We start from the raw sequence: 47,577 nt of genomic DNA, 5'->3' as shown, positions 1-47,577 counted from the left end.
TAGAGACGGTTTCAAAAAGGCCCCATGGGGCTGTTAACTTTCGCGGCGAGCTGTTAACCTCAGGCATCGGAACAACCGAGACTGAGGAGATGACCAAGCCGATCATCGACGATGAATTGTGGACACTGATCGAGCCGTTACTGCCGCCACCCAAGCCGCGGCGCGAGAAGAACCCGGGCCGCCTGCCTGTTTCGAATCGCGCCGCGCTGACCGGCATCCTGTTCGTTCTCAAGACCGGACTACGCTGGCGCGACCTGCCGGCCGAGATGGGATGCGGCTCGGGCGTGACATGTTGGCGCCGGCTGCGCGATTGGCAAGCAGCCGGTGTCTGGGATCGCTTGCACGAGCTACTGCTCGCAAAGCTGCGCGCAGCGGACCAGATCGACTTCTCACGAGCCGCCGTCGATTCATCATCGATTCGCGCAGTTGGGGCAGGCCAAAAACTGGGCCAAGCCCTACCGATCGCGCGCGACCCGGTTCCAAGCACCACATCGTCACCGACGCCAACGGTACGCCGCTCGCCGCGATCCTGACCGGCGCGAACGTCAACGACGTCACGCAATTGCTGCCGCGGATCGACGCGATTCCGCCGATCCGCGGATTGCGTGGCCACCCATTGCAGCGGCCGCGTGTGGTCTACGCGGATCGCGGTTACGACTCCGAGCGACATCGACGCGCGTTGCGCGATCGCATCGAGCCGGTGATCGCCAAGCGCCGTACCGAACACGGCAGTGGCCTTGGCAAATATCGCTGGGTCGTCGAACGCACGCATGCCTGGCTGCATCACTTCCGTCGTCTCCGTATTCGTTTCGAGCGCCGTGCAGACATTCACGGCGCGTTCCTCAAACTCGGTTGCTGCCTGATCTGCTGGAATACCCTTCGGCGGGCCGATCAGTCTTTATGAAACCGTCTCTTAGCGCTCGCTTCAAACGGCAACCTCCCAGAACAGCTTGTCCCGGGACATGCTGCGCGAATAGGATCCATCATGCCTGAAACGAAGAGGATCAACACCCATGCGCAGGGCTGCAAAGGATCTTGACTCAACCACTTTTCGAAGAGGAATCCAACGGAACTTCGAGGAAACCCGTCGTACCGATGGACGTGCCGTCGACTAGCATCTTGTTCTTTTGCGTGCATTTGCCGTGCGTGAAATTAACCACTAAATTGGGATGAGCGTAGGCAATCGTAAGCATGTAGAGTTTTCCGAGCTCCATCGATTCTCCATTTCTTCATGTTGAAATCGCCTCCGCGCAGACCAGGAATCCATGGCGATAGACACAAGGTGAAGCCACAATGAAGATATGTTTCTCTCTGAAGGAAGTTGCAGAGGCACTTTCACTATCACCGGCGACGGTACAGAAGCTCGTACGCGAGAAGTCCTTCCCGGAACCGCGACTGCTATCGAGCCGAAGGGTAGGATGGCTCGTACATGAGGTTCAGAGCTGGGCTGAAGCTTGCCCAGTTTCCGATCTGCCGCCGCCAGAGGATACGGGGGTCAGGAAGCGGTAAATTCCGCGAGTCGATCGGACAACGCGCGCGTGCCGCGTTCCGCCGTTAGCTGGTGGAATGGTGCACGACGACGGTGCCCATTCGATCGCGTTCATCGTTGCCGCAGGGTTCGCATCGTGTGACGCGACGGATGTGTTGATGAGGACTGCGAGCGACTGATGCCAAGAGATCGACCGATGCTCGGTGAAGCATCTTGCTCGACTGCGACGGGGGGCTGTGCCGTCGAGCTCGTGCATTGTCCTGCAGTGCGCGAGCAGTTCTGCATCGCTGATTTCGAGGCGGAATCCGGGCACATGATCAACTTCAAGACCGTCGGTACGGCTCCGTTCGCTGATCGGCGCGGTATGGGGGTGGACTATGGAGCCAGTATGTTTGTGCGCCACCAATTCTGGAAGGCGTTCGCATGTGCTGGATGGTTAGCCATTGTCCGGACACCGCCATCTCGCAGTATGTCTTGCGGTGACGTCTGGTCGGCTTGACCCAACTGCACTCGAGGCTGGGATTGCCTGGCCGAAACAACATGACAGCTATCGCGCGACCAATTTCACGCGACGCGGCTGACCAGGTTCAACCGCCTTCGATTGCATGCGCGCGAATCTATGTTTGCGACGCAAAGTCCTGATCGTCGGGAACGCCTTCGCTTTGTCCTTTGCGAGGATAGTCTGTTGCATTCATTAAACGTGCGTTGTGTCGCCATTGTTGTGGGAAAAATGGAATGGTACGTGGAACCTGATTGCCGAAGGTTTGATGTGCAATTGGAATGTTAATTTGTGGTTTCAAAAAAGTGGAATGAATTGATCGAAATAGATCAAAAATATGTGAAATGTTGTGAATGGAATTGTGAGGGTGTGGGTAATTTATTGAAATAATGATAAACATTGAATTGATTTGATGATCGATGGGCGGGTATTTGGATGGAGGTTTTATTTTTTATTTTTTGCGTATATGGTTCGATTCGATGAATGTCGTTTGTCGCGAAAGGTAACGTGCATGCCTCCGTCATTCGATACAGCACTCGCTTTTGCCTTTCCGGGTGTGACGACGCGTCGGCACGAATTGCGGCCCAGCCGACTGCGACGAGCACGATGCGCGCGCCTCCATTCCGAAGTTAACGCCGTGAGGGCTCATGAATCAATTTATTCGTAGATATGTTGCTTCCCCGATGCTGCACGCACTGGTTGGTGTGGCACTGCAAATTCCGACAATCGATGTTCACGCACACGGCCGGCTTACCGAGCCGCCATCGCGTGTCGTGCTATGCACGCTTGGCCAGAACCCGAACTGCCATGTCGACGCATGGCACGCGAATGCAATGGAGAACGGGAAGTTCTTCCCCGCGGCACAAGGCGGTCTGTCGGATGCATTCGCGCCGGACGATGCCAGGAATGCCAAACCACCGATGGATGGCGAAATTGCCGGCGCCAGCACGAACGGTGCGCTGCCAATGCTGAACGAGCAGTCGCCCGGTCGCTGGCAGAAGATCCCGCTTCGCTCGGGAGCATTGCAAAATTTCAAATGGGAGTTCAGCGCGGTGCACAAGACGCGTCGCTGGAACTACTTCGTCACGCGCGCCGATTGGAACCCGTCGGAAAAGCTGACTCGTGCGCAGTTCGAATCCACGCCGTTCTGCTCGATCCAGAATCCGGGTCAGCCGTACTGGGACCCGAACGCGAACCTGGTACCACAGCAGCCTACTATTCACCAATGCCGGCTGCCGGTGCGTAGCGGTTATCACGTGATTCTCGCGGTCTGGGAAGTCGCGGATACGGCGATGGGTTTCTATCAAGTCGTCGACGTGATGTTCACCAACGGTGACACGATACGCAGCCCGTTCTGACGCCGCTCCAACATGGCACGCCCGGTCGATGTCCGGAGCACCCTGGGCACAAATCGCCTCCAGCGAGATCGAGTCTGACCAAATACTAAAGCTGTCAAATTAACATCCATTTGCCATTTTTTGGATGTCGACAATATGTCTGGATGCATTAATTTGGATGGCTTATCGGTAGAATGAATGTATCGAAGGATATCGAATCATCATTCGCGAAGCGAGCGTCGCTTCGTCAGCATAAATTTCATCTGGATTTAGATGGATATTGATGGAAGTGTTCAAATCCGAAATTGCAACCGCATGTGCGATGGATCGGAGATGGCAATCATCAGCATCGCGGTTCTCATGCTCGAGCGAGAGTGTGGCATCAAGCAACAAACGCGAGCATTTTGATGGAGTGATGGTGCTATAGTCGGCTGCACATGTTGCCGGCAGAAAACATTTTTCAACAATGTGAGTGCCGTCCATGCATATTGTGTGCGGATTTATAGCACTCTAAACCCTATTGCACAGGAAACTTCCGTTATGGGCATGCGCCCGGATCCCACATTTCATGCGTCTCCGAAACTCGCGATGGCAGCCCCGAGAGAAGACTTCGCCTATACGTTGCTGCTCAGCTCCGATTTCTCACAGCCTGACGCGCTCGCGGTCATTGACGTAAGACCTGATTCGCCGACCTATAGCCAGGTGGTCCATACGGTACCCATGCCCAACAAAGGGGACGAACTTCACCACTTCGGCTGGAATGCCTGTTCATCGTCGTTGTCGCCGATGGTTGGCCATGCGTTTCTCGAACGGCGCTATCTAATCATTCCAGGGTTGCGTTCGTCGCGTATCTACATCGTCGACACCAAGCCCCATCCGACGCAAGCGCGCATCCACAAGATAATCGAGCCAGAGGAGGTCTTCCAAAAAACCGGCTACTCGCGTCCTCATACCATTCATTGCGGGCCTGAAGGAATCTATGTCAGCACGCTCGGCGGTGCAGGGAAGGACGGCATGGACGGCCCGCCTGGCATCTTCATCCTGGACTGCGAGACTTTCGATGTCCTCGGCCGATGGGAGGTCGATCGAGGATCGCAGGACAAGCATTACGATTTCTGGTGGAACCTTCCACGCAACTACATGGTGTCGAGCGAGTGGGCGTTGCCGCCACAATTCGAGAACGGCATCGTCCCGGAGGAATTGCTGGCGAACCGTTACGGGCATCGCATCCACTTTTGGGATCTGCGGGGCAAGCGCAACTTTCAAACCATTGACCTCGGGGCCCACCATCAAATGGCACTTGAAGTCCGGCCCGCACACGATCCCGGCAAGGAGTACGGGTTTCTCGGCGTCGTGGTCGACACGACGAGCCTTGAGGGATCGATCTGGACCTGGTGGCGAGAAGATGGGACGTTCCACATCCAAAAGACCGCGACCATCCCACCGGAGCCCGCACCAGCGGAACGCCTGCCTCCAGTGCTTCGAGGATTCGGTGCCGTTCCGCCGCTGGTCACGGACATTGACCTCTCTCTGGATGACAAATTCCTGTACGTCTCATGTTGGGGAACGGGCGAAATGCGTCAGTACGATGTAACTGAGCCTCGCAAGCCGAAGCTGGCGGGATCCGTTCACATCGGGGGAATCGCGCGGCAGACGCCGCACCCGAACGGAAATATATTCGCAGGCGGGCCGCAAATGGTCGAGATCAGCCGTGACGGAAAGCGCGTCTTCTGGACCAACTCGCTTTATTCGAAGTGGGACGACCAGTTCTATCCGAATGGCATACCGGGCGCACAGGTCATGGCTCGGGCCGAGCCCGATGGCGGCTTGGTGTTGGCCGATGATTACTGGGTGAATTTTCCTGACGGCTATCGCGCCCATCAAATCCGGCTTGAGGGCGGCGACTGTTCGACTGACTCGTTCTGCTTTTCGTCGGGGCGAGAGTGAACGCGGGCGGTTGGCCACAAACCAGCCTTTGGCTGGCCGTCGCGGCGAGTGGTTTCTATCATGGGATCAACCCGGCAATGGGGTGGCCGCTCGCGGTTTCAAGCGGGCTGATGGACCAGCGTGCAGTGAGCCTGTTCTACGCGCTCTGGTATCTTGCGGCCGGGCATGTGCTGGCGATATTTTTGGTCACAATTCCGTTCGCAATTCTGTCGCTCCTGCTCGCTTGGCAACACGAGATCCAGATTGCTGCGAGTGTGCTCATCATCAGCTTCGGTGCGTTCCTTCTGATTCAGAGGCGGCATCCGCGTGTGCTGGCACGGATCCCGCCAATGCGGCTTGCCCTTTGGTCCTTTGCCGTGTCCACCGCGCACGGAGCGGGATTGATGCTGGTGCCAATCTATCTCGGGCTCTGCAGCTCGTTCGGCCTGGACCGAGGACATCAGGCCGCACGGGTATTGATCGGCACCAATTTCGGCTTGGCGCTGCTTGTTTCCAGCGTCCATGCGTTTGCCATGCTCGTCGTTGGTGGTGTTCTGGCCTGGCTCGTCTACCGATACCTGGGACTGAAGTTCGTGTCACGGAGTTGGTTCAATCTGGACAAGATATGGGCCTTGAGTCTGATGCTCGTCGGCACGCTCTCGTTCTTTCTCAACTTTTTCATGCCAGGCAGCGACGGTCGGTGGCCGTTATGATCCGATCGGGCCTTGGGGACCTGAATCGGAACGAGATTTGCCTGCAGGCCCGCGTGTTCCGGGCGATCGCGATCATCTCGATGTAGGCAATACATGGAGGCGCGCAGCCGGCAGCGATTGCGCGCTGACGCGGGGGTGGGCCAATTCGTGTGTGCCAACTCGCTGCGGATGGTCAGGGGGGGCATTCTCGACGGAACACCACGATTCAGAAGTCATTGGACGGGAAATGGCGCGCGAGCGGCTTGCCGAGGTCGACGGCGGTCCGGAGCGCCGCCGCATTGTGCTGCACGCATCGAACGATGCAGTGCGACCCACCCGTTGGCTCGGGCCGACCAAATGGAAAGCCTCGGCCCGTTTCGCGGAAATCCTCATAAGGTAGGTGACGCGCTCGTCTTGGCGCAGTGATTTAGCGAGCGAGGCGTGGATCAGCGTTTTCATCTGCACGTACGGCGAAAAGTGGGTGAGGACTCGCGGTGTCTGGTGGCGAGCGGTGTCGCGGGATCGCTCGGAAGGTGATCAATCTTGCTGACCAGCATGTGCACGAACGGATCTGGACTGCGGCTTGGCGCGAACTTGGCCTGACCTCGGTTAGCCCACGCTCACGAAGTTGCTCGTGTTGCGCGGGAATCGATCTGTCCCCTAAATGTCGGCCAGTATGTGGTGTTCCGAACATATGCGACGGTCGAATCGAGTCAGGATCCCTCGTGCGATCAGTCCTCGGAAAGCTCAATACCCCGTTGAGCTTTCGGCCTTTGCCCCTCCCCGAAGAATCGGCGAGGGGCTTTCTTTTGGTTCGTCACGAATTTTCGTCAAAATGGTGCTCGAAGTCCGCATGACCTGTCGACCCCATCATGTGCGCCGCGCAGGCGCTCGAGGGGCCTGCCGATCGGCCGGTGCTCGACGCTACGCGCCATACCGCGGCCGCGTTTTGTGTGCGGGCGGCCGCCGTCAAGCAGACCGGCCGCTCGCCACGCCCGCGCCACAAGGATCGGTGGGGTGCGGTTCAGGCAATCGAGCATGACTACGTGCTGATGATGCTCGATGTCGCAGATTTTGCGGACCTGGCGGCACTGAACGGGGAGGTTTAGAAGTCGGCAGATGGACCGACTTCGCTTCCCCGGAGCCCTGGGGGCGGCTGGGATCGGTACGCGGAGCAAGTGGGCCAGCGTGCCGTGCGACGGCACATGTGTCGGTGCGCTCGGTGCGCACTGACTCAACAGCGTGTTGGATGTCGGTGTGCTTGACGGCTAGAGCATTGAAAACGTCGCGGCGTACATTGCGACGTTGTTCTCCATCGTCTCGCATCGGTATTGGGTGGGTTTGCAAACGCGGGATCATTCTTCGGCGCTTGCGTTGCTCACGTCGCTCGAATACGGCCTGCAGGAACTGATCCCCGATCTTGTGTCAGCCGGACGAAAGTTCATGATCCGTTCTAGGATTGCGGACTTTCCGTTGGCTGAACCACCGATCGAAGCGCCGCGTGTAGTTCAGGTCGACACCCTGGAACGTGCCGCCGTACGCGGACACCGACCAGAAGCGCGTCAGGTTGATCGTCGCCTTGAACGCGTTGCTCGCCGACTGCAGGCCCTGCTCGAAGCCGAGCACGAAACGCTCGTTGATCGCCTTCGACACCTGCACGACCTGCGGATCGGTCAGGCCGACATCGCTGCGGCCGATCGAGAACTCGTCGAGGCCGAAGGTCTGCGCGACCCGCTTGCCGGTCACGCTGCCGAGCAGCCCGAGCGCCGCTGTCATCGTCCCCTGCTGGCCGACGTTGTTGCCCTGGTCGGTGCCGTGCCCGAACAGCAGCCACGACAGCTTTTCGTTGTCGGTGACGTTCGGCTCCGACACGAGCTTGACCGTCAGCGACTGGATCGTGCCCGTCACCTGCACGCCGGCCTCGACCTCCTGGTTGCGCCGCATCGCGAGGATGTTGACGCCCGGATTCGACACGGGCCCGTTGAACGTGAAGAAGCCGTTCTCGATCGCGAGCTTGCGGCCGAACGACGTGTACGTCGATCCTTCGGTCACGCGCACGTTGCCGACCGCGCGCAGCGGCACGCCCGGCGCGCTCATCACGGTGATCGTGCCGCGCAGCCCGAGATCCGCGCCGTGGCCCTTGAAGCGGAAGTTGTTGCCGAGGCCGATGTCGATGTTCGCGCGCGGCGCGAGCGACGGCGCCGGCTTGTCCGTGGCCGGCTGCGGCTTCGCCACCGCGGTGCCCGTCGGCGTCTCGCCGCGCACCGTGCCGTCCGGCTGCATGATCACGACATCGTCGGACAGGTGCGGCGCCGATTCCTCGGGCAGGTCGAACAGCGCATGGTCGACGACGAACTTGCCGTCGATCGACAGCGCGCCGCGCGGCCCGTCGTTCGCGACCGTCGCCTTGCCCGACAGCGACAGCTTGCGATCCGGCGCCGCGAACAGTTCGAGCTTGTCCGCGACGATGCTCGCGGTCAGGTCGGGCGCCTCGCCGTCGAGGCGCACGCGGCCGAGCGCGCGCAGCGTGCCGTCGCCGCCGTGGAACTCGACCTGCTGGAATTCGACGAGGTTTTCCGTGAGCTTCACGCGCACGATGCCGTCCTTCAGTTGCACGCCCTGGTCGACGAGCGTCGCGGACAGGTCATCGCCCGTCAGCATCCCCGACAGGTTCGGCTTCAACGGCGTGCCGGCGACCGTCAGCTTCAGCGCCGCGCGCCCGCCGAGCAGGTAGCTCGGCCCGAACAGGTTGCCGGTCGCTTTCAGCGACGGGATGTCGGCGTCGATGCGACCCGACAGCGGGCCGTCGTCGGCGACCCCGAACATGCCGTCGCGCAGCGCGAACGGCACCGTGACGTTCGCGTCGAGCGTGCCGATCCGGTTCGCGTTCGCGAGCGCCGTCACGTTGAGCCGGTTGCCGGGCGCGAAGCTCGCGCGCGCGGACAGGTCGGTCAGCCCCAGCGACGCGATGCCGCGCCCGCTCTCGATCGTCACGTCGCCGCCGCGGCGCTTCACCTGCACGTAGCCCGTCGCGTTCGCGCCGAGCGAGAAATCCCAGTCGGCATCGAGCACGACGTCGGTGCGCACCGGCGGCCGCTGGCCCGTCAGCTCCTGGCGGATCTCGAGGAAACGCGCAACCGATACGCCGCTCACCGAGCCTGCCGAGCGCATCTGGCCGTGATCGAACACGAACGACTTCAGGTCGATCGCCGCGCCTTCGAGCGTGAGCCGTGTCGCGCCGAGCGTCACGCGTCCGGCGCCGGCCGACACGGTGAGCGGCGCCTGCAGCGCGACGGCCGGCGTGCCGCGGTTCGCGAGGCGCGTGACGGTGCCGTCCCAGCGCATCCCGTCGCGGCTCTCGACCACACCGCCGTTCGCCGCGAGCGTCGCGTCGATCACGCGGCCGCCGGCCGTCCCGAGCGCCGATGCGTCGAGCGTGTGCTTCGCGCGCGTGCCGTTCAGATTCGCGCGCAGCGATTTCAGCTTCAGCGAGCCGAGCGCGATGTCGGTCGCGTCGGCCGTGAACACGAGTGCGCCGTGCGCGCCGTCGCGGATGTCCGCGCGGCCCTGCGCGGCGCCGATCCGGTTCGATCCGACGACGACGCGCTCGGCCTTGTAGGTGGCCGTCACGTTCGGATGCGCGAAGCTGCCCGTCAGGTCGCCCTGCGCCTGCACGAGCCCTTCCACGCCGAAGCCGAGCCGGTCGAGCTGCGGCGCGTCGACGACGAAGCGCAGCCGGTCGCCGGGCGCGCCGAAGCTGCCGCGCAAATCGACGTGGTTGCCCGCGATCGACAGGTTCGCGTTGCTCGGCAGGATCCGCGAGCCGACGAGCTGCACGACGCCGGCACCGGTCAGCGGCACGCCGTCGTAGAGGCTGTCGCCGAGCTTGAAGGTCGCCTTCGTCGACACCTGCGGCGCGAACGCGCCGGAGGCCGTCAGCGTGCCCGATACGCGCGTCTCGCCGCGCCTGGCCGGCGCCTTCGCGGTTGCCTTCGCCGCTTTGGCGGCCGGTTTGCCGCCGCCCGCGCCCGGCGCGCGCATCGCGGCGAGCAGCAGCGGATCGAACGCGGTCAGCGTCGCCTTCGCGTCGTAGCTCGAATGCGCGTCGTGACGGAACACGCCGGTCAGGTCGATACGTCCCTTGCCCGCCGTCACGCGCGCATCGGTCAGCACCGTCTGCTGCTGCGTCAGCGCGACCTTCGCGCGCGCGCCGAGCGCGAGCTTCGGATCGTTCAGGTTGAAGTCGACGGTCGTCACGTCGCCTGCGAGCGTCACGCCGAGCGGGCCGCCGAGGCGCATTGGCCGCAACTCGGCGACGAATGCATTGAGGTCGAGGTTCGCGACCTTCAGGTCGAAGCGGCCCTTGCCGCCGGTCAGCGCGCCGTTTCCGGTCACGCTGCCGTCGCGGATCAGTTTCAGCGCGAGGCCGTCGATCCGCTGCGCGTGTGCGTCGAGATTGACGGTCGCATGTGCGTCGACGACGGGCAGCAGATGCTCGCCGAGCGTGCCGGGCTTCGCGTTCACGATCGACACCGGGCCGGTCACCGCGAAACCCTTCGCCGCTGCGGCGCCGGCCGGCGCGGTCACGGGTGCCAGCTCCGCGCGCACCGCGAGATCGGCGGCCGGCGCGCCCGGCGCGAGCGCCTGCGGGTTCACGTGATCGAACGCGAGCGACGCGCGCGTGAGCGGCACCGCGCCGAACGGCGCGGCCTCGACGTGCGCGCGCCCGTTCAGCTTCATCCCGCTCGCGGCGACGTCGGCGACGAGCGCTTCGAGCGAACCCGATACGTTCGCGCTCGCGTTGACCGGTTCGTTCGCGAGCTTGCCCACGTAAGTCGCGTTGCCCGTCAGCGCGAACGGCTTCACGCCGTCGAGCTTCGCGCGTGCGGTCAGCGCGCCGTACGGCGTGTCGACGCCGTCGAGCGCAAGTTCATGGTGGCGGCCGTCGCTGCGGCCGTTCAGCGCGAGATGGTCGAGCTGCGTCGTCGACCCGCCTTCGTGAATCGCCAGGTGATCGACGCGCAGATCGTCGATCCGCAACTGCAGCGGCAGGCTCAGGTCCTGCGGCGTCGTGCTCGGCGTCGACGGCCCAGGCGCGATCCGCACGTCGATCGTGCCCGCGCGCAGGTAGTCGACGGACAGCCGCCACGGCGCGCGGGTCAATTCCCAGCGGCCGTCGAGCCGGTCGATGCGGACCTCGGTGCCGGTGCCGTCGGGGCTGGTCCACGCGAAGCCTCGCAACCGCACGCCGGTCGCAAGCGAGCCGCCTTCCAGCGTGCCCGCGAGCCGTGCGCCGAGCACGCGCCCGGCCACCTGCCACGCGAGCCGCGTGCCGCGCTCGGTCGTCGCCGCGGCCAGCACGAGCCCGGCCGCCAGCACGGTGAGCAGCACGACCGTCACGAGCGTCCACGCGACGATCCGGCCCGCACGCACGCGGCGCGGCGCGCGCGGCGGCGCGTCGGGCGCGCGCTCGGGCGAGTCCGGATCGTGAGGCGGCGGCGTGTCGTTCGGATCCTTCGTCATGCGGTTCGTCGTGGCTCGTGCAACAAGGTCAGAAAGCGATGCCGAGCGTCAGGTACGGGCGCACGCTGTGGTTGCGCAGTCCGTACGCGACGTCGACGTTGATCGGGCCGACGGGGCTGCGCCAGCGCGCGCCGATGCCGACGCCTGGGTAGAATACCTTCTCGCCCCACGCATCGGTCGCGGTGCCGATGTCGAAGAAGGTCGCGGCGCCCCAGTCGCGGTTGAACCAGTGCTGGTATTCGGCGGTGCCCGTCATCAGGTACTTGGTCGGCAACACGGAGCCGGCGACGCTGTTGCCGATGCTCTGGTAACCGTAACCGCGCACCGAGTTCGAGCCGCCCGCGCGAAACAGCAGCGACGCCGGCACACCGGCCGAGCTGCCGCTCGTGAACACGCCGCCGAGCTCCGCGCGGAACACGAACAGGTCGCGCTTGCCGATCGGCACGTACTGCTGGCCGCGCGCGTAACCGCGGATGAAGGTCTGGTCGGTCGCCACGCCCTTGATCGCGAAACCGGCCTCCGCGTGGATCAGGTTGCCCGAGCGCGGGAACAACGGATCGTCGACGTTGCGGCGCGTCCATGCCCACTGCGGCACCAGCGCCCGGCTGGTGGTCGGGCCGGCGCCGTTCTGGTCGAGCCGGTCCTGGTAGAACATCAGCGAATACGCGTAGTCGATGAACTGACCGGTGCGGGTGCGCTGCGCGCCGATCCGCGTGCTGTAGATCCGCGTGTCGGACACGTTGGTGTTCGTGTACGACGCGAGCACGCTGTTGGTCCAGCCTTTCTCGCCAGGCGGCATCGACAGCTGGACCTGACCATACTGCTGGATCTGGTCGAGCCGGCCCGATACGGTGAGCGGCCACGCGGCGCCGAACGTGTCGAGATACGTGTAGGAGCCCTGCACATGCGGGCCCGTATCGGTCGCGTAGCCGACGCCGCCGCGAATGTTGTTGTACGGAAACTCGCTGACCTTCACGTGCACGGGCGTGCGCTCGGGCTTCGCCGTATCGTCGCCGACGTCGATCGCGACGCTCGCGTAGTACGGCGTGTTCTGCAGCTGCCGCTGCAGCTCGGTGATCCGCTGCACGTCGTAGATCTCGCCTTCCGACAACGGATTGACGTTCGTGACGATTTTTTCCGGATAGCGGCGCACGCCGTCGACGTCGACCTTGCCGATCGTAAAAGTCGGGCCGCTGTCGAACGTGACGGCCAGCGTCGCGCGCTGCGTGCGCGGATCGACGCGCGCTTCCGACGACGCGATCTTCGCGCCCAGGTAGCGGCGCGACTGCAGTTGCTTGAGCGCCGCGCCCTTCGCGCCGTCCCAGTCGGACTGCGTGAACGGGTCGCCCGGCTTCAGCGAGAACGCGAAGCGGGTCGCGGCCTCCTGCTTCGGATCCTCGGTGTCGACGGGGCCCTTGAACGTCAGGTCGACCGTCGACACGACGGTCTGCGGCCCCGGATCGACCGCGATGCGCACGTCGCGCTTGCCGTCGCGCATACGCACGTCGGTGCGCACGACCGGCGAGAAATAACCGGCTGTCGCGGTCAGGTCGCGCACCTGCTGCGGCGTGGCGGTCACGAGGAAGTCGAACTGGTCGTCGCTGATGTCGTCGCGCTTGGCGAAGCGCGCGATGTCGAGATGCGACTTGAGCAGCTTGCGGACCGAGCGCGGCGCGTCGATCTCGACATCGTACTTCGCGTGGGCCGGTAACGCGAAGAATGCGGCGAGGCAGCCCACGAGGACGCGCGCAGCCCAGGCTGCGCCGTGTTTCGTTGTAAGTTCGCCGGCCACGCCGAATTTGACCTCGTAATCACCCACTGATGGAAATGAAACGCAATGCGGACTTGCTACACACGCGCTGCGTGAAAAGTTGCTTGCGACCACGCGATCCAGAACGAAACGGCCAATCCTACAAAATTGACCCGGACATCCTCACGATGAGCCTGCTTCGTTTTCACCACAGCGATTGATGCGGTAACCAGCCTGTCCTCGTAGTCGACGGGGGAGGTAGTTGCTCGAAGCATGCAGGCGTTGCCGAATAGGCGGATGCCTACGCTCTTCGATCAGAGCGTCGTTGGGCCGATGCCGATACCGGAGCGTTTGCGATTGAATTAGGGGCCGCTTTCGCCAGCGACTCGGCAAGTTACGGGTTCGTGCGTCTGCCCAAACTTGAGGTCGGTTTATGAACTTCCGATGGGCTTTACTTTAAGGAATTACAGCCGCTAGCGCTTTAGGGCGAATTTGAAATTGAGTAGGACCGGTCCCAAAAAACGTTCCGACCGCCGCCTGCCGACCGGCGTGTTGATCCTCCTGCTCATGAAAGTCGGCGTTGCAGGGCTCGGCACGCGCCATCGATCGGTATGAATTGGATCCGGATCGGACTGCAAAGCATCGCGATCAGAGCCGCGTGATTAATACTGACAGCATTCGCACGTCAAACAGGGACGCCAAACGAGCAGAAGCCCGGGGGGCATGCTCGCATCGACGATGATCGATCGGTGGGCCACCGCGCGGCGATTGCAGAACTGCGTGCATGTTGGTGTGAATGGACGGATGGCTGACGCCGCCCCTGCCTTTTGGCAAGGCGGGGCGGCGCCGTGGCGAATGTGCGCTGATCTATTTGAAAACAGGACCAGCATTTTCCCCCTGTCGCGAACAACCTCGAACAAGCTCTTGTACTGCAAAATCGTCCCGGACTCCTCCCAAGCTATTCAATATGCACATATGGAAGGCCTTGTCACGAGGTAGCATCATTTGCCAGTTTCGATGGAGCTGGTCACACGAGTTGCGCATGATACTAGCAGTAGACGAATTTTGACTTCCTCGCAAGGCTGTAAGGACGCATTGGTTGTAATTCGCATCCTCGTTGAAGGCTGACGCCGGAAAATTGGTGAATAATAATATGGCCGGCAGTGTTCTTGAAAGAATCGATGTCTTATTCATTAAGGTCGTGTTTTTGATTTGACGGCAGAGGCCGATTCTGCAGTCGACAATTGCCAAAAAATATTGTCGATGCTGTTTTTGCCTGAAGCAGGATCATGGTACGCACGAAGCGCCTCATTTCCGAAGCGTCGACTCCCGATTCGTGCGGAATTTGAGATGCTGCTCCACGGATGGATGCGTCGTGGTCAAGCATGACGCATTCAAGAAACTGGTGTTCACGCCATTGACCGGCGATTGATTTAAGGTGCATCGTCCGTGCTGTCGACAACGAGCGTGCTTCCGTATCGATCCGTCAATTTAAATGGGGTGCATTGGAGGTAGTTGTACTGCCTCACGCAGACTCGAGCTACGCGGGAATTTTTCGGACTGGTCAAATTTATTTTCTCTGCGTGATTGTGTACTATCGGTGATATTGGTGACATTTGTTTAAATATGGTGGATCACTGCGGTGATTGTTGAAATTTGATAATTAATTGATTTAAATACTGCGTGTAATGTAAGTCTTCCTCCGGGTGGCGGTGTCTTTGGGGTTTTCCGAGCGGCCATCTTCGAATCTCATCTCAATAATCACGTCGTCCTGGGAATTCTTTGATGGTTTGGGGGCGTGCGTCGTCTGTAGCGGGTGCTATCGAATTGCCGCTCGCTGGGACTGCGATCGAGTAGTCGTGTGCGTAGATGTTGCGTGCGTCATTCGATGCGGAGCAGTAATGGGTCACTGAATTGCATATAGAGGTCGCTCCATGCGCGTCGAACGAGTTGAATACAGCTTGACTACAATCGCGACGACTTTCGCTTGCCGGGCCGCGTGCTGGAAAAATGCAACGGCGCTGCAGCTGCACATGTCGAAAATTGGCGTCACTTCGTTCCAGCCGCAAACCGTAATGGTGTGCACCGCACTGCCTGGCGCCACCGGTGAGATCTCCGCTGCGCAGTCGCTTGCCTCATCAGACGCTGCTGCCGACTCCGTGCCTGTACTGTCCGTGGCGTTGGCGGCGCTCGAAGCGCTTCGGGCGCGATAGCGGGGGGCGGGCAACATGGCAAGGTTCTTTATCGATCGCCCCGTGTTCGCGTGGGTGCTCGCGATTGTCGTGATGCTGGCCGGCGTGGCGTCAATCTTCACGCTGCCGGTCGCGCAGTATCCGACCATTGCGCCGCCGGCGATCCAGATCACCGCGAATTACCCGGGCGCCTCTGCGAAGACGCTGGAAGACACCGTGACACAGGTGATCGAGCAGCAGATGAGTGGCCTCGACAACTTCCTGTACATGGCGTCGACGAGTGACGATTCAGGCACGGCGACGATCACGCTGACGTTCGCGCCAGGCACCAGCGCCGATGTCGCACAGGTACAGGTTCAGAACAAGCTGTCGCTCGCAACCCCCAATCTGCCGCAGATCGTTCAGCAGCTCGGGATACGTGTCACGAAATCCAGCGGCAGTTACCTGTTGTGGATCGCCTTCACGTCCCAGGACGGCAGCCTGTCGAAGGACGATCTGACGAACTATGTCGCATCGCATGTGCTCGATCCGGTCACCCGCGTCGATGGCGTGGGCCAGACGCTGTTGCTGGGCTCGCAGTATGCAATGCGCGTTTGGCTCGATCCGGCGCGGCTGACGAGCCTTGGCCTCACGCCGATCGATGTCACGGCGGCAATCCGCTCGCAAAACGTGCAGGTTGCGGGCGGCCAGCTGGGCGGGGCGCCGGCCGTACCCGGTACCGCCTTGCAGGCGACAGTCACTGCGGCCGCGCTGCTGCGCACGCCGGAGCAGTTCGGCAACATCCTCCTGAAGGTGAACCAGGACGGTTCCCGGGTACGACTGAAGGATGTCGCCAGGGTATCGCTGGGCGCGGAAAACTATCTTTTCGACACGAAGTACATGGGCAAGCCCAGTGCAACGCTGGGCATTCAGTTGGCATCGGGTGCCAATGCGCTCGCGACGGTGGATGCCATTCAGGCAAAATTGAACGAGTTGTCGCAGTTCTTTCCACCCGGCCTGGTCGTAAATTACCAGTACGACACGTCACCATTCGTGCGCACGTCGATCGAAGGTGTCGTCAAGACGCTGCTCGAAGGAATCGTGCTCGTTTTCCTCGTGATGTACCTGTTCCTGCAGAACCTGCGGGCGACGATCGTCCCGACGATCGCGGTACCGGTCGTGCTGCTCGGCACGATCGCGATCATGTCGCTGATGGGATTCTCGATCAACACGCTGTCGATGTTCGGCCTCGTGCTCGCGATCGGCCTGCTGGTTGACGACGCGATTCTGGTTGTCGAGAACGTCGAGCGCGTGATGGCGGAAGAAGGCCTGTCGGCTAGGGAGGCGACCAGAAAGGCGATGAGCCAGCTCACCGGCGCGCTGATCGGCACCTCGCTGGTGCTGTCGGCGGTGTTCGTGCCGGTGGCATTTTTGGGTGGCTCCGTCGGGGTGATTTACCGCCAGTTCGCGCTGACGATCGTGTCGGCGATGGTGCTGTCGGTGCTCGTCGCGCTGATCCTGACGCCGGCATTGTGCGCGACGATCCTAAAGCCGAGCCCACCGGGGCAGCGTAATGGTTTCTTCGGCTGGTTCAACCGCACCTTCGATCAGGGCCGCGATAAGTACGAGGGCGGCGTGCGCCATGTGATCAGGCGCTCGGGCCGCTGGCTCGTTATCTATCTCGCCGTGATCGTCGCGGTCGGCCTACTGTTCGCGCGCTTGCCGAAATCGTTCCTGCCCGACGAAGATCAGGGCTACATGATCGCGATCGTGCAAACGCCATCCGGTTCGACGCAGGAAACCACGGCACGGACACTCGCGCATGTGAGCGACTATCTGCTGAACAATGAGCAGGACATCGTCGAGTCGACGTTGACCATCAACGGCTTTAGTGCCGCCGGCCGAGGCCAGAATGCAGGCACCGTATTCGTCAGGCTGAAGCCGTTCGCGCAGCGGCAGCGCCCGGATCAGACGGTCCAGGCACTCCAGCGGCGTACAGCGGCGCATTACGCGTCGTACAAGGACGCGACGGTGATCCCGGTCAACCCGCCTGCAATCCGTGAACTGGGGAATGCATCCGGTTTCGCGTTCGAGCTGATGGACAACGCGGGGCTTGGGCGCGATGCGTTGATCACGGCACGCGACCGGCTGCTTGACATGGCATCAAAGGATCCGTCGCTTGAGCGGGTTCGTCCGAATGGACTGAACGATACCGTGCGCTACCAGATCGACGTCGATCGTGAGAAAGCCGAAGCGATGGGAGTCAGTACCTCGTCAATCGACCAGACCTTCTCGATCGCATGGGCCTCGCAGTATGTCAACATCTTCCTCGATGCAGACGGCCGGATCAAGAAGGTGTACGTGCAAGCTGACGCGCCGTTCCGGATGAGGCCGGAAGACCTCGGCCACTGGTACGTGCGTAACGAATCGGGCGGGATGGTGCCGTTCAGTTCGTTCGCGACCGGGCACTGGACGTACGGCGCCTCGAAGCTCGAGCGCTATAACGGAGTGTCGTCGGTCGAGATTCTCGGTCAGGCGTCGGCGGGAATGAGCTCCGGCCAGGCGATGGCGGCGATGGAAGAGCTCGCGAAGCACTTGCCGCAGGGCATCGGCCATGCGTGGACAGGCCTGTCGTTCCAGGAAAGCCAGTCGGGCTCGCTGGCGCCGATCCTGTACGCGATCTCGATCCTCGTCGTGTTCCTGTGTCTTGCGGCGCTGTACGAAAGCTGGTCGATCCCGTTCTCGGTGCTCATGGTCGTGCCGCTCGGCGTCGTCGGCGCGCTGCTCGCGGTGACGCTGCGCGGTCTCGACAACGACGTGTACTTCCAGGTCGGCTTGCTGACCACCGTGGGTTTGTCGGCGAAGAACGCGATCCTGATCGTTGAGTTCGCGCGCGAACTGCAGTTGACGCAGAAGATGCGGCCGATCGACGCTGCGCTGGAGGCCGCACGCCAGCGGTTACGTCCGATCCTGATGACGTCGCTCACGTTCATCCTCGGTGTGCTGCCGCTCGCGCTCGGCGATGGCGCGGGTTCGGCTAGCCAACGTGCGATCGGCACCGGCGTGATCGGCGGGATGATCACGGCGACATTCCTTGCCATTTTCATGATCCCGATGTTCTACGTGAAAGTCCGCGGGATATTTGCTGGCGAGCGGCACAGTGCCGACGACGTGTTGAGTTGTACCCCGGTTCTTTCGCGAGGGGATGGTGGATCCGGAGACGACAGAGAGAACGAAGCGAGGCAGAGCAGATGAAAAACCGCTATATCGAACGTGATTGAGGCCCGGGACGGCGTTCGCCGAATCGGATGAAGGAAGGCGAGGCGTAACGGACGGACGCATATCGGGTTCGTACTCTTCTCATAGCTTGCGTCGGTCTGTCCCATTGCCCGCGTATATCGATGGCCTTAGTCTCGGTGTGCAGGCCCCTATGTTCGCTGTTGGGCATTTTGTATCGGGGTGTCGATCCATGTCGCTTGTGATTCTATCATCATGAATATTGCCGTAGTGACAAGCAGTACGCATCTGTTCGACACGATTCGCGAGAGCTTCGTGGGTGACGCAGTCTCCTGCATGAAATTCGACGATCAGTTAGGGTTGGCACGGGCCGTGGGGCGTGTCGATTTTTCCGTCGTTTTTGTCGATGCACGAGGCGGTACCGATTCATGCACGTTATTGCTTCCCTACTTGATGTCTCGATTGGGGGCCAAAGTGCCGGTGATCGTATTGAATGTGCAACGCGATCAGGCGAGCATTGTCGATGCTTTCGAGGCCGGTGCCGACGATGTCGTGCTGGCGCCAGCCTCCGCAGGCGAACTCCATGCGAGAGCAGTGAAGGCATTGCGCGGCGCGTGTGCCGCATCCGAGTGGCCGGGAAAAAACGATTCGATCGAGTTGGGACATTACCGGGTCGACAGGAAATCGAGATCGGTCGTGGTGGCAAACCGGTGTGTCGGTTTGACCGAAAAGGAACTGGAAATCGTCTGGTTCCTGTTCCTGCATAAGAATGAGGAGGTCACTCGGAAGCAGATCGCCATGATGGTATGGGGAACATCGGAAGACATCGCGGGGCGCTCGCTCGAGCAATATATTTACCGGCTGCGCGGCAAGCTCGAATTGAACGGTGCCTTCGGTGTCCGATTGCAGACGTTGTATGGGCGCGGATACCGGATTTTTGAGGTCGACGGCGATGCGCGATACGGCGACAACGGTCGTGCGCTATCGAGCAGGGCGGCGTGAACGACACGTCGGCCTGTCCCGGTTCCGCATCGCCGCACGCTACTGGCCACGGCGATGCGGGGTGACGCAATCCACGTCTCTACGCCGGAATTGTGTATGCCGTTGCTAGCTCGACCGTGGCTGAAGTCGATGGTGTTGATCGCAGGCTCAGGCGTGCCTTGTAGTTCCGGGCGAGCGTTTCCAGCGCGGCGTTATATTCGTCACGCGTCGTGGCGGAAGTTAGCCGGTCTTCGACCAGATTCAGGAGCGCATGATTGCCGGCGGATTGCCCCAACTTGAAGCGCGCTGGGTAAACGATGTCGCGAATCGCGTTATGGGCGGCGTTGACTACGTCCTGCTGCTCGCTCAGGACATTCAGCGCCTGGAGCACCGGGGAATCCGTACGGGCATGGCGCATTACGTCGACGCAGCGGGCCAGCGCTTTCGGTTGACGTGGATCGAGAATCTGGCGCGCGACATGGTCCAGCTTGACCGAGTCACGGTGGCATAGCCGATCGAGCGGACAGACCAACTGCGCGAGACTGTCGGGGGTGACATTGTCCTGCGCACGAAGAACTGTCGACAGCCTGTCGATCGCGTTCCGGGCTTCGGTTCGAAATGCGTACGAGGTGGCCGTCAAATCGGGATGAGCGGCCCGCAATGCGTCGAACTGCGCGTCGTCCAGTGCAAGCAGAGCGGACTCCGTCGACGGGAGTTCGATCGAAATTTGCTTCTCGCGGCGCACAGCAAGATGATTTTCGACTACCTGCTTCAGGTCGCGCTGCAATGCAAGCTTGTCGTCGAGCGACATGCCGAAGTTTAGTGTACCGCTCAGGAGTCCGGAGAAATCACCTCGTTCGTTCTTCAAAGGCACCTGAACAACGTCTTCTTTCATCTTCCAGAGCGCCTGCGTTTGCAGTGCATGTCGGGCGCCTACCGGTGCGCCTACAAACGAGTCCTTGAGCGCGCCCAATACGCCTTGGCCGGGCGACGAATTTTTTTTCAAGACATTCGTGAACGTCAGGACGAGGCTGTTCGGATTGGGCAACATCTGGCTAACCGATTTCGGTTCGAATATTTCGGGAGCGGGAACGTTGAGCATGACGCCGCCGTCCTGAAAGCGTGCAGTCCCAAACGGCGTGGTCTCCTCAGGCTGTGCAAAGACGAACGGGAAAGCCCCGGAGATGCAGGCGGCGCGAGCAATGCTCAGGTCCGGCGTCGTCTCGGCACTGAATACCATCAGCTGCGGACACTGAGATTCCATCAGGGTTCCCGTACACTGCAAGTTCTTGATTGCCGGAATACATTGGCTTAAACGACGAAGATCGCCGAAGGTCACGTCGCCGCCGGCTTCTAGCTTGTGTCGTATCTCGTCGATCACGGGGCGATGATCTGTGATCGCCGGATGAGTGGCAATGTGCTTCAGAACGCTCGCACGAGTCTCGTCTTTCAGGAGCTTCTCGAGCGCAGGCGCCTCGGTTCGCATATTGGAAAGAAGGGCTAGGCTGGAGCCGATGTTCCTGGCGAAAGGCACATGCCGGCCGATCTTGGCGAAAGCCTCTTTCAGCGTGTCTTCGTAGAAATGACGAATGACCTGAAGCTGAGGTGACCCGACGCGGTCACGGACCAGGTCGAGGAAATCCATCCGGTTGGACAGATCCTTGAACTCGCTGCCCGAGACGCCGGATGCGATCAGCGCGGCCGTGATTGCACCGGCGGAAGAACCTGCTATGCCCTTGATGGCGGGCATGACGCCCCCTTCTTCCAGCGCGAGTACCGCGCCTGGATACGCGGCGCCTTTTGCTCCACCGCCGCTCAGGACCAGTTGCTCGATCGGAGGATATTTCATCGTGATCCGCGTTTTGCCGTCGGGGTGTTGCTCGAGCGTGAGTTCCCGCGGGCCGACCGCGCGTGCCAGCACATGAGGCGTAGCACTCGGCGTTAGGACCGGCGTGCGACCGCTTTCGACCAGCGCTCGGGAAATCGTGCGCACGGACTTCAGTCCGTCCAGCAACGCATGAGCGCTCGGTTTGACAGATGGGTGTTTGTTTACATTGCCCGCTGGATTATCCGCGGATTGCCGGTGAACTTCCGGTCCGGCGACGTTCGGATGCGACAATGTACTGATCGTGTGCATGTACAACCTCGCGTAGTGTTAGCTCGATTCGTGTATCCGCGCTGGCGACAGCGTGAGCGACGGATCACGCTCTCAACCAAAGATGATCGCCTGTCAGGATGCCTTTGAACATTTCATCACTGGATTCGATCACGTTTTGTCGCCAATACCGCCCGTGTTCGGCATAGTGGGACAGTAGGTCCGCCAGAACCGCACCATCGAGATCGGGCGTCATCGGTACGCGCACGATCAGGACAATGCCGCCGGTGTCAGTATCGATACCAAGCTGGGCCTGATCCTGTGCGTAGATGATCAGGTTGGCTTCGAGCATGAGGCGGAAGATGGTCAAAGTGCGGCCGGCGGTGACGGTTCCGAAGTGGAAACTCAAATAGATTGAATGGGAATCCGTCTCCAACCGATCGAAAAGAATCTCGAATCCCTCGACCTCGATTGCCCTCGTTTGCAGAACGTGGTCCGGGTCGCCTAGCCCTACGGTCGAACACAGGTCATAAATGAGGGAGTTGAAGGCGTCGTGGCTCAATTTTTTACTGGCTAAGGCCGCGGAAATGCTGGCCACCAACGCTTGCGCGTGGTGGCCATCAGCTATGAATGGAATGACGTCGTCAGACGGATCCCTTCAATGAAATGGAGAGTTGCGGACCGAACTTCTGAAACGAGTCGTTATAGGATTGACTGACTGCGTTTCCTGCCGTCTTGACTGGTTCGGAGTTCGTGTTCTTGTCCAGAATATTCCCGAGAAGCTGGAGGCCGCCTTTAAGCAACGACGAGCCTTCCTTGACGATTGTTTTAATGAGATCTGCGACGGACGGTACCGCGCCCGCCACTGCGGATACTGCTCCTGCCACTGCCGGGATTGCTGCGAGTGCTCCGATCATAATACACTCCATTAAGTATTTCGAGATGTTTGTATCGCGAAAATGTGTGCTGATAAGTAATTGAGCGTGTAGAATTGGTAATTTACTGTCGACCTGCGGCATCCTTCATGTTTTGCGCGCAAGTTTTCATAAATGTGCATTGGGCCGCGACCCGCATTTGTTGCATATTCAGCAGGGCAAGATGTTTTTGCTCGGCAATTGCATCTTTGTGTTCTTTGTCGAAATCGAAATCAGTATTGCTGTCGATTTTCTGGGTGCTGGAGGTGTTGTTGATTTTGGACATATTTGCAAAGGGATTGTTAAAGATAGAACCGATGATGCTCGCCACATTTAGCATAAAGCCTCCTTTGATTGACAAGAACCACTGCCACCTGCCCATTCGGTCTCGTTCCCGATGGACGAGGTCAGCTCGTTGCCCGGCATGCAGTGATGATGCATGGCTGGCTGCCCGCATTGGATGATCCGGGCGTATTCGTCATGCGCGTACCGCCGCTCCGGTTTCCCGCAAATATCGGACGATCCGATTTGCCGCGATGAAGCCATGGTGAAGGATCGAGAGATTCTGCCGGTCCAGATCGGTTTGAGCGCGTGCGCCGCGGCATTCCTGCGCCGTCGCCTCGAGCGCATTACACAGGAGATCGTCGCGATCGGAGCCGGACGCGTTCTCGAGATAATTCTGCAGGTCGTTGAATTGCGCCGAGACGGCTTCGAGTGGCTCGTACATACAGGCTCCTGATGTCGTGGTTAGCTGCCGGAAGCGTAGATATGCTTTACCCCGTCGGGGGTTTGCGTGTAGCGCACGCCGTTTGCCGAGATCAACTGGGAAACGACTTGACGGACTTCCGGTTTTTGAATCTCCGTGGCGCGGACGAGTATGTCCTTTACATTCGCAGTTAGATCGCTGCGCACCCGCGCGACCGCAGCATCGAGTGCCTTCAGGCTGGCAACGGTTCCGTCAATCTCGAACGTCCCGTTGCCGCGGTAGGCCACGTTGGCGCCGGCGATCCCCAGCGCATCCTGGATGTTCTGGACGTCGTTCTCGGCGACGCTGTATCGACGCTTGACGCGCGACGGCTCGATGTCGGCAAGGGCTTTGCGAACACGTACGTCGTCCGCGTAGTTCGGGACCATGCCGGTGATCGCGATATCGTCGCCCGCGCGCTCGACGGCGAGACCTCGGACGTTGGCATGCGCCACCGCATCGCGGACCCGTGCCGCGAGATCCACGGGGGCGGATGCCTTGGCCGGTTGAGCCGGCCACAATGACAAGGAAGCCAGCAGCGCTACGCAACAGGCGGTGACACCGGCGATCGCCGACCCTCTTCGATAAGGGCGTCGTTCGGCGGGTTGATGCCCATTGTCAGGCTTGACGAACAGGGTCGACAGCAACTCCACATCGCTGGGCCATTCGACATCCGCCGGTCCGACGCACATCACGATATCGCCGAATTGCGCAGGGACGAAGTCGTCGACCGTAACGGGGTCGCCGAGGCCTGCAGCCGATTCGTCCTCCTCGATGCATTCGTTCCTGCGGAGTTGAACGGATTGGTCGTCGACGACGAGTTCGATCGTCGGGGCCGTCCAGTCGGTAATCCGGATGTCGTCATCGCAGCCGGTACCGATCGTGTGGCTGCCGGCTGGTAAATCGAGTTGGGCACCGGAATGAAATCCGGTGATGATGCGCAATGATTTCATTGTGTTTTCGATGATTGTGCGGTGGGTAACTTGATGCCACGTTCCTGACGCGCTGCGTGTTGCGTTCACTGTAGTCAAGCACTGAAAACTTTGTATGCGTCGATGCGCCACTTATTCGAAGAATGCGAACCAATGTGCGAGAAAAACTCCGACCTGGACAGAGCGTGTTCGTGCAAAGGTCACGTATGTCGCAAGCGTTGCGTGGCGTCTTCCAGTGCTGTAGAGCGCGATCGAGCCAGTACAACTGGGCCGACAAGAAGAGAGGGGCGGAGCGGCCCAGTTTTTCGGGCAAACAACCCGACTGGCCGAAGGGGGGGGGCAGGGTCGGGAACACCGGTCGTTCAGGCGCTTGCATTTGGCGAACGCGGACGCGTTACCGACGAGGAGGGCCGTCGTGCGGGGTGGATGGCAATCGTGGAGACCCTTCAGGCGGCGCGTGCCAAGCCGTAACGCCACGCAGCCGCGGTGTCCACCCACACGCATCAAGCGCTTGCCGGATATCGGCGAGCAGGTCGGGCATGTCTTCGAGCCCGATGGACAGGCGCACGAGGCCGGCCGGGATCGCGATGGCGCCGAACGTGTGGTCACCGGCGTCGGCGAACCCGCCATGGCAATAGCGCTACGATTCCAGATTGCCGAAGATTGGGGCCAGCCGAACGAGTGTCAGCGCGTTCACGAAGCGCATCGCGATCGATCGTGAAAATCGATGAACATCAGCCCGGTATTGAGCTGGAGCGAGACACCATTCCGGCGTGCGTGCGGGGTGGCCCAGACCGCGCCCCATGTGATTCCCGGATATTCCCGGGTGAGCATATGGGTGACGGCGAGCGCATTGGCCGCGTGACGTTGGAGCCGTATCGACAGGGTTCACAGGCCGCGGATCGCGTGCCACGAGGAAAACGAATCGAGCGTCAGGCCGTCGATGTCCCGAAGGTCCTTGAACTTGTCGCATAGCTCTGGTCGATTCGTGCAGATCATGCCGCCCACCATGTCGCCGTGCCCGTTGAGGCGCTTGGTCAGCGAATACAGTGTGAGATGGGCGCCGTGGGACAACGGATTCTGACCCAGCGGGGTCAGCACGGTGTTGTCCACGATCAGCAGGCAATTGCGTGACGCGCACCACGCCGCCACGGCGGGGAGGTCCACGTTGCGCAAGGCCGGAGTGGTTGGGGTTTCGATGTAGACGAGCCGCGTGGTGCCATCGTATGCGGCCTCGAGCGACCCGGGCGACGCATCGCGGATCCACGTAATGCGCAGGTCGCGCGACGCGGCTTCACGGGTCAGTTGCTCCCGGGTTTCGTAGAACGTGTGATCGAGCATCATGACCTGGTCGCCGGTGTCCAGCAGCGCGCGAAATACCATCAGGGCTGGCCGTCATCCCGCTGTTGACGGCCAGCCTGTACCGGCATCGCTCCGGCGCGCGGAATTTTGCTTCCAGCACCAGCGTGGTGGGATTCGCATAACGTGGATGGGCGATATTGGGCCCGTGCTCGCCACGTAGCAGCGCTCGCCCGTCCTCGAACGAATCAAACATTCGGCCGCATGTGTGACGAGCGGTGGCACGGGAAACAACGCGGGCTCTTCCTCGTGCGGCCCAGATGAATCGCGCGGCTCGACGGCCCGCGCAGGGCCACGTCGAGCCGAGCGCGGACGTGTCGGAATCGCGATTGGTCATTCAGGTGGCCATTGGCTGAGCGTGACGGTGACAGGGAACCACGTAGCCGCCCAGCGACACGATGGAGAAACGCTCCATTCTAGGCATGGCCGCGCAGACCAGTTCCACACCACATTCGGTTGCATGCAGGGTTCTGAGCCAGACAGGATAGCCGGCGTCGCGACACGCGGTTTGCAGGTGGGTTAGATGGGCATCGAGATCTCGCGGGGCGGGATCGGTCGGTATCGTGATCGATCGGACGCGTGTCGGGTGATCGCATTCGAGCGTCATTTCCATTCAGCGCAGCAGGCTGCGGATATTCCGTCAGGTGCTGTCGACAGCACGCCCAATCGTACGCAACATGTTCGATGTCCGTTCGCGACTGCGTACTGCTGTACGAGTTCCTTGATCGCCCGCGTGGCCGCTATAGACGGAGCAACCGCCACCAATCACGTGTACGCCCGAAATCGAACGGGCCCGACAATAGGCAATAAACACGGGGCAATCGATCTCGCTACCCGCCGCAATCAAATGAACCGGTGCATTGATGACGCGCTCCGCGTCGTCCCATATCGTAGCAAGATCGGGTGCCACGGTGCGACGATCGATCAGGTCGAGCGGACCGTCTCCGACCGATGGAAAAGCGTTTGGGCGATAAAGCGCCCGATACCGTGACGCTCGATGACTTCGCCAATCGCGTGGATGGCCGCTTCAGTGAACCCCATGCCGGCGGCCAGACCGGTGCCGCAGGCATAGCGGCGGACGGCCGTGTAGTCGAGCGCATTGCCCGGTAAAGGACGCGTACTATAGGTGTAATCGATCAGAAACGACGGGTAAATCAGCGGGGTACCATTGATCAGGCCAATATCGGCGAACGGAATGGCGGCGATGCCGGAAGATGCGCGTCCGAGCAACGTCATGGGGAAAACATCGGCCAATGCTCGTTGCGCTCGTAGTTCGTCGTAATCCGCCAGTATCGTGGCCGCTCGCAATCCGATCGGCCCCATCGCATGCTCGTATGCTTCAAATTTGGCGCCGACTCTCACTTCGTCCGGATACCCTTTGCCGCACACCCCACACGTTCGTCGGTGAGGAGATCGGTGAATGCCAGGGTGGTAACCGTGCTGCACAGCGGTTCGCCATATTGATCGAGCCGGGCCGTGATCCCGCGATCGCAAAATGTCGATCAACGGCTGCTTCCGCTTCGGCCGGGGTATGTGAATGTTCCGGTACAGGTAATCTCACGAATGGGATAAGCCGGAGCGGGCGTGTAGCCCCGGGATCGGGTTTGGTCGGATTAGTTATCCTGAATCAGAATGATTCGCCCTTCTGCAGAGAAATCGTCTTGCGACAGGACCCCGTCGCACGACGCTTGCTCGACGGCAGGCGGATGGGAATCATCGAATTCATGGATATACATATAGCACCACTCGCCCATTTGACCACCGGTTCAGATTGATCTGGAGTGTGAGCGGCAATCCGTCAGAACGAGGGGAAAAGATCTCAAGCCGGACTACCACTTACGGATCGAATCCAACCGGTCGAAAGCTTACTTTAAACATATTTATTAGGATAGCGAATCGGATAGATCGCGTAAGCGGCATACGATGTTAGATTGTCACCCGCACATGGCCGAAATCAATCGCGATGTGCCGACATGCGTGCGCTCGCGATCACGAAAGTGCGCCGCTCGATCGATCAAGCGGGCTATTTTCGGGAGCTAAGCGGGTGCGGCGGAACGAGCACCACACAATGCAGAACGCTGCATCGCAAGCAGGCGCGCAAACGCGTGCTGGCAGTGTGTGGGAGGTGTCGGCCGACAGGTGTTCAGCAACAGCAGACCTAACAGGGCATTGAGATGCTGAACGCGTTCGGGTGGCGCGTCCCGTTTTGCACCGTGTGCGGTGGCTGATGCACGTTCTGTGACGGCACGGTGGAATGCACCGTGCAGTTTCGAGATTGAAACCGCGGGAAGCGCATCCGAATGCCGATCCGATGCGATCTGATCGATCAGAAACCGGTATACGGCGGTTCTGACGGAACGACCTGGATCCGCCGCGAGGGTATCCCGCATGTCGAGAAGCTGGTTGACCGATCGCTCTAGCATCACTTCATACTTCCCTTCAGTATGATGTTCAATGGAGAATTCAGGACGCATCCGTTCGCGACGATGTTGAGTTTCGCGAGACGGAAAGGCGGACTCGCGTTGATCCGTCGATTCCGTGTCGGAGCCAGGAAGCACGCGAAACTGGTGCGATTGCCTCTGGCCGTCGCGGCGGTCGTCTGAATCGGTGATGCCTGGAAGCTCGTTCGGGTGATCGTTGTTATCGCCTCGGATGTCGAGTGCTTGCTTGATCTCGAGATGCGCCGCACGCCCTGGCGTCATGCGGTTGCGCACGAGCGTCACTCTCATTTGCCTTGTGCGAGCGATGCTCGTGGCCGTTGCGTTGGGCAGTCCGCCTGCATAGGCGAACTTCACCAGGCCCCGGTATAGCACCGCCGATCGTGCGTGGTGGTCCGAAGTCACTCGATGGCCGTCGTTGGCCTTGCCGTGTGTTTCCGGGGGACAGGGGCTTCGATTGGTCAGGATCTTCAACTTGGCACCGCCATTTGCATGATTTCCGTGGCGAGACGCAGGATGGCCGAAGCGGATGCGGGTGCCGTGACCATCACGGCGATCGTCGCCGCGATGAGCTTGACCGCATGCGACAAGGTCTGGTCCTGAATCGAAGTCACGGCTTGCAGAAAGGAGGTGGCCAGGCCAACCAGCGCGGCCACCGCGACGATCGGTAGCGACACGTACATGCAGAGCAGCATGCCGCGAGTTGTATAGGCCACCAGCGTGTTCATGTCCATAGGCTTCCTCGCAGTCAGCGGAAGCTGACGATCAATCCGTGAATCAGGGTCGACCATCCATCCATGACGACGAACAGCAGCAGCTTGAATGGAATGGCGACGTTGGTTGGGTTCACCTGGTTCAGCCCCATCGCAAGCAGGACGTTGGCGATCACGAGATCGATCACGATGAAGGCGATGTATAGCAGGAATCCGATCTTGAACGCCTCGGTAAGCTGCGTGAGTGCAAATGCGGGTGCGAGCACGATCAGGTCGTTCTCCTGCAACGCGGCAGCGGTTTCCTTCGGCCAGACGATCGACGCTGAGCGAAGGAAGAAGCGCTTCTCGCGCGTGGCGGCATGCTTGACGAGAAATGCGCGAAACGGCTCGCGTGCATTGTCGAGCACCCGGATCACAGTGTCGGAAGAGTTGCCCGCCGGCGGTTTGCTGTCAAAATCCCGCAGTGCCGACATGCCGACGGGTGCCATCACATAGATCGAGACCAGTATCGCGATGCCGTTGATTACCATGTTGGGTGGAACCTGCTGAACGCCCAGTGCATTTCGCAGCAGGCCGAGCACGACCACGATCTTCGCGTAGGACGTCACGACCATCGCGACGAACGGCACCAGGCTGATCAGTACGACGGCGACCAGCAGGCCGGTAATGTCACCGACCTGAATCATCGCGCTGCGCCATCTGGAGGATCCGGACGCCCAAATGCTCGCCGACGGTAACGAGTTCGCCATGGCCGATCAATTGACCGTGCGCGACCAGTCGAATTCGCATCTCGGATGGCGCTCGTGCCAGTTCGATCACGTAACCCGCGCGTAGTGTGGCCAGCCGGTCGACCGAGAGCGCAATCGTGTCGATCTCGAAGTTCACCGGCAGTTCGAGCGCCCCGATGTCGACGGGATCGGTACAGTCCGGCGTATCATTTTCGGTGTGGCTGGATTCTTGTTCCATGACAGGATTCTTGAGAAGGACGGCGGTTTGACCGTCGAGTTTTACCGATGCGAGGAGTCGCATCCCTCGTGTCGTACCCCAGGTGACAATCGTGCGGAACGGCGTGCTGGTGATCCGCAGGGCGGCGTCGATCGAGCCCGGCAGTACGTCGCCGGGCTCGAGGCTGCGCAGCAACGTGGTTTGATAGCGTTTGCTGCCGATACGCAGCCGGCCGGGCACCGGAATGGATGCAACCGGTAACGCGAGGGTCGGTGAGACGGTACGCAACAGCCGTTCAACTTCGTCAACGAATGCGCGATTCAACGCGATCTTGGCGCGGTACTCTTCCCCGTTGAACAGAAACGAAAGCGACACACACGATGCCGCGCCAGGCCGATCAGGTCGCGCGTCGCCTCGCGCCCGCGTGAGCGATGCAACCTGCCAGCCAGTGAGTCCGGTCTGCTCGAGGGTGGCCATCAACGGTGCGAGCAGTGCGCATGCAAGCGCATCGTGTATCCTGCGTTCGCTGGGACGTGCCGAGTCGACGAGGCTCGCCACGACCGAGAGCGCGGGATGAGCGGCGAGGTCGAATCCGATCGACAGCGCTCCCGTTTGCCGGACCAGTGTGATCAAGCCGGGGGCGGAAAACGGTGGTGCGGGATCGTGGCCAGGACGGGTGTCATCGATCGATACGCACCAGTCTGTCACGCCAGGTATCTTGCCGACCAATGCGTTCCACCGGTCGTCAAAAGTCAACCGCGCGGCGCGGGCATCATCTGGTGCGATGTTAGCAAGTCGCAGCGGCGCGATCCGCAGTAACTCTTCGTTCGGATTCGGCAGCACGAACGCGACGGGCGGGCGGGCGTTCATTCGCGTCCTGTCTGGAAATTGTGTTGACCGAAAAGGGGGCGCCGGGGGCGTACGTCTCGATTGAACATGGCGTCACCGAATACTCAGAAACACGTCGTTCGCTTGTCCCAGTGTGTGCAGCGCGACGCGCAGGGCGTACTCGAGCTCGTCCAGATGAGCAGCGAGAAATTGCCGCGTGGACGGATCGCGGGTTTCGAAAGCCAGAGACAGGTCGAAGCGCGACAGCGAAAGATTCAGCGTGGTCGCAGCCAGAATGCGCTCGTCGAGCACCAGTCTTGCATTCCAGTTCCCGGCCAGCCGGATCGCTGCGTTGCTGCAAAATTGCGCCATCTGATGGACGAAGGGTGCCATCGATTCGCAAAAGCGATCGCATTCGGGCACGAAGGTATCGGCAAGCGAAGCGCCCGGTCGCGCGACTCGTGTTCCGGTCGCGAACGCACTGGTAGCCACTTCATCGGGATTGTCGTGTGACGTGCGTCGCCAGTCCGGACCAACAGGATCGGCTCCTGTCCGCGGCTCCGCTGGCGACTCAACCATCCTGGCCGAACGCTGCACGAGATGAGGCGGCGCGTCGAGCGATGGCGAGTATGCAGGCCGCGGGTGCCGCGTATCGGTTTGGGCAGGTGTATTTGAAATGGAGGGGGGGGGCATAGATTGGATCTCCCGGAGTAACTATCACAGACCGCGTACGTGACCAAGCGAGCGCAACTCGACATGCTTGTTGAGCTCCTGGTATGAGTAAACAGGCAACCAGTTAAGTCGCTCTTCAATCATGCGTCGCACGTAGCGACGAATATCCATCGACGTGACGACGGCGACTCTTTCATCGGCCGCTTCTCCTGCCAGCGACTGGATCCTGTCGGTGAGCAGGTGAATTTCGACCGGCGACAAAGCAAGAAAGTTGCCGGTTGGTGTTTGCTTGATCGCGTGCCGGATATGCTGTTCGAGATCGGGATCGAGCAGGACTGCAGATAGATGTCGCGCCCCTTGCGTCGCGCGATGCGCCAAAAAGTGCGCGAGATCGCCGCGAACGTATTCGGTGAGCATCAGCACATCCTTTTCTCGCGGCCCCCAGACGACAAGACTCTCGAGAATATTGCGCATGTTCCGGATCGAAATCTGTTCTTCGAGCAGGCGGCGCAGTACGTCGGCGATGCGCTGCACCGGCAACCCCTTGTGCACTTCGGCGACCAGCCCCGGATATTCGGCGCCCGCCTGCTCGAGAATCCGCTGCGTCTCCTGAATACCGACAAAGAGTGCCGCGTGACGCCGTAACAGCACCGCACACGCGTGAGCGAGAACGTGCTCGCCGCGCCAGACCGTTGTTCCTGTGGGCACGCGCGCTTCCGGCAACCAGCAGGTATCCGGGCCGCCCGGATGGATGGGCGGACGGATCTCGGCATCGGCCAGATCGTGGTCGGTTGAATCGCGTGGCGCCATCATCACCTTGTTCGGGGGGAGCTCGATTTTCCAGTGCGGCACGTCGAAGAGCATCAGTTCGCAGGTGGATGCGGGCAGCGCGTCACTGATCCAGAGCGTGATGCCGGGAAACGGTAACCCGAGCTCTTCTTCAAGAGCCGCGCGTTGCGCGTCGAATGCGGCGGAAAGTGCGTCCGGGGAAAGGCGCAAGGCGAGGTCGCCGGAGACGCGCACGCCGGCCGGGCAGGTGAATTGCGGTGCACGTGGCATGATCGCCCGGATTTCCACGCTCGGTCCGGCGCGCTGCGTTGTGTCACCGATGCGGGATTGCGCGCTGCCGTCGCGCTTGGCGAGATGCCTGCTGACGAGAAACAACAGGATCGCGAGGCAGATGAACATCAGCGACGGAAAGCCGGGAACCGCGGCGAAGCCGAGAATCATCGCGCCTGAAACGGTGAGTGCCCGGGCGTTGCCGCCCAGCTGGCGGCCGATTTGCGAGCCGAGCGAGACCGCTTTTGCCTCGCGTTCGTCCGACACGCGCGTGGTCATGACGCCCGCGGCCACCGACAGCAACAGCGACGGGATCTGCGAGACCATCGCATCGCCGATCGACAGGATCGAGAACCGGTCGGCCGCTTCGCCAGCGGACATGTCGTGATAGGTGATGCCGACGGCAATGCCCGCCACGATATTGATGAGCGTGATGATCAACCCGGCGATCGCGTCGCCTTTCACGAACTTCATCGCGCCGTCCATGCTGCCGTACAGCTGACTCTCAGTCGCCAGCGTCGCGCGCTTGTCGCGCGCTTCGTCCGGGGTGATGAGGCCGGCGCGCAGGTCGGCGTCGATACTCATCTGCTTGCCGGGCATCGCGTCGAGCGTGAAGCGCGCGCTGACTTCGGCGACACGCTCCGAGCCCTTGGCGATGACGATGAACTGCACCGTCGCGATGATCACGAATACGACGAGGCCGACGACCAGATTGCCGCCCACCACCAGCATGCCGAAGCTCTCGATAATGTTGCCGGCATCGGCGTGCAGGAGAATTGATTTTGTCGATGCGATGTTGAGCGACAGTCGAAACAGCGTGGTGAACAGCAGCAGCGACGGAAACGACGACAGGGCGATCACGTTCGACATGTACATCGAGACCATCAGCAACGTGACGCTGATTGCGATGTTGATCGCGAGCAGGATATCGATCCATGTCGTCGGCAACGGCAGGATCATCAGCGCGATGATCGCGATCAGGAGCGCCGCGATGCCGATCTCGCCGCCAGCCGGCAACTTGAGTGATTTCCACATGGCTGCTGCGCTCCCGGGTTAGCTCACCGGAACGACCGATGGCGCATGATCCCGCCCGCGTTTGGCGCCGAGCGCGTCGACCCAGCGCAGGATCGCGGCGACGGTTTCGTGCAGTTCCCGCGGCACCGGGCCGCCAAGGTCGATCTTGTATAGCGCGCGGGCGACAGGCGGATTGCCGATGACGGGCGTACCCAATTCATCCGCGTAGCGGCGGATCAACGCAGCCGCGTCGTCCACGCCTTTCTCGATAACGCGCGGCAAAGGGTGTTCGTGCGGCGCGTAGCGCAACGCGACGGCGAAGTGGGTCGGATTGACGAGCACGACGTTAGCGAGCCCGACCGCCTGCCGCTTCTCGGGCGCGGAGGTGGCCATCTCACGGGCGAGACGCAGGCGTTCGCCCTTGATCATCGGATCGCCCTCCTGTTGCTTGTACTCGCGCTTGATATCGTCCTTGCTCATCTTCATTTGCCGGATGAACATGATTTTCTGAAGTTTCAGGTCTACCGCGCCGACGACCAGAAATACAACGCAGGCGATCGCGACGAGCTTCAGCGACAGCGTCCAGAACATCGTCGACAAACCGGCCAGCGGCTGATGGAGCGAACCGGCGATGAGCGGAAAGAGGCCGGACAGCGTGTACCACATGACTGCGCCGATGAGGGCTGCCTTGACGATGGCCTTGATCAATTCGATCACGGTGCGCAGCGAGAAGACCCGTTTCAGGCCTGCAGCCGGGTTGACGTTGTCCAGCTTCGGCACGACGGGCTTCATCGCGATGACCACGCCGACCTGCGCAAACGAACTGACCGTGGCGGCCAGGGCGCTGGCCAGGATGCAGGGCACGACGACGGCCAGCGCGTGTATGCCGATCTTGTAAAGCGAGTCACCGAGTGCGTCCGGCGCCGCATGGCTCGTGGAAAACTCGAGCGCGACGACGACAATACCGCGCACCATATCCCCGAAGTGGTGTCCCGCGAACCACAGCAGCACCGCGACACACGAAATGGCCAGTGCGTCGCTGACATCCGCGCTTTTCGAGGTTTGACCATCCTTGCGGGCGTCGCGTAGGCGCTTGGGTGTCGGGAGTTCGGTTTTTTCGCCGCTCATGGCTCGACGCTCAATGGATGGGAACAAGGCTTCATCGTACGGTCACAGCACATGGCCCGATTGCGTTCGCTCCGATGCATCCCGGCGATTGGCGAAGCGTGAGCGTGACGCCAGGCAGGGCTCGCGAGCGAATCTATGCCGAATCCGGACTGCTTCGCATTTACGGGATATCGTGCGCTCTGGAATGCGGTTGCATGAAAGTCGGTTGGCTACCATCCTGAAACAAATGGCGTGAATGGGAACCGCAACGGTAGAAGTCGAGGCGATCCCACGAACAAGGAGAGGCGTGCAATGGTTGTGGATCAACGCGAATACCTGGCCTGCAGCGACGAGATTGTCGGCGGGCTGATTGAAACCGTCTCGACTGCGCTGTTTCGCGATTTTCCGCATGTCGGGGTCGACCTGGAAGATGTCGAGAAAGTCGTCGCGGCGCTCACCGTGCTGCGGCCCAATGTTGTGGAAATTGAAACGCTGGCCGGGTTGCTGCATATGTTCCGCGGCAACTGGGATGATGCGATGCGCGTGCTTCGCTCTGTTTGTGAGCGTGCGCCGGCGTTCGCCTACGCAAGGACGCTGTTGGCGGTCTGCCTGTCCGCAAACGGCGACGCGAGTTGGCATCGTGTCGCGGCGGAGGCGTTGGAGCTGGAGGCCGATCCGCATGCGGCGGCACTGGTGCGGGTGATGCGCGCGCGAGAGGATCTGCTGGCTGCGATCGATGCGCATCGAGTCGGAGAGGAGTTCTGGATTCCGGATTCATGTGCGGTGTTGATCGCGGAGCAGAACGTGACGAACGAGGCAAGCGAAGTGAGTGCGGCCGGTATTTCCGATTCGAGCGGATATCTGCGTCTCTAGGCGAAGCGCGATTTGAAGGAGGGTGCGTCAAAATGATCGATTCGGTGGGGTTCAATCACGTCGTGTCGGAGAATCTCGGCGCGAGTGGCGACGGTACGCTTGGGTCGCCGGCCGGTGACCGTCATCTCATGGAGAGTTTCCAGGCATTGATGCAACGGCCCGATATGGTGGCGCCGGATGTAAAGTCGTTCGACGCGAGCGAGGCGGCGGCAACGTTGATTCGTGAGCAGAATGCACAGTTCGTCAATGTGAACCGCAGCATGATGGAGACCCTTGTTGCGTCACCGGTGCTCGACGTGATGGAGATGCATGCGCAGTCGATGCGGATGTCGTTCGAACTGGCAAGCATGCACCTCGATATGGCGGCGAAACTGGGCGTGGTGAGTGCGTCGAAGTCGGCAATCGAAACGCTGATGAAGAATCAGTGACGTCGGCGGGGTGACGATGGCTTCGGAAGAGACTCGAGGGGGCGGGCTGCGCGCGCTCCGATTGATCAGCGCGGCGCTAGCGTGCTGTGTGCTGGCAGCGTGCGGCAAGAACCTGTATGAAAACCTGAGCGAGCAGGACGCCAACGAAATCGTCGCCGCACTGTTCGAAGAAGGACTCGATGCGTCGAAGCAGCGTGGTGGTAATGGCAAGAATTGGATGGTGACGATTCGAGGCAGTCAGTTTGCCGGTGCGATCGAGGTTCTGCGCGAGCGCGGGCTGCCTCGGGAAAAGCATGACGATCTCGGGGCCCTGTTCCGGAAAGACGGCTTCGTGTCGACGCCCACGGAAGAGCGGGTGCGATTCCTGTATGGCCTGTCGCAGGAGCTGTCATCCACGATCTCCACGATCGATGGGGTGGTGGTTGCGCGCGTGCAGATTGTGTTGCCGAACAACGATCCGCTGGCGCAGGAAGTCAAGCCGTCGTCCGCATCGGTCTTCATCAAGTATCGCGGCGACTCCAGTGTTGGCAAGATCGTACCGCAGATCAAGACGCTAGTGCTCAACAGCGTCGAAGGTCTGGCCTACGAGCGGGTCAGCGTGACTACCGTGGCGGCGGAACCCGTCGGGCGTCGATCGGTGCCACCGGATCGCGTGCCGATGCAGTGGATCGCCATCGGGCTCGCGACATTCGGGCTGGCCGCTGGTGCGTTGTACATGTTGATCGGATCCGGAAAGGGGGCTCGCCTGCTTGACTGGGCCCGAGCGCAACTTCGACGTGTGCGCGGTGCGTCCGGTTCATCGAGCTGATGCCCTTCTCGTCGCGCTATGAACAAAACCCTGGATCAGAGAGGCAAGTCATCGATGCATCAACTGAACGCCGTTTGAGCGCATTGGTGGGGTATCAGCGTAATGTACGGACCGCTGCGCTTTGGGCCGACTCATCATGGATCAGCGCGGCCATCGGCGCTGGCGCGGACGGAGACGTGCCGGGATTTCCCGCGCTCCGCGACGCCGTCGCGGCGTTAGATGAGCGGCGTATCGCGACAGTTTCTCGCGCACTGCTGGACGCGTTCGACATCGAACCACCGAAGCTTGCTGCCCTCTTCGGCCCGCAGTGGTCATCGCTCGATGCGATGCCCGTCGAGATCGGCGTGCGCGTGCTGCGAATGCGGGCGTTGCTGTTTCGGCGAATGGAAGTGCGTCGCATGGTCGACAGACAGTCTCGGGTGACATTGTCCGAATGGACTGGAATGTCGATCGATTCGCTCGTGCGCGAGCATTCTGGTGCGCCGGACATCGCGTTGCTGGAGCACACGCTGCATGTTCCGCCGTTACGATCGCTCGACGCGCATGCGCTGTCGTACGAGGGATTGGCGTTGCTTTTGCGTGACCTGCGCGTAGACCAGCCGCCGTTCACGTTGCTGCGACTCATGTTCCCGCGGAATATCACATTACCGGAGTGGCCTCGACGGATCGATCGGACGCTTGACGCGCAGGGTTCGGGGCAACTGTTGGCGGAATTGCCTGAATGCTTAGCGGAGTGGGGATGGGTATTTGGTTGAGGTGCGCAGGAGCTGCTTACGGAGATAACGCGCCGGGCATCGGGGCGGACTCGGACGTGATCAGGCGCGATGCGCTTGGCACACTTCTGGAGCTAGATGCCGCATGTATGCAGGTTCAAAAACGACGGGCGGTGCTGCTCGAACAGGCGCGGCGCGAAGCAGCTGAGATCCTCGCGGCGGCCGAAGCGGACGCTGCGGCGCTCGCCGCCGAAGCACGGCGGCGACATGATGAGGCGGCCGGGCAAGGGTACCGCGAAGGACGGCAACGCGCGTTGTCGGAGTGGATGGAGCGTCTCGCGGAGGCGGGCGACCTGCGCCGCCGCGTACAGCTTGGCATGCGCGAGCGCCTCGCGGAGATCGTGGTGCAAGCTGTCGAGCAGATTGTCCGGGCTGAGGGTAGCCGGGCACTGTTCATCCGCGCGCTCGGCAAGGTCGAACACATCATTGATGGCGCGGCCCATTTGCGTATCGCGGTGCATCCGGACGATCACACCGAAGCAAGAAGGATCTTCGGGGCACTCGTGGCGCGCTGGCGTAAGGCGGGGCGCTCGATCCCGCTGCAGATCGTGAAGGACGCGCGGCTCGCTCATGGCAGCTGCGTGTGCGAATCGGATTCGGTTGTCGTTGACGCAGGCACCGGTGCTCGGTTGCTGGCGATGCGAATGGCGGCCGATCGGGCACTGAGTCGGCCGGATCCAGGTGCCAGCGGAACGAGTAATGACGGAGGAGCGAGTTGACGAACGCACGCATGCCCGGCGCGCTGGTGCCGGAGCTCGTGTCCGATTACGAAGGCTTCGTGGCCACGCTGGCGGATGCACTCCTCACGAGCCCGGATGCCGTCACGACAGGCAAGGTGCTGGAAGTTACCGGTACGCTCGTGAAGGTGGGTGGCCTGGACGTTTCACTCGGCGAGTTGTGCGAGTTGCGTACACCGGACGGGACGTTGCTTCAGCATGCGGAGGTGATCGGCTTCACGCGAAACGTTGCACTGCTCTCTCCCTTTTCCAGGGTGGATCGCGTATCGCGATCCACCCGAGTGGTCGCGTTGGGTCGTCCACTGTCGGTACCGGTGGGGCGGGCGTTGCTGGGAAGGGTGGTCGACAGTCTTGGTCAACCGATGGACGGCGGCGCGCCCGTTGTGGCGGACACGCTGACATCCGTCTTCGCAGATCCGCCCGCGCCGATGCAGCGGCGCATGATCGCCGCGCCGCTCGCAACCGGCGTGCGCGCGGTCGACACGATGATGACGCTCGCCGAGGGGCAGCGCATGGGTATCTTCGCGCCGGCTGGGGTGGGCAAGAGCACGTTGCTCGGCATGTTCGCGCGTGGCGCGCAATGCGACGTGAACGTGATCGCGCTCATCGGCGAGCGGGGCCGGGAAGTGCGCGAGTTCGTCGAGTCGATACTCGGGCCGCAGGGCATGGCGCGCTCAGTCGTCGTTTGCGCGACGTCGGACCGCTCGTCAATCGAACGCGTGAAAGCGGCCTATGTCGCGACCGCGATCGCCGAATCTTTCCGTGACGAAGGGCGGCGGGTGCTGCTCATGATGGATTCGCTCACGCGCTTCGCGCGTGCGCTCCGGGAAGTCGGGCTGGCGGCCGGCGAATCGCCGGTACGGCGCGGATTTCCGCCGTCGGTCTTCGCGGAACTGCCGCGTTTGCTCGAGCGGGCGGGAATGAGCGAGCGAGGTTCGATCACGGCGCTCTACACGGTGCTCGAGGAGGACGAGTCCGGCGGCGACCCGATCAGCGAGGAAGTCCGCGGCATCGTCGATGGGCACATGGTTCTCTCGCGTGCGATCGCGGCGAAGAACCAGTATCCCGCGATCGACATACTCGCGAGCTTGTCGCGCGTGATGGTCCAGATCGTGACGGCCGAGCATGTCGAGGCCGCGGCACGCGTGCGTCGGTTGCTGGCGCAATACGGAGAAGTCGAAGCGTTGTTGCAGATCGGTGAATATCAAAGTGGCACGAATTCGCTCGCCGACGAGGCGATCGCGAAGATCGACGCCATCCGGGCATTCCTTTCGCAGCATACGGACGGTCTGGAAAATTTCGGCGAGTCGCGCGACGCGCTCTTTCGGTTGGCGGAGCACGGTGCGTGAACGACGCGACCCGGCGCATCGCCGCGTTCGAACGTGCGCGGCAGCGACTGGCCCGGCACGACGAGCGGCTCAAAAGACGGCTTGTCGCAATGGCGGAGGAAAAGGCGGCGATCGAACAAGCGTGCGATGCGCAACGCGCGTGTGTACATGAGGTCGACACGGCTATCGATCGCGAGCGTTCGCAAATCGGTGCATTGACAGCGGATGGCCGACCTTTCTCGATTGAGGTGTTGATGCAGAGCAACCGGTGCATTGACACCCTGGTGCAACAGCGCATGGTGCTGGCGATGAAAGTGGAGCGGCTGAACGAAGAATCGACGGCGAAGGAAGAGGAGATGGTGCAGGTGCGGTGTGAGGCGGCGATGAATCAGTTTCGCGATCGGATCATCGCGGAGCGCACCGAGGCGATGCGGAATGAGATGGCCGCACATCGCGAGAGACACGAAGACGAAGAGATCGAGGAGATCGCATTGACGCGCCGCGTGGCGGCCGGCCGAATCGATGAATGAACTGGTCAGTGCATTACCGCTGAACGGACGGGACATCCTGGAGTATCTGTCCCTGCTCGGTGTCTGTTCACTGCGGCTGGCGATCGTGATGGTCATCTTTCCACCGGCTGGCGATGGCGCGCTCCAGGGCACGGTGCGAAATGGCCTCGTCCTGTTGTTGAGCGCATACATTGCCTACGGGCAACCTGTCGAGTTCATGGACGCACTGCGGGGGGGCTGGCTGGTTCAGACGATCGTTCGCGAAGCCGCGATCGGCTTCCTGCTGGCGTTCGCTGCGTCGACGGTTTTCTGGGCAGTGCAAAGTGCGGGTGTCTATATCGATTCGCTTACGGGATACAACAGCATTCAGATCATCAACCCGGTTCGCTCCGAACAATCGACACCCATTTCCACGTTGTTCGGCCAGATCGCGAACACGGCATTTTGGGCGCTCGGCGGCGGAGTTGTCCTGCTCGGGATTCTGTATGAATCTTATGGATGGTGGCCGATCTCGTCGGAATGGCCCTCGTCGCCAACCATACTTTCCGGCTTCCTGTTGCAGCAAACCGATACGCTGATGCAGACGATCGCGAAGCTTGCCGCACCGATGGCGTTCATGCTCCTACTGGTCGATTTTGGTTTCGCATTCGCGGCGAAGTCGGCACCCAAGCTCGACCTGATGAATTTGAGCCAACCCGCGAAAGCGCTGCTGGCCATCGTGATCCTGGCATTGTTTGCCGGCCTGTTTATCGATCAGGTGCACGGACCGCTAACGCTTGCCGGGTTATCAGAGCGACTGCGCGAGATTGCGTTGCGAGCCGATCGATAGCGAGCGACGTCTGATTTGTCCGAGTGCGGACTGCTTTGAATAAGTTTGAATATCGGCAGTGTCAGTGTTGATAGATTGACGGTGAGCTTCATGGCTGAAGCTTGTTCAGCGATACTGACCAGTCAGAATGAGGCGCCTATGTTTTCCATGATTTATTTCTCGCTTGCATCGGCACTTCGGTTCAAGCCGACGTCGAGAAACTGGGTCGATCGAATCGCCGACGGAGACCTACATTCCGCTCTCGGGCTGGTGAATGGACGAGAAGCCGGTTCCATATTGTCGGCCAGTGACAGCCTGCAGATGCATGCGGACATGGATCTTGTCATGGGTGTGGTGGCGGAAGCGGAGGAGCGCTATCGGCTCGCGCAAAAGCTGATGCGCAATACGCGCCATGTGCTGCGTATCGCGTCGTGCTGCAACGCCGGCTGGCAATCCCTGTTTAGGTATCGTTTCGACGCTGCAGTGTCTTGTTTTGCTCGCATCATCGACGAGCCACAGGCGACGGCGCCAGAGCGCGCATTCGCGCGACTCGGAATCGTCTGCGCGCTGCATCATCTGGGACGGGCGGCCGACACCGGCCAGGCGATCGACGTGCTCACCACGGAAGTCGCGGGGATTGGCTCGATGCATGACATCTGGCATGACTTGGTTGTCGCGCTGCGGGCCGATCTCGGAATTCAGAACGAACTGCGACTTGCGACCCAGATTGGCGACCATGCATTCTGGCAGTCCGGCATGCAGGCGGACAGCGCATTGCTCGGTGGCGATCGTTGGCAGCACGACGCGTACGATCATGCGAATCTCGTCGCGTTGACGGGCGGCTTGCGTGTGCCCTTGTTGCGTCAACGCATGGTGTTTCTGACGCAGTTGCGCGCCTTCGCGCGCGGCGACCGGAGTGTCACGGGCGATTTGGGCGCGCATTTGCGCTGGGCGCAGCGCAACAACATGGTGGGTTACGAGCGCGCGATCAGGCTCGAGACGGCGCTTGCCGCGCTGATTGCCGGCTTGCCACAGGTGGCGGAAGGGACACTCGATCCGTTGCAGGATGCGACCCATGCGGTCGGGGCGGGTTGCCGAGACCTGGACTACCTGTATTGCCTGGCGAAGATCCGGCAGTTGCAAGGCCGAACCCACGAGTGGTTGCCGCTGTATTCCGATTACGCGGTGACAGCGATGCATTGTCTTCGCGTGGAATCGCATATGTTGGCGAGGTTTGCCAATCGAACGGCGATTCATATGCCACAGCGAGACGACGTTGGCGCACGATTGCCGCCCAAGTACCTGAGGGCATATCTTTTCCTGCTCGAGAACATCAATAGTCGCGATCTTTCGGTGCGGGCCATGGCGGCCGAGATTGGGGTCAGCGAGCGTGCACTGCAGAGTACCTTCAAGAGTTGTCTGGGCATGTCGCCGATCGAGCTGATTCGTCGCTGTCGGACGGAACACCGCAAAGCCGGTCTGATGAATCGAAACACGCGCAGCGATGCGGTTGTCCCCAAGCCCGAGAAAGCACGATTGTCCGCGCTGGATGATGCATGAAACGACGGACATCTGGTCAGGAGTTATATGTGGAGTGCAACAAGCAACCTTTCGTGAGCAACGCGGCGGCTGGTATCGGGCGGGTCGCGAGGCTGCTCGTGCTGGCATTCGCGCTCGCGGTCACGCTTGCGCCGTTTTCGTCCCACGCCGCCCCGGTGCGCTGGCGGGAGTCGAAGATTCATATCGTCGTGCAGAAGAAGGAATTGAAGGACGTGCTGCGTGATTTCACGGCCAGCATGGGTGTCAGCGCCGCGATATCCAACGATGTGCAAGGCGTCGTGAGCGGTACCTTCGACATGGCGCCGCAACGATTCCTCGATACGCTCGCGTCAACGTTCGGTTTCATTTGGTTTTACGACGGTTCGGTATTGACCATCACACCGGCGAGCGATGTGACGCGCAACGTGATCCAGCTTTACCATACGTCCCCGGCCAATCTGCAGGCGACGCTCGAACGCATGAAGGTGACCGATTCGCGCTTTCCGGTTAGCTCCGACGAAGCGTCACGAACATTGCTCGTGAGCGGGCCGTCACAGTATGTGAGGATGATCACGGACATCGCGCAGCGCGTCGACGCGGGCTCGGAACGCAAAGACAGCGCGGTCGTGCGGATGTTCGCGCTGAAGAACGCATGGGCGGCGGATCGCCAGGTGGAAATCGACGGGAAAACCGTTACCGTCGCGGGTGTGGCTTCCGTGCTGGCCAGCCTGTACGGTCAGACGCCGAGCACTAGCTACGCAAGCGGCGCTGGGCAATCCGACGGTATTCAGCGGCAGACGGCGATGCTGGATATCAACGGGCAATCTTCGCCAGAAGTCAGCTTCGTGCCATTGCCCGGCAGCGGGCGCACGCCGGCGGTGGTCAGTCTTCCTCCCCTGCCGGTCGGCGGAAATGTCGGTGCGGGCGAACAACCGTCGCTGCTGGGCTTACCCGTCGGGAATGCGTGGCGTCCGGGTGTGCCGGCGGACCGTCAATCGGTGTCGGCCGGACAATCGGCTGCACCGACGGTAGAGCGGCTGCCGGTCATCCAGGCTGATCCGGGAACGAATTCGGTACTCGTTCGGGACATGCCGGAACGCATGGACCAGTATGCGTCGCTTGTCAGCCAGTTGGATGTGCGACGCGAGTTGATCGAGATCGAGGCGCATGTGCTCGAGATCGACGAAACGGCGTTGCGACAAATTGGCGTCAACTGGGGCGCGCGTAGCAGACATGTGAGCCTGCAAAGCAGCGGCTTCGGTTCGTCGGGTTCGTCCGGGGGCAACACGCTGACCGCCGTGGTCGGCGATAGCGGACGCTATTTCATGGGGCGCATCAATCTGCTGCAACTGGACAACAAGGCTCGGCTTGATGCGAGCCCGAAGGTCGCGACGCTGGATAACGTCGAAGCGATCATGGACAACCGTACGCGGTTTTTCGTCCGCGTCTCGGGTCATACGTCGGGTCAGCTGTATGGCGTGTCGACCGGGGTTTCGCTACGGGTTTTGCCGATGGTGGTGAAGCAAAACGGCAAGCAGCACATCAAGCTTGTCGTCAACATCGACGACGGCCAGATCACGAACCGGACCGTCGACAACATTCCGGTGGTCAACAACAGCTCGATTCGGACGCAGGCGGTGATCGGCAAGGACGAGAGCCTGCTGATAGCCGGTTATCGCGTCGAGAGTCGCGCGGACGAGACCTCAGGCGTTCCGGGGCTGTCGAAAATTCCGGTTCTCGGAGCATTGTTCCGGCAGAACGAGAATTCGCGCCGCAAGATGGATCGCGTTTTCCTGCTGACGCCGCGCATCATTGAATATTGAATTCGCAGGATGAAAAATCGCTTGTATTTGATGGTTGGTTCGCTCTCGATGATATTCGGGCTTGCCGCTTGCGGAACCACGACCGACTATGACCGGATCACCGGCTGCGCCACGACTGCGGACAGGTCGTGGTATGGGGCGACAAAAACACTTCATGTTGAGTGCATGGACGGTACGATCGTCGACAACGGCGTGATCGTACGCCGCGGTACGCGGCCCTGACGACGAACCCGGCATACGGGAGGAGGCGACGGCATCACGTTCGTCCCGCCGGTTGATCGTTCAGTTCGTGGAATCGCGCGCATCGCGTGATCGGGGTGTGTTCTGATTTGGTCGATTGCGGTAGTCAACAGGTTGGTCGGTGTCTGGACCATTCGCCGAGCGGATAAGTGGCTCTGCCGGCGCTGAATTATTTTAGTTCGGTGAATACGCTCCCGAAACGGGTTGCACTGCGGATGCACGAGTCTCCATGCGCTCGCGGGGAATGGCGTATGCAGATCCGCACGAGGACAGTGCTGCATCGTCGGCCACAGGTACAACGCGCGTCGCGCACGACGTGGGCTGTGCCGAGTGGTACCAAGCATCGGTTGGCACCGGACGATGCAAGCCGGCCCGGTCGGGCGGCTTGCAGATTACTGGCGGCATTGAAGTATGTCGGGCACCGCATTGCGGATGACGCGCCGGATTCCAAATCTCACGCTTGCAGGGAATTGGACGCTGTCGGGTGGTATAACAGTCGAAAAGGCGTGCGGTTTGCGTTGATTGCGAGCGGCCGGGCCAACGATCGCTCCGATGGCACGACGGACGGGGTGGGTTTCGAAACAAGTGATGCTGCGTTGTCGACGCGATTGCCATCGCGGTCGACGTCAATCGCAATAGCGTTAGGGGAAGAGGTGCAGCTGCTCAACGGCCCGAATTCGATCGTGCTTCACGTCCTCTCGAATCGACAGCCTGTCGCGCAAGAGTCCTATATCGAACCGGACTGGTCCCATTTTTCAACTGCCGGCACCGCGGAACAATGGCCGTACCGGGCGAGCCGGCCGTTTCGTCGCGCACCGGATAGGGAATCCTCCCATTTATTCACCGTTCATTGATGAACGGCATTTTAGCCAGCAGGCCTGCTGTGCGCGCACGCAATCAGGAAAACACCGATGAAAGAACGCGCAACCGTCTTATGCCGACGCGGCGACCGGATTCTTCTGGTCGCCCGATTACATACACGCTGGTCGTTGCCCGGCGGCAAGCCGCGACGCGGCGAGTCGCTACGCGACGCGGCGCGTCGCGAACTCGCCGAAGAAACCGGGCTCGTATGCGGTAACGCCCGATATCTTTTTCGGATCACGGGCGCGCACAAGCTGCATCACGTGTTTCTTGGCGACATCAATCCGAATGCGGTTGCAGTCCCCGCGCAGGAGATCGCGCACTGCGCATGGTTCGACCGCGAATCGCTCGGGTTGCTTCACTGCAGCAGGTCGACTCCTCTGATCGTCGATCTCGCGTTCGAATCGATGCGTGTGCCACGCCATGAGCCTGGGCTCGTCACATGTGACACGTTCGTCGACGTGATTACTGCACGTTCCGGCATACTTGCCGGCGATCGGGCGATGTGCCAAACGTGCGCCATCGGCTCGGCCCCGCACGGCAAACGATGGGTTGATCGATAATTCTTCGTTATCCTGGGCAAAACGTGACTATTTCGAGATTGCACCTGAGTCGGATCGGCCTCGCGTGGCTGAGACTCAAGAAGTAGGGCGCGACGCCGATCGGGCGGTATATCGTGCGGGATGACGAAGACACGTATGCAGTCAATGAATGACGCCCGTCCGATGAGGGGTAGAGACGTGTTTTCACGAAGACACTTGACTGGCAACTTCAAAGCGAGTCGCTAATTTTTCGAACTCGATATTGCCAAACCGTTGCATCGACTTTGTCAGCCTGGATCCGACCATCCCCGACCAATTGTTGAAGACGTGAGGCCAAAAAAGCATCGCCGGGGCAATTGCGCGGATCATGTTGTCCGATGTCCCTCAATGCTTCGCCCACAATGATGCGAGTTTGTCTCCAGTAGCTCGTACAACGGCGCAGTAGCCACTCGTCATAAGCATTTAGAAGGCGGAAGCGAACACATCCCCATTCGTCGAATTCTCGCACTTGTTCCGGCCGTGCTGCAATCGCGTCGAATTCCTGCGCTAGAACCTGGCGCTCCACAGGGGATACGCTGACAGCAGTCGACGAAAAGTGCACGAGATCTTCGGGTGCATAGTAGGCAACGGAATGCGGATTGCAAAACGGTGGTGCCGGGACTTTTACTTGAAACACGTGCATCGTTGGATCCGTCAAGTGTCGGCAAGCTAACCGTCGGAAAATCTGATCCGACCCGCTTTAGCTCGTCCAAATAATTACTCGTTCTGCGCGATTGCGTTCGATGAGTTGGCGCAGTGCATCTGAGGGGTTGAGGTTGGACTCAGGGATGAGATCGTCTGGAGAGGGGCAGGCACGGTGAATACGTTGCCAAAATGCGGGTCTCAGCTCCATCGATAAGGGACCAATAGCATAATCGTCACCGAAGCAAAGTACATCCCCGATTAAACCAAGTGAATTAGATGCGTAGCGGAGTGCTCCAGCTGCGCTCATGCTTCCAACTAGATGAAGATCTGACACGATTTTGCCTTTTTTAAGTGAATCGACGTCTGTTATGACCACGCGACCTCTCCCAGGGTTCGAAAAGATTGGGGAAAGATACGGAAGATGCTGCCTATTCACTTTGTCGTTGATCGTCGATATTGTGAAGCGCGGCCGCTTCGCTGCGCGTCGAAAAACCGTTTTCCGTCATGTAGCGTATCAGATCGAAATCGCGCGTAATGTTCAGCTTGCGTTTGGCACTCTGCTTTTGTGCACTGATGGTTTGCTTGGTGCGATTGCGCTGTTCAGCAATTTCATCGATGGTCAGGCCGGCGACGTACAGTCGTACGATTTCCGCTTCGAGTCGGGTCAGCTTCGGGATGTCCGGGGCGGCCCGTTTGCGGGGGCGCCTGGGGCGCGCGGAGGGCACTTGGGGCAAGGAATCTGCACCCTGGAGGCCTTCGGCCAAACCTCGGATCGCGATGGCGACTTTCTCCGGCGGCTCAATCTTGCTGAAGACGGCGCGCGTGCCGCGCTGTTGCATCGCCTCCAGCAGCGCGGGCGTTTCAATCGCCGTATAGACGATCACGGCGATTGCAGGGAAACGCCGGCGCAAAAAGTCCAGCAGTGCGAGCCCATCGCCGAAGCGACCGCCGGGCATCGCATAGTCGGTGACAATCACATCGCACGGCCGACCATCGAGCAGATCGATCAGCTCGGTGGAGTTCCGCACCTCGCCTACGATCCGGACACCGGGTAATTTCCCGACATGCATGCGAAGTCCGACCATGACGGCGGGATGATCATCGGCGAGGACGACATTGAGAACTGTCATGGTCGTGAATGATATGCAACGGGGAAAAGGTGGCGCGTTGTCGAATACAGATCCCGTCGCCGACGGTT

42 protein-coding genes are annotated in these 47,577 nt (G+C 60.9%); 20 read left to right on the top strand and 22 right to left on the bottom strand.

Translation table 11 applies throughout. From position 1 onward, the window contains the following. The first annotated feature begins 89 nt into the window (after nt 1–89). The 6 genes from ACV22W_RS30350 (at nt 90) to ACV22W_RS30325 (ending at nt 7,052) form a co-directional block, all read left to right on the top strand. Nucleotides 90–904, top strand: a protein-coding gene (locus ACV22W_RS30350) for an IS5 family transposase (RefSeq protein WP_448023099.1) whose coding sequence is annotated in 2 segments (ribosomal slippage) — nt 90–438 and nt 438–904 — 816 coding nt in all. Because the reading frame shifts where the segments join, the coding sequence is not laid out codon by codon here. 389 nt (nt 905–1,293) lie between these two features. Further along, nucleotides 1,294–1,509: a helix-turn-helix transcriptional regulator gene (locus ACV22W_RS30345; RefSeq protein ID WP_448023098.1), complete on the top strand. Its 216-nt coding sequence runs from the start codon at nt 1,294–1,296 to the stop codon at nt 1,507–1,509. 1,162 nt (nt 1,510–2,671) lie between these two features. After that, the gene (locus tag ACV22W_RS30340; protein ID WP_448023103.1) at nt 2,672–3,346 is read left to right on the top strand and encodes a lytic polysaccharide monooxygenase; all 675 of its coding nucleotides are present in this window, start codon (nt 2,672–2,674) and stop codon (nt 3,344–3,346) included. A gap of 519 nt (nt 3,347–3,865) precedes the next feature. After that, the gene (locus tag ACV22W_RS30335) at nt 3,866–5,272 is read left to right on the top strand and encodes a selenium-binding protein SBP56-related protein (protein ID WP_448023097.1); all 1,407 of its coding nucleotides are present in this window, start codon (nt 3,866–3,868) and stop codon (nt 5,270–5,272) included. Further along, entirely contained in the window at nt 5,269–5,964 is a 696-nt protein-coding gene (locus tag ACV22W_RS30330; protein WP_448023096.1) for a hypothetical protein, read from the top strand. The genes ACV22W_RS30335 and ACV22W_RS30330 overlap by 4 nt, the downstream gene beginning before the upstream one ends. An 851-nt stretch (nt 5,965–6,815) precedes the next feature. Beyond that, the gene (locus ACV22W_RS30325) at nt 6,816–7,052 is read left to right on the top strand and encodes a hypothetical protein (protein ID WP_448023095.1); all 237 of its coding nucleotides are present in this window, start codon (nt 6,816–6,818) and stop codon (nt 7,050–7,052) included. Between the two features lie 316 nt (nt 7,053–7,368). On the opposite strand, the gene ACV22W_RS30320 is transcribed toward ACV22W_RS30325, so the two are convergent. From ACV22W_RS30320 to ACV22W_RS30310, 3 genes are all read right to left on the bottom strand, one after another. After that, entirely contained in the window at nt 7,369–11,466 is a 4,098-nt protein-coding gene (locus ACV22W_RS30320) for a translocation/assembly module TamB domain-containing protein (protein WP_448023094.1), read from the bottom strand. Nucleotides 11,467–11,494: 28 nt separating this feature from the next. Beyond that, the gene (locus tag ACV22W_RS30315) at nt 11,495–13,258 is read right to left on the bottom strand and encodes an autotransporter assembly complex protein TamA (RefSeq protein WP_448023093.1); all 1,764 of its coding nucleotides are present in this window, start codon (nt 13,256–13,258) and stop codon (nt 11,495–11,497) included. 825 nt (nt 13,259–14,083) lie between these two features. After that, complete coding sequence (locus tag ACV22W_RS30310) at nt 14,084–14,410, bottom strand: VF_A0006 family four-cysteine protein (protein ID WP_448023092.1); 327 nt, start codon at nt 14,408–14,410, stop codon at nt 14,084–14,086. 1,034 nt (nt 14,411–15,444) lie between these two features. Here ACV22W_RS30310 and ACV22W_RS30305 point away from each other — a divergent pair. Together ACV22W_RS30305 and ACV22W_RS30300 are read left to right on the top strand one after the other, a co-directional pair. Continuing rightward, nucleotides 15,445–18,642, top strand: a complete 3,198-nt coding sequence (locus tag ACV22W_RS30305) for an efflux RND transporter permease subunit (RefSeq protein WP_448023091.1) — start codon at nt 15,445–15,447, stop codon at nt 18,640–18,642. A gap of 237 nt (nt 18,643–18,879) precedes the next feature. After that, nucleotides 18,880–19,626, top strand: a complete 747-nt coding sequence (locus ACV22W_RS30300; protein ID WP_448023090.1) for a response regulator transcription factor — start codon at nt 18,880–18,882, stop codon at nt 19,624–19,626. 79 nt (nt 19,627–19,705) lie between these two features. On the opposite strand, the gene ACV22W_RS30295 is transcribed toward ACV22W_RS30300, so the two are convergent. The 6 genes from ACV22W_RS30295 to ACV22W_RS30270 form a co-directional block, all read right to left on the bottom strand. Further along, the gene (locus ACV22W_RS30295) at nt 19,706–21,742 is read right to left on the bottom strand and encodes a patatin-like phospholipase family protein (RefSeq protein WP_448023089.1); all 2,037 of its coding nucleotides are present in this window, start codon (nt 21,740–21,742) and stop codon (nt 19,706–19,708) included. 64 nt (nt 21,743–21,806) lie between these two features. Beyond that, nucleotides 21,807–22,262 (bottom strand): CesT family type III secretion system chaperone, encoded by a 456-nt coding sequence (locus ACV22W_RS30290; protein WP_448023102.1) that lies wholly within the window; start codon nt 22,260–22,262, stop codon nt 21,807–21,809. Between the two features lie 82 nt (nt 22,263–22,344). Continuing rightward, nucleotides 22,345–22,617 carry a hypothetical protein gene (locus ACV22W_RS30285; protein ID WP_448023088.1) on the bottom strand — a complete coding sequence of 91 codons (273 nt, stop codon included), beginning with the start codon at nt 22,615–22,617 and terminating at the stop codon, nt 22,345–22,347. An 82-nt stretch (nt 22,618–22,699) separates the two neighbouring features. After that, the gene (locus tag ACV22W_RS30280) at nt 22,700–23,071 is read right to left on the bottom strand and encodes a hypothetical protein (RefSeq protein ID WP_448023087.1); all 372 of its coding nucleotides are present in this window, start codon (nt 23,069–23,071) and stop codon (nt 22,700–22,702) included. A gap of 21 nt (nt 23,072–23,092) precedes the next feature. Next, nucleotides 23,093–23,341 carry a type III secretion protein gene (locus ACV22W_RS30275; protein ID WP_448023086.1) on the bottom strand — a complete coding sequence of 83 codons (249 nt, stop codon included), beginning with the start codon at nt 23,339–23,341 and terminating at the stop codon, nt 23,093–23,095. Nucleotides 23,342–23,361: 20 nt separating this feature from the next. Then, nucleotides 23,362–24,312 carry a type III secretion system protein gene (locus ACV22W_RS30270; RefSeq protein ID WP_448023085.1) on the bottom strand — a complete coding sequence of 317 codons (951 nt, stop codon included), beginning with the start codon at nt 24,310–24,312 and terminating at the stop codon, nt 23,362–23,364. Between the two features lie 490 nt (nt 24,313–24,802). Here ACV22W_RS30270 and ACV22W_RS30265 point away from each other — a divergent pair, with 490 nt between their 5' ends. Further along, nucleotides 24,803–25,012: a hypothetical protein gene (locus tag ACV22W_RS30265; protein ID WP_448023084.1), complete on the top strand. Its 210-nt coding sequence runs from the start codon at nt 24,803–24,805 to the stop codon at nt 25,010–25,012. A gap of 167 nt (nt 25,013–25,179) precedes the next feature. Here the strand turns inward: ACV22W_RS30265 and ACV22W_RS30260 are convergent, their stop codons facing one another. From ACV22W_RS30260 to sctU, 10 genes are all read right to left on the bottom strand, one after another. Continuing rightward, entirely contained in the window at nt 25,180–25,674 is a 495-nt protein-coding gene (locus ACV22W_RS30260) for a PLP-dependent transferase (protein WP_448023083.1), read from the bottom strand. Nucleotides 25,675–25,987: 313 nt separating this feature from the next. Next, nucleotides 25,988–26,263 (bottom strand): hypothetical protein, encoded by a 276-nt coding sequence (locus ACV22W_RS30255; RefSeq protein ID WP_448023082.1) that lies wholly within the window; start codon nt 26,261–26,263, stop codon nt 25,988–25,990. 311 nt (nt 26,264–26,574) lie between these two features. After that, the gene (locus ACV22W_RS30250) at nt 26,575–27,039 is read right to left on the bottom strand and encodes a YcaO-like family protein (RefSeq protein ID WP_448023081.1); all 465 of its coding nucleotides are present in this window, start codon (nt 27,037–27,039) and stop codon (nt 26,575–26,577) included. A 647-nt stretch (nt 27,040–27,686) separates the two neighbouring features. After that, the gene (locus ACV22W_RS30245) at nt 27,687–28,562 is read right to left on the bottom strand and encodes a hypothetical protein (protein WP_448023080.1); all 876 of its coding nucleotides are present in this window, start codon (nt 28,560–28,562) and stop codon (nt 27,687–27,689) included. After that, the gene (sctS, locus tag ACV22W_RS30240) at nt 28,559–28,822 is read right to left on the bottom strand and encodes a type III secretion system export apparatus subunit SctS (protein ID WP_059727914.1); all 264 of its coding nucleotides are present in this window, start codon (nt 28,820–28,822) and stop codon (nt 28,559–28,561) included. Before sctS ends, ACV22W_RS30245 begins: the two co-directional genes overlap by 4 nt. Nucleotides 28,823–28,836: 14 nt before the next feature. Beyond that, the gene (gene sctR, locus ACV22W_RS30235; RefSeq protein WP_448023079.1) at nt 28,837–29,487 is read right to left on the bottom strand and encodes a type III secretion system export apparatus subunit SctR; all 651 of its coding nucleotides are present in this window, start codon (nt 29,485–29,487) and stop codon (nt 28,837–28,839) included. Further along, nucleotides 29,471–30,616: a type III secretion system cytoplasmic ring protein SctQ gene (sctQ, locus tag ACV22W_RS30230; protein WP_448023078.1), complete on the bottom strand. Its 1,146-nt coding sequence runs from the start codon at nt 30,614–30,616 to the stop codon at nt 29,471–29,473. The genes sctR and sctQ overlap by 17 nt, the downstream gene beginning before the upstream one ends. A 72-nt stretch (nt 30,617–30,688) precedes the next feature. Continuing rightward, complete coding sequence (sctP, locus tag ACV22W_RS30225; RefSeq protein WP_448023077.1) at nt 30,689–31,267, bottom strand: type III secretion system protein SctP; 579 nt, start codon at nt 31,265–31,267, stop codon at nt 30,689–30,691. A 24-nt stretch (nt 31,268–31,291) separates the two neighbouring features. After that, nucleotides 31,292–33,340 carry a type III secretion system export apparatus subunit SctV gene (gene sctV / locus ACV22W_RS30220; protein WP_448023076.1) on the bottom strand — a complete coding sequence of 683 codons (2,049 nt, stop codon included), beginning with the start codon at nt 33,338–33,340 and terminating at the stop codon, nt 31,292–31,294. A gap of 18 nt (nt 33,341–33,358) precedes the next feature. Further along, nucleotides 33,359–34,447, bottom strand: coding sequence for a type III secretion system export apparatus subunit SctU (gene sctU, locus ACV22W_RS30215; protein WP_448023075.1), 1,089 nt, complete (start codon nt 34,445–34,447; stop codon nt 33,359–33,361). Between the two features lie 291 nt (nt 34,448–34,738). Here sctU and ACV22W_RS30210 point away from each other — a divergent pair, with 291 nt between their 5' ends. The 11 genes from ACV22W_RS30210 (at nt 34,739) to ACV22W_RS30160 (ending at nt 45,716) form a co-directional block, all read left to right on the top strand. Beyond that, a complete protein-coding gene (locus ACV22W_RS30210) occupies nt 34,739–35,299 on the top strand; it encodes an HrpB1 family type III secretion system apparatus protein (protein WP_448023074.1) in 561 nt (186 codons plus the stop codon). 32 nt (nt 35,300–35,331) lie between these two features. Then, entirely contained in the window at nt 35,332–35,727 is a 396-nt protein-coding gene (locus ACV22W_RS30205; RefSeq protein ID WP_448023073.1) for a type III secretion protein HrpB2, read from the top strand. Nucleotides 35,728–35,743: 16 nt separating this feature from the next. Then, nucleotides 35,744–36,535, top strand: coding sequence for a type III secretion system inner membrane ring lipoprotein SctJ (sctJ, locus tag ACV22W_RS30200; protein WP_448023072.1), 792 nt, complete (start codon nt 35,744–35,746; stop codon nt 36,533–36,535). Then, the gene (locus tag ACV22W_RS30195; RefSeq protein ID WP_448023071.1) at nt 36,535–37,290 is read left to right on the top strand and encodes a type III secretion protein HrpB4; all 756 of its coding nucleotides are present in this window, start codon (nt 36,535–36,537) and stop codon (nt 37,288–37,290) included. Before sctJ ends, ACV22W_RS30195 begins: the two co-directional genes overlap by 1 nt. A 56-nt stretch (nt 37,291–37,346) precedes the next feature. Beyond that, the gene (gene sctL / locus ACV22W_RS30190) at nt 37,347–38,027 is read left to right on the top strand and encodes a type III secretion system stator protein SctL (RefSeq protein ID WP_448023070.1); all 681 of its coding nucleotides are present in this window, start codon (nt 37,347–37,349) and stop codon (nt 38,025–38,027) included. A gap of 11 nt (nt 38,028–38,038) precedes the next feature. Further along, nucleotides 38,039–39,394 (top strand): type III secretion system ATPase SctN, encoded by a 1,356-nt coding sequence (gene sctN, locus ACV22W_RS30185; RefSeq protein ID WP_448023101.1) that lies wholly within the window; start codon nt 38,039–38,041, stop codon nt 39,392–39,394. Beyond that, entirely contained in the window at nt 39,391–39,903 is a 513-nt protein-coding gene (locus ACV22W_RS30180; protein WP_448023069.1) for a hypothetical protein, read from the top strand. The genes sctN and ACV22W_RS30180 overlap by 4 nt, the downstream gene beginning before the upstream one ends. After that, on the top strand, nt 39,896–40,711 hold the full coding sequence (gene sctT / locus ACV22W_RS30175) for a type III secretion system export apparatus subunit SctT (RefSeq protein WP_448023068.1): 816 nt from the start codon (nt 39,896–39,898) through the stop codon (nt 40,709–40,711). Before ACV22W_RS30180 ends, sctT begins: the two co-directional genes overlap by 8 nt. A 138-nt stretch (nt 40,712–40,849) precedes the next feature. Further along, the gene (locus tag ACV22W_RS30170) at nt 40,850–42,250 is read left to right on the top strand and encodes a helix-turn-helix transcriptional regulator (RefSeq protein ID WP_448023067.1); all 1,401 of its coding nucleotides are present in this window, start codon (nt 40,850–40,852) and stop codon (nt 42,248–42,250) included. Continuing rightward, nucleotides 42,247–44,052: a type III secretion system outer membrane ring subunit SctC gene (sctC, locus tag ACV22W_RS30165; protein ID WP_448023066.1), complete on the top strand. Its 1,806-nt coding sequence runs from the start codon at nt 42,247–42,249 to the stop codon at nt 44,050–44,052. The genes ACV22W_RS30170 and sctC overlap by 4 nt, the downstream gene beginning before the upstream one ends. A gap of 1,151 nt (nt 44,053–45,203) precedes the next feature. Beyond that, nucleotides 45,204–45,716 (top strand): NUDIX hydrolase, encoded by a 513-nt coding sequence (locus ACV22W_RS30160; protein ID WP_448023065.1) that lies wholly within the window; start codon nt 45,204–45,206, stop codon nt 45,714–45,716. A gap of 208 nt (nt 45,717–45,924) precedes the next feature. On the opposite strand, the gene ACV22W_RS30155 is transcribed toward ACV22W_RS30160, so the two are convergent. From ACV22W_RS30155 to ACV22W_RS30145, 3 genes are all read right to left on the bottom strand, one after another. Next, nucleotides 45,925–46,377, bottom strand: a complete 453-nt coding sequence (locus ACV22W_RS30155; protein ID WP_448023064.1) for a DUF3658 domain-containing protein — start codon at nt 46,375–46,377, stop codon at nt 45,925–45,927. 57 nt (nt 46,378–46,434) lie between these two features. Next, the gene (locus ACV22W_RS30150) at nt 46,435–46,713 is read right to left on the bottom strand and encodes a DUF1835 domain-containing protein (RefSeq protein WP_448023100.1); all 279 of its coding nucleotides are present in this window, start codon (nt 46,711–46,713) and stop codon (nt 46,435–46,437) included. 94 nt (nt 46,714–46,807) lie between these two features. Then, on the bottom strand, nt 46,808–47,577 hold a 770-nt coding region (locus ACV22W_RS30145), incomplete at its 5' end, for a response regulator (RefSeq protein ID WP_448023063.1).

The sequence above is a fragment of the Burkholderia sp. AW49-1 genome (assembly GCF_053427845.1).
The sequence above is the reverse complement of the archived record's forward strand: the minus strand, read 5'-3'. Positions and strand labels throughout refer to the sequence as shown.

Bases quoted from the DNA above. Each gene is read 5' to 3' on its own strand.
- ACV22W_RS30345 (WP_448023098.1), top strand. From the start codon at position 1,294: ATGAAGATATGTTTCTCTCTGAAGGAAGTTGCAGAGGCACTTTCACTA.
- ACV22W_RS30340 (WP_448023103.1), top strand. From the start codon at position 2,672: ATGCTGCACGCACTGGTTGGTGTGGCACTGCAAATTCCGACAATCGAT.
- ACV22W_RS30335 (WP_448023097.1), top strand. From the start codon at position 3,866: ATGGGCATGCGCCCGGATCCCACATTTCATGCGTCTCCGAAACTCGCG.
- ACV22W_RS30325 (WP_448023095.1), top strand. From the start codon at position 6,816: ATGTGCGCCGCGCAGGCGCTCGAGGGGCCTGCCGATCGGCCGGTGCTC.
- ACV22W_RS30320 (WP_448023094.1), bottom strand. From the start codon at position 11,466: ATGACGAAGGATCCGAACGACACGCCGCCGCCTCACGATCCGGACTCG.
- ACV22W_RS30310 (WP_448023092.1), bottom strand. From the start codon at position 14,410: ATGAATAAGACATCGATTCTTTCAAGAACACTGCCGGCCATATTATTA.
- ACV22W_RS30305 (WP_448023091.1), top strand. From the start codon at position 15,445: ATGGCAAGGTTCTTTATCGATCGCCCCGTGTTCGCGTGGGTGCTCGCG.
- ACV22W_RS30300 (WP_448023090.1), top strand. From the start codon at position 18,880: ATGAATATTGCCGTAGTGACAAGCAGTACGCATCTGTTCGACACGATT.
- ACV22W_RS30295 (WP_448023089.1), bottom strand. From the start codon at position 21,742: ATGCACACGATCAGTACATTGTCGCATCCGAACGTCGCCGGACCGGAA.
- ACV22W_RS30285 (WP_448023088.1), bottom strand. From the start codon at position 22,617: ATGATCGGAGCACTCGCAGCAATCCCGGCAGTGGCAGGAGCAGTATCC.
- ACV22W_RS30280 (WP_448023087.1), bottom strand. From the start codon at position 23,071: ATGCGGGCAGCCAGCCATGCATCATCACTGCATGCCGGGCAACGAGCT.
- ACV22W_RS30275 (WP_448023086.1), bottom strand. From the start codon at position 23,341: ATGTACGAGCCACTCGAAGCCGTCTCGGCGCAATTCAACGACCTGCAG.
- ACV22W_RS30270 (WP_448023085.1), bottom strand. From the start codon at position 24,312: ATGAAATCATTGCGCATCATCACCGGATTTCATTCCGGTGCCCAACTC.
- ACV22W_RS30260 (WP_448023083.1), bottom strand. From the start codon at position 25,674: ATGGTATTTCGCGCGCTGCTGGACACCGGCGACCAGGTCATGATGCTC.
- ACV22W_RS30255 (WP_448023082.1), bottom strand. From the start codon at position 26,263: ATGGAAATGACGCTCGAATGCGATCACCCGACACGCGTCCGATCGATC.
- sctS (WP_059727914.1), bottom strand. From the start codon at position 28,822: ATGGACATGAACACGCTGGTGGCCTATACAACTCGCGGCATGCTGCTC.
- sctR (WP_448023079.1), bottom strand. From the start codon at position 29,487: ATGATTCAGGTCGGTGACATTACCGGCCTGCTGGTCGCCGTCGTACTG.
- sctQ (WP_448023078.1), bottom strand. From the start codon at position 30,616: ATGAACGCCCGCCCGCCCGTCGCGTTCGTGCTGCCGAATCCGAACGAA.
- sctP (WP_448023077.1), bottom strand. From the start codon at position 31,267: ATGCCCCCCCCCTCCATTTCAAATACACCTGCCCAAACCGATACGCGG.
- sctV (WP_448023076.1), bottom strand. From the start codon at position 33,340: ATGTGGAAATCACTCAAGTTGCCGGCTGGCGGCGAGATCGGCATCGCG.
- sctU (WP_448023075.1), bottom strand. From the start codon at position 34,447: ATGAGCGGCGAAAAAACCGAACTCCCGACACCCAAGCGCCTACGCGAC.
- ACV22W_RS30210 (WP_448023074.1), top strand. From the start codon at position 34,739: ATGGTTGTGGATCAACGCGAATACCTGGCCTGCAGCGACGAGATTGTC.
- ACV22W_RS30205 (WP_448023073.1), top strand. From the start codon at position 35,332: ATGATCGATTCGGTGGGGTTCAATCACGTCGTGTCGGAGAATCTCGGC.
- sctJ (WP_448023072.1), top strand. From the start codon at position 35,744: ATGGCTTCGGAAGAGACTCGAGGGGGCGGGCTGCGCGCGCTCCGATTG.
- ACV22W_RS30195 (WP_448023071.1), top strand. From the start codon at position 36,535: ATGCCCTTCTCGTCGCGCTATGAACAAAACCCTGGATCAGAGAGGCAA.
- sctN (WP_448023101.1), top strand. From the start codon at position 38,039: ATGCCCGGCGCGCTGGTGCCGGAGCTCGTGTCCGATTACGAAGGCTTC.
- sctT (WP_448023068.1), top strand. From the start codon at position 39,896: ATGAATGAACTGGTCAGTGCATTACCGCTGAACGGACGGGACATCCTG.
- ACV22W_RS30170 (WP_448023067.1), top strand. From the start codon at position 40,850: ATGTTTTCCATGATTTATTTCTCGCTTGCATCGGCACTTCGGTTCAAG.
- sctC (WP_448023066.1), top strand. From the start codon at position 42,247: ATGAAACGACGGACATCTGGTCAGGAGTTATATGTGGAGTGCAACAAG.
- ACV22W_RS30160 (WP_448023065.1), top strand. From the start codon at position 45,204: ATGAAAGAACGCGCAACCGTCTTATGCCGACGCGGCGACCGGATTCTT.
- ACV22W_RS30155 (WP_448023064.1), bottom strand. From the start codon at position 46,377: ATGCACGTGTTTCAAGTAAAAGTCCCGGCACCACCGTTTTGCAATCCG.